The sequence below is a fragment of the Streptomyces sp. NPDC058457 genome (assembly GCF_042720695.1).
Classification (GTDB): domain Bacteria; phylum Actinomycetota; class Actinomycetes; order Streptomycetales; family Streptomycetaceae; genus Streptomyces.
On record NZ_JBHXLU010000082.1, the window covers coordinates 1 to 43,653 of the forward strand.

Consider the following 43,653-nt stretch of genomic DNA (forward strand, 5'->3'; position numbering starts at 1 on the left):
GACATGGGCGGCGGGCGGCGAGGAGGCGTACGACATCTCTCTGGAGCCCATCTGAAGCTGGCTTGTTAAAAGGAGCTCTAGAGCTATGTGGTCGTGGACGAGTACTTAGGCGATCGGCGCGAGCGGGGGGGGGCCGGCGGGGGGCGGACCGGGCCGGGCCCGGCCCCGCCGGGGGCGTCGGCCACCGCGCCGGGACCGGTGACCGGAGGTGACGTCACCTCAGTTCACCCCCTGGCGCCGGGCGATCTGCTTGGCCTGGCTGACCGCGTCGTTCCAGGCGTCGTCGGGCTTCTTGCCCTTGGCCTCGATGTTGGTCAGCTCCGTCATGTACGGGGCCATGACGGCCGCGTCGGCCGGCGCCTCGTAGCTGTCCGGTATGGCCTGGGCGGCCGGGCCGAAGACCTCGATGATCTTCTGCCCGCCGAAGAAGGCGTCCGGGCCCGTCATGGCCGGCATGGCGTACGCGGCCGGAGCGGCCGGGAAGATGGCGGCGTCGGTGAAGCCGCGGGCGTCGTTGGCGGGGCTGAGGATCCAGCTGATGATCTTGAAGGCTTCCTCGGGGTTCCGGCACTGCTTGGGCAGGGCCAGGTAGGAGCCGCCCTGGTTGGACGGTCCGACGGGGTTGGCGCAGACCCGCCACTTGCCCTTGGTCTGCGGCGCGGCCTGCTCGATGTCCAGCGCGTGCCAGGCCGCGCCGAGCTCGGTGAGCAGGTTCTTGCCGATGGCGGCGTTCCAGCTGTTGTCGTTGATCTTGGCGTCGATGCCCAGGGTGTAGGGGCGGACGGCCGTGGTCCACGCGGCGCGGATGTGGTCCTGGTCGCCGATGAAGCGGTTGTTCTTGTCGATGAACCGCTGGGTGCCCTGGCCGACCACGATGTTGAAGACGGAGCCGATGTTGTTGACCAGGTAGCTGCCGGGGTTCTTCTTCTGCAGCTCGGTGCCGAGCGCGAAGTAGTCCTCCCAGGTCTTGACCAGGGCGGCGACCTTGTCGGGGGCGGTGTCCACCCCGGCCTTGGCGAACAGGTCCTCGCGGTAGAAGAGCGCGGTCGGGCCGATGTCGATCGGGAAGCCGATCTGCTTGCCGTCGGAGGTCTGGGCGAGCTTGGTCTTCCAGCCCAGGTACTGCGAGGAGAGCTTCTTGAAGCCCAGGTCGTTCAGGTCGAGGAAGCGGGAGGCGTTGGGCAGGAAGGACGCGATGTCCTCGCCCTTGATGCCGGTGATGTCGGGCACGGAGGAGCCGCCCGCGGCGAGGGTGGTGGTGAGCTTCTGCTTGAAGTCGCCGCCGATGGACGAGGCGGTCAGCTTGACCTGGCTGCTGAAGTGGGTCTTCGCCTCCGCGACCACCTTCTCGCTGAGCGCACCGCCCCAGTACCACAGGGTGAGGTTCTTGCCGTTCTTGGTACCGCCCGATCCGGAGCCGCCGCATGCGACGGTCAGACCGGACGCGGCCGCGGTGAGCGCGGCGGCCTGGAGGAAGCCTCTACGTGAAAGGTCCACGGGTCACTCCTGTTGTTCCTGTTCGTGGTACTGAGGGGCGTTGGTGCTGTGGATCGTGGGGGCTGTGGGGCTGTGGGGCTGTGGGGCGTGGGGCTGTGGATCGGGTGCGGGTCAGTGCGGCCGGGCGGGCGGGGTGACGGGGGCGTGGTGCACCGGGGGGCCCACGTCCGCCGGCAGGCGGTCGGCGAGGAAGCCGTACGTCTTCTTCAGGTCGGGGTCGGTCAGTGAGCGCCACCAGCGGTCGACGCCGTACCAGCCGGGGGCCGCGAGGGCGCCGCCGTGGTGCTGTACGGACAGCCCGGCCGCGAGGACCGCGAACCGCAGCCGTTCCGCCAGCGGCCAGCCGCCGAGGGAGGCCGCGACGAAGCTCGCCCCGAAGACGTCCCCGGCGCCCGTGGCGTCCAGGACCTCGACGTCGAGGGCCGGGACCTCCGCGTACTCGCCGGTGGTCTGGTCGACGGCCACCGCGCCGTCCCCGCCCCGGGTGACGACCGCCACCGGCACCAGCTCCGCGAGCGTGCCGAGGGCCGCGACCGCGCTGTCGGTGCGGGTGTAGGCCATCGCCTCGGTCTCGTTGGGGAGGAAGGCGTGGCACAGGGCGAGCTGGTCGAGGAGGTCGCGGGACCACTCCTGGGTGGGGTCCCAGCCGACGTCGGCGTAGACGTGGGTGCCGTTCGCGGCGGCCTTGGCGATCCACTCGCGCGGCTCGGCCTCGATGTGCACCAGCGCCGTGCGGGCCTCGGGCGGGTCGCCCATCAGCGCGTCCTGCGAGTACGGGGGTTCCTGGCCGTGGGTGACGAGGGCCCGGTCGTGGCCGGCGGCGAGCGAGACGGTGACGGGGGTGGGCCAGCCGTCCGCGGTGCGGGAGAGCGACAGGTCGACGTCCTCCTGGTCGCACAGCACGTCCCGGCAGTACTCGCCGTAGAAGTCGTCCCCGAAGACCGTGGCCAGCGAGGTGCGCAGACCGAAGCGGGCCGCGGCCACCGCGAGGTTCGCGATGCCGCCGGGGCCGCAGCCCATGCCGGCCGTCCAGATCTCCTCGCCCGGTGTCGGGGGCTTTCCCAGCCCCGTGAGGACGAGGTCGTAGAAGAGCAGCCCGGTCAGCAGTACATCGGGCCTGTCGTCGTCCACACGCACAGCCTCTCGTCAAAACTCGTCATTTTGATGCCGGAATCGTGCGCTGCTCCGAGAGATTGGTCAATACCCGAGCAGAACTGAGCATGGATTTGATTGAAGATGACGAGTAGTGTTCGCCGCGTGCTGGCAGAACGACGACACCAACTCATCCTGCGGGCCCTGCGCGCCGGTGGCCCCGCTTCTGTGACCGACCTCTCCGAGCAGCTGAACGTGAGCCCGGCCACGATCCGGCGCGACCTGGTCAAGCTGGAGGAGGACGGGCTGCTCACACGTGTCCACGGCGGCGCCGTCGTCGACGAGGGCGATCAGCCCTTCGCCGAGGTGGCCGAGGTGCGGGTGGCCGAGAAGGACGCGATAGCCGCCTGTGCCGCGGCGCTGGTCCAGGACGGCCAGTCGGTGCTGCTCGACATCGGTACCACCGCCTTCCGGCTCGCCCGCCAGCTGCACGGCCGCCGCCTCACCGTGATCACCAGCAACCTGGTGGTCTACGAGGAGCTCGCCGACGACGAGGGCATCGAGCTGGTGCTGCTCGGCGGCATGCTCCGCCGCGAGTACCGCTCCCTGGTCGGTTTCCTCACCGAGGACAACCTGCGCCAGCTGCACGCCGACTGGCTGTTCCTCGGCACCAGCGGGGTGCGCCCCGGCGGGCAGGTGATGGACACGACGGTCGTGGAGGTGCCTGTCAAGCGCGCCATGATCGGGGCGAGCGACAAGGTCGTGCTGCTCGCCGATACCGCCAAGTTCCCGGGCACGGGCATGGCGAAGGTCTGCGGTCCCGGGGACCTGGACATGGTGGTGACCAACGCGCCGGTGGACCCGGCGACCCGAGCCGCCCTGGAGGAGGCCGGTGTCGAGGTGGTCCTGGCAGGAAAGGCTGAAGCGTGAAACTGACGATTCTGGGCGGCGGCGGGTTCCGCGTGCCGCTCGTGTACGGCGCACTGCTGACGGACCGGGCCGAGGGGCGGGTCACCGAGGTCGTGCTGCACGACCTCGACGCCGGCCGGCTGTCCGCGGTCGCCCGGGTCCTGGCCGAACAGGCGGCCGGCGTCCCCGACGCCCCCGCCGTGACCGCCACGACCGACCTGGACGAGGCCCTCACCGGCGCCGACTTCGTCTTCTCGGCGATCCGGGTCGGCGGCCTGGAGGGCAGGGCGAACGACGAGCGGGTGGCCCTGGCGCAGGGCGTCCTCGGCCAGGAGACGGTCGGCGCCGGCGGCATCGCCTACGGCCTGCGGACCGTGCCGGTCGCCGTCGACATCGCCCGGCGGGTGGCCCGGCTCGCCCCCGACGCCTGGGTCATCAACTTCACCAACCCGGCAGGACTGGTCACCGAGGCCATGTCCCGGCACCTCGGCGACCGCGTCATCGGCATCTGCGACTCCCCGGTCGGCCTCGGCCGCCGGATCGCCCGGGTGCTCGGCGGGAACCCGAAGGAGGCCTGGATCGACTACGTCGGCCTCAACCACCTCGGCTGGGTCCGCGGCCTGCACATCGCGGGGCGCGACGAGCTCCCGCGCCTGCTCGCCGACCCAGACCTGCTCGGCTCCTTCGAGGAGGGCAAGCTCTTCGGGGTCGACTGGCTCCAGTCCCTCGGCGCCATCCCCAACGAGTACCTGCACTACTACTACTTCAACCGCGAGGCCGTCCGGTCCTACCAGCAGGCCGAGAAGACCCGCGGCGCCTTCCTGCGCGACCAGCAGGCGCACTTCTACGAGGCGGTCACCGACCCGGGGGCGAAGGCCCTGGACGTCTGGGACCGCACCCGCGCCGAGCGCGAGGCCACCTACATGGCCGAGAACCGGGAGACGGCCGGCGCCGGCGAGCGCGACGCCGACGACCTGTCCGGCGGCTACGAGAAGGTCGCCCTGGCCCTGATGCGGGCCATCGCCCGCGACGAGCGCACCACCCTGATCCTCAACGTCCGCAACCGCGGCACCCTCTCGGTGCTCGACGGCGAGGCCGTCATCGAGGTGCCCTGCCTGGTCGACGCCAACGGCGCCCACCCGGTCGCCGTCGCCCCGCTGCCCGACCACGCCAACGGTCTCGTCTGCGCGGTCAAGGCGGTCGAGCGCGAGGTGCTCGCCGCCGCCGAGTCCGGCTCCCGTACGACGGCCGTGAAGGCGTTCGCGCTGCACCCGCTGGTCGACTCGGTGAACGTGGCCCGCCGGCTGGTGGAGGGATACACGGAGGTTCACCCGGGCCTCGCGTATCTTAAGTAGCCAGCCGCTCGGAAAGCGCTTTCTATCCCTCTTCTGGAGACTTCCCATGCACGACGAACGCCGCCGGATCGAGGAGCGCGTAGAGCGCCTCCACAACCAGCGCATCAAGCCCGCGGTCTACGCGGCCACCGTCCCCTTCGAGGTGTCCGCCTGGCAGGCCCCCGGGGAGCCGGTGCCCTTCGAGGAGGCCGCGGCCGCCGCATACGAGCCGTTCGCCATGGACACCCCGTGGGGCCCGCCCTGGGGCACCACCTGGTTCCGGATGCGCGGCCGGGTGCCCGCGGAGTTCGCGGGCCGCCGCGTCGAGGCGGTCATCGACCTCGGCTTCACCGGCGACTGGCCGGGCAACCAGGCCGAGGCCCTGGTCCACCTCACCGACGGGACCCCGCTGAAGGCGGTCAACCCGCTCAACCAGTACGTACGGATCGCGAACCCGGCGACCGGCGGCGAGGTGATCGACTACCTGGTCGAGGCCGCCTCCAACCCCGACATCCTCGCCAACGACTTCGCCGAGCCCACGCTCCTGGGCGATGTGCTGACGGCCGGCGACAAGCCGCTCTACACCTTCAGGCGCGCCGACATCGCCGTCCTCGACGAGGAGGTCTGGCACCTCGACCTGGACGTCCAGGTGCTGAAGGAGCTGATGCTGGAGCTCGGCGAGCACGACCCGCGCCGTCACGAGATCATGCACGCCCTCGACCACGCGATGGACCTGCTGGACCTGGACGACATCTCCGGGTCGGCCGCCGCCGTGCGCGAGGCCCTGAAGCCGGCGCTGTCCAAGCCCGCGAACGCCAGCGCCCACCGCATCTCCGGCGTCGGCCACGCCCACATCGACTCGGCCTGGCTCTGGCCGATCCGCGAGACGAAGCGCAAGACCTCCCGGACCTTCTCCAACGTCACTTCGCTCGCCGAGGAGTACGAGGAGTTCGTCTTCGCCTGCTCGCAGGCCCAGCAGTACGAGTGGGTGCGCGACAACTACCCGCAGGTCTGGGCCCGCATCCAGGAGTCCGTGAAGAAGGGCCAGTGGGCGCCGGTCGGCGGCATGTGGGTCGAGTCCGACGGCAATCTCCCCGGCGGCGAGGCGATCGCCCGCCAGCTCGTGCACGGCAAGCGGTTCTTCATCGAGCACTTCGGCATCGAGACCAAGGGCGTCTGGCTGCCCGACTCCTTCGGCTACAACGCGGCCTACCCGCAGCTCGCCAAGCTGGCCGGCAACGAGTGGTTCCTCACCCAGAAGATCTCCTGGAACCAGACCAACACGTTCCCCCACCACACCTTCTGGTGGGAGGGCATCGACGGCACCCGCATCTTCACGCACTTCCCGCCGGTCGACACCTACAACGCCCGCTTCAGCGGCGAGGAGATGTCCCGCGCGGTCCGCCAGTACGCCGAGAAGGGCGCCGCCACCCGCTCGCTGGCCCCCTTCGGCTGGGGCGACGGCGGTGGCGGCCCCACCCGCGAGATCATGGAACGGGCCCGCCGCCTGAAGGACCTGGAGGGCTCCCCGCGGGTCGAGGTCGAGCACCCGGACGCCTTCTTCGCCAAGGCCCGCGCCGAGTACGAGGACGCCCCGGTCTGGGTCGGCGAGCTCTACCTGGAGCTGCACCGCGCCACCTACACCTCGCAGGCCCGCACCAAGCAGGGCAACCGGCGCAGCGAACACAAGCTGCGCGAGGCCGAGCTGTGGGCCACGACGGCCGCGCTGCACGCGCCCGGCTACCGCTACCCGCACGAGAAGCTCGACCGGCTCTGGAAGACGGTCCTGCTCCACCAGTTCCACGACATCCTGCCCGGCTCCTCGATCGCCTGGGTGCACCGCGAGGCCGAGGCCGAGTACGCCCGCGTCGCCGAAGAGCTGGAGGCGCTGACCACCGAGGCGGTCACTGCGCTGGGCGGCGGCACCGCCCGGGTCTTCAACACCAGCCCCTACGACCGCGCCGAGGTCGTCCGGGACGCCGCGGGCACCCCGGTCTACGTCGAGGTCCCCGCGAGCGGCAGTGCCCCGCTGACGGCCGCCGCCGAGGCCCCGCAGCCGGTGACCGTCGAGGGCCGGGTCATCGACAACGGACTGGTCCGGGTGGAGATCGCCGCGGACGGCACCCTGTCGTCCGTGTACGACCACCGGGCGGACCGCGAGGTCCTCGCCGGGCAGGGCAACCTGCTCCGCCTGCACACCGACCTCCCGAACTACTGGGACGCCTGGGACGTCGACAAGCACTACAAGAACCGGTACACGGACCTGCTCGACCCCTCGGAGATCACGGTCGCCGACGCGGACCCGCTGCTCGGCTCGATCCGGATCACGCGCCCGTTCGGCAACGGCTCGACGATCACCCAGACGGTCACCGTCCGCGCCGGCAGCCCCCGGATCGACTTCGAGACGGACATCGACTGGCACGAGGCCGAGAAGTTCCTCAAGGCCGGCTTCCCGGTGGACATCCGCGCCGCGCACTCCTCCGCCGAGATCCAGTTCGGCCACGTCCAGCGGCCCACGCACACCAACACCACCTGGGAGGCGGCCCGCTTCGAGGTCTCCGGCCACCGCTGGGTGCACCTCGCCGAGCCCGGCTACGGCGTCGCCGTCGTCAACGACTCGACGTACGGCCACGACGTCTCCCGCACGGTCCGCGAGGACGGCGGTACGACCACCACGGTCCGGCTCTCCCTGGTCCGCGCCCCGCGCGTCCCGGACCCCGGCGCCGACCAGGGCCGCCACCGCATCACCTACTCCCTGCTCCCCGGCGCGAGCATCGAGGACGCGGTCGCGGCGGGCTACGCCCTCAACCTCCCGCTGCGGGTGGCCGACGCGGCGGGCGAGCCGCAGCCGGTCGTCTCGGTGGACGGCGAAGGCGTGACCGTCGAGGCGGTCAAGCTCGCAGACGACGCCTCCGGCGATGTCGTGGTCCGGCTCTACGAGTCCCGGGGCGGCCGCGCGCAGGGCGTCCTGCGCACCGGCTTCCCGCTGGCCGGCGCCCAGGTGACCGACCTCCTGGAGCGCCCCCTGGAGGAAGCGGCCACCGACGGCGACAGCGTCTCCGTCGAGCTGCGCCCCTTCCAGATCCTGACCCTCCGGCTGCGCAGGAGCTGACCGGATGGCCATGCAACCCTGGTTCACCGACGCCAAGTTGGGGATCTTCGTGCACTGGGGCATCTACGCCGTCGACGGGGTCCAGGAATCCTGGTCCTTCTACGACGACATCGTGCCGCACGACCAGTACATGTCCCAGCTGGACCGCTTCACCGGCGCCCGGTACGACCCGAAGGCGTGGGCGGACCTGTTCGCCCGCGCCGGCGCGAAGTACGCCGTGCTGACGAGCCGTCACCACGACGGTGTGGCCCTGTGGGATACGGCGTACGGAGACCTCAACCTCGGCAAGGACTACCTCGGGCCGTATGCCGAGGCCCTGCGCGAGAAAGGCCTCAAGGTCGGCCTCTACTACTCGCACTCCGACTGGAACCACCCCGACTACGCCTCCACGCGCAAGCCGGGCCGCCCGCCGGAGCTGGAGGACAACCGCTACTCGGAGGTGGCGGCCGAACACGAGGACCTGGCCGCCTGGGAACGCTTCATCGCCTACCGGGACGGCCAGATGACGGAGCTGGCCTCCCGCTACCGGCCGGACCTGATGTGGTTCGACGGGGAGTGGGACCGCAGCGAGGAGCAGTGGCGGATCCCCGAACTCGCCGCGCTCGTCCGGTCGTACGTCCCTCATGTCGTCTTCAACGCGCGCATGCTCAGTGAGGGCGACTACGCGACGCCCGAGCAGGGTGCCCCCGTCGTGCCGCCGGACGGCCCCTGGGAGCTGTGCCTGACGATCAACGACTCGTGGGGCTACCAGCACCACGACCACAACCACAAGTCCCTCGCCCAGCTGATCCGCTACTTCACCGAGACCATCGGGGGCGGCGGCAACCTGCTGCTCGACGTCGGCCCCATGGAGGACGGCACCGTCCCGCAGCCGCAGGTCGAGCGCCTCGAAGGGCTGGGGGAGTGGATCCGCAGGCACGCGGAGGCGGTGTACGGGACCGGGCGCGGCCTGCCGGCCGGGCACCACTACGGTCCGAGCACCCTCTCCGCCGACCGGCGCACCCTCTACCTCACCCTGTTCGACGTCCCGCGCGCCGAGATCGGCGTCCGGGGCCTGGCGACGGCGGTCCGCAGGATCACCGTCCTTGGCACCGGCACCGAACTCGGCCACCGGGTGACCGGCGGACTGCACGAGGCGGTCGGCGTGCTGTGGATCGACCCGCCGGCCGCGGCCGACCTCGACCCGTACGCCACCGTCCTCGCCGTCGAACTGGACGGCGAACTGGAGCTGTACCGGGGATCCGGCCGGTTCTGAGGCGGTTCGCGCGGTAAGCCGGAATTTCTCATATGAAGAATTAAGAGAACGGTAAGTAGGCAGGTCACGGCGGTCTTTCGGGCTGCCGTGACCCTGTTGGTTCGCCTCGTGGACACCTTGAGTTCGCCTGACACCCCTGGGATGCGGGACGGCAGGGACGACAGAAAGGCATCACCGTGCGAGACCCGCGAATGTCAGCGATCGCCAAGGGGCTCAAGCGCCGGGGCCGGCTCATGGCGCAGGCGGTGAGCCCGCCGCGCAAGACCCTGGACGCCATCCCTACCCAGCGTCCGGCCCAGCGGCCGCAGCAGGCGTCCGACGGTTATACGGCCCCACTCGCCCCGCGCCTGGTGGCGTCCCCGGCCTTCGTGCTGTCCTCGGTGCGCTCCGGGTCCACCCTGCTGCGGGTCCTGCTGAACAGCCACAGCCGGATCCGCGCCCCGCACGAGATGCACCTGCGCACGGTCCACGTCCGCATGTCCCGGGAGTTCACCGCGGACGCCATGAAGGAGCTCGCCCTCGACCGCGAGGAACTGGAGCACGTGCTGTGGGACCGGGTGCTGCACCTGGAGCTCAGCCGCAGCGGCAAGGACGTCATCGTCGACAAGACCCCGCCGAACACCCTCATCTGGCCCCGGCTGCACCGATGTTGGCCCGACGCCCGCTTCGTCCTGCTGCTGCGCCACCCCGGCGCCGTCATCCAGTCCCTGACCAGCCGCCGTGCCGAACCCGACCACGAGGCGATCCGCGCCGAGGTCCTGGGCTACGCGGAGAAGCTCGAAGAAGCCCGCCAGGGCCTCACCGGCGCCCATGTGATCACGTACGAGGACCTCACCGCCGACCCGGAGCGGGTCACCCGCGGCCTGTGCGCATACCTCGGCGTCCCGTGGGAGAGCGGCATGCTCGACTACGGCAAGCAGGACCACGGCACGTTCCGGCCGAAGCTCGGCGACTGGAGCAAGGAGATCAGGTCCGGCCGCATCCAGGCCGCCCGCCAGGCCGACCCGACCGCCGAACTCCCGCCTCGGCTCGCCGAGATAGCGAAGGCGTGGGGATACCCGGTCTAGGCATCCCCACGCCGTCGGTCCCGATGCTCAGCCGGTGAAGCCGGCCGTGATCGAGGTGAACTGCCAGTCGCTCTGACTGATCCCGGAGCAGTTGCTCACCACTCCGCCGCCGGCGCAGCCACGGTCCCGGTTCGCCGCCCAGAACGCGAGCCGGGCGATGTGGTGCGAGTTCCCCCAGTCACGGATCTGCGTCCAGATCGCCGGAGTGGTGTTCTCCTGCTGGTCGGACAGGCCGTTCATGCCGGAGATCCCGATGTGCGCGTAGGCCGTCGCGTCGTCCCAGCCGAACGTGGACTTCAGCTTGGTCTTCAGCCCCTCGGCCGCGGCGACGGTGTTGCCGTACATGTCGGAACCGCCGCCGAAGTCGAACGGCATGATCGTGAAGACGTCGATGTCGGCGCCGATCGACTGAGCCTGTTCGATCAGCCGGTTGCCGTAGTACGTCGGACCGGTGGTGGACGTCCCGAAGGTGACGATCGTCTTCAGGCCGGAGTTGTTGGCCTTGACCGTCTTCAGGGCGGTCAGGATCTTCGCCTGCACGGCCTCGTTCTCGAACTCGTCGGTGTTCTCGATGTCCATGTCGACGGACTTGAGACCGTAGGCGTCGATCACCTTCTGGATCGCCGCGGCCAGCGCGCTCGCGGAGGAGCAGTTGGCGCCGAGCTTGCTGCCCTGCCAGCCGCCGAACGACGGTGTGACGTCACCGCCGGCCGCCCGGATCTGGTTGATCGCGGTCTGGTCGGCGCCGCCGGTCAGCGCCCGGCTGCCGTCCCAGGCCGGCGTGCAGCCGCCCGAGTCAAGCACGAAGGCCATGGTGAAGTTCTTGATGCCGGTCGCGCTCATCACCGTGGACGGGTTCGGCGGATCCCCCCAGCCCTCGTAGAGGTAGGGCGCGGCCTGCTTGAAGCCGGTCCCGCCGCCGCTGCCCGCGCTCGTGGTCACGGACACGGAGTTGGACGCGGCCGACACGTTCCCGGCCGCGTCCCGCGCCTTCACCGTGAACGTGTACGCCGTACTGGCCGCCAGCCCGCTCACCGTGCCGGAGGTCCCGGAGACGCTCGTCGCCAGGGTCGACCCGCGGTAGATGTCGTACGCCGTCACCCCGACGTTGTCCGTCGAGGCCGACCACGACAGGGACACGCTCGACGAGGTCTTCCCGGTGGAGGTGAGGTTCGTGGGTGCGGTGGGCGCCTGCGTGTCGGAGCTGCCGCCGGGCCCGTCGAGGCTGATGTCGTCCGCGTAGTACGTCCCCTGGGCGTACCACCCGTGGACGTAGATCTGGGCGCTGGTCTGCGAGGCCCCGGTGGTGAAGGAGACGCTCAGCTGGCTGAACTGGGACGCCGAGGTCGTCCAGGTGGAGGCGCCGCCGGTCACCCCGAGATAGACGTACGAGCCGCGGACCCAGCCGCTGAGCGAGTACGTCGTGTTGGGCTGCACGGCGACGGTCTGCGTGCACTGGGCGGTGTCACTGGAACTCGGGGCCCCCGCGAGCGCCTTGGAGCCGCTGTGCACGGGGGAGGACACGACCGAGCCGAGGTTCCCGGTGCAGGACCACGGCGAGAGACTCCCCGACTCGAAACCGGGGTTGGAGAGGATGTTGGCCGCCTGCGCGGTACCGGGCAACGCGATGGCCCCGGCGAGCGCGAGAGCGGCGGACCCGAGCAGGGCGAATATCCGACGTCTGGAACGTCTGAGCGAGTTGCGCACACGATCTCCCTGAAGGAATGGGGGTGTTCGGGAGTGCACGAAAGTGCAGGGGGGTGCGCAACCAAGTTGGTATGGACCAATGAACCTGTCAAGGTGACGAACGGAAATTGGTCCATACCGGTGAGGTGACTTACCTGGGGGCGCGGGGAACTGCGCGAGCAACCACGTACAACCCGCACCCGGCCGACAACCTAGAGCGGCATCACCGCAGCCGCAGCGTCGACAGACTCCACTTCCATGGGCAACGCCGGCGCCAACACCACGTCGGCCTCCTCCCGGGCCACCGGCCCGCTCGGCAGCACGTGCCGCGGCCCCGACACCACCGCGTAGTCCTGCCCCAGGAACGGCGGCTCGATCACCCCGGGGTCCTCGCCCAGCGCCAACTGCACCGCGGCCCACGGCGCGTTGACCCCGCAGAGCGACAGCTGGTGCAACCCGCCCGCCGGCCGCGTGTTGACATCGAGCAGCACGGGCTGGTCGCCGTACATCCGGAACTGGATGTTGGACAGGTAGTGCAGCCCGAAGCCCTCGGCGATGATCCGCGCCGGCTTCAGCCACTGCTCGTCGAGGGTGAACCCGCGCCGGCGGCCCTTCTTGGTGCGGCCCACGGTCAGGCGGACCCGGTTGTCGGGCCCGGTGAGGCAGTCGACGGACACCTCCGGCTCCTCCAGCCGCGGCATCACCAGCCAGTCCACCGGCTGGTCGGCGCGGCGCAGCGCGTCCACGACCATGTCGAGTTGGACGTACGGCCCCGGGAACCCGTTGAGGTGAAAGAGCGAGAAGGGGGCGCGTGTGATCACCCGGAAGCCCACACCACCCGCACCGGCGGCCGGCTTGAAGCACGCCTTGTGCCCGTCGGCCTCCAACTCCTCGACCGCGGCGACCAGTTCGTCCGCCGTGCGGACCCGCGACCAGGGCGGCACCGGGACCCCCACCGAGCTCACCGCCTCGTACGCGGTCGCCTTGTCCTCGAAGACCGCGGTCGCCTCCGGCGTCGGCGCCAGCAGGGCCGTACCGACCGACTCGAAGTCGGCCCGGTGGGCGACGATCGCCGACTGGTGCAGCCGGGGCACGAAGACGTCGATGCCGCGGCGCTGGCACTGGTCGAGGGCGTACTCGACGTAGCCGGCCGGGGACAGGCCCTCCGGCTCCAGGTCGGCGGTGTCGGCGGCGGCCAGCACGGGGGAGTCGGCGTCACCGTGCGTCGCGTGGATCTCGACCGCCCGGTCGCTGGGATTTCTCCGCAGCTGATCCATGAAGAACACGTTCTCCGCGTACGTGCGGTTGAGCCAGACGCGTACGCGAGAGCGCATTAAAGCCGCCTTTCGGGGTTTTCGGGCAGGGGTCAGCGTGCCCGTGCCCGGGCAGGGTGGTTGGAGGGTCACCAAACCGCCCTGGACGAAGGGAAGTTCGTGGCGGTGGTGTTGGGGGGATCATACGGCTTTCAAGGGGCCCCGCGTGCAACGCCAGTGTTACGGATTTCCCCGTACTGTCCACGCGCGTTTTCCTGCACCGTCCGCGCCGGTTTCCTTGACGGCCCGAAAGCGGTCCGAAGCCGGCCCGGGACCGCCTCGGGACCGGTCGGGTGACGGCCGACAGGCCCCTGGACAGGCGGTCTTGTTCCCGGCCCCCGAAGTGTGTTGTGGTGGGGGCCGACGACATGATCGGAAGGGGTACGGGGTGGAGTCCACGGCCGGTGCCGGGCAACTGCTGGCCATCAGCGACCTGCACATCTCGTACCCCGAGAACCGCGAGCTCGTCGAGAAGATGCGCCCGGAGACGGACGAGGACTGGCTGATCGTCGCCGGGGACGTCGCGGAGACCGTCGCCGACATCCGCTGGACGCTGGAGACCCTCGCCGGCCGCTTCTCCAAGGTGCTGTGGGCGCCCGGCAACCACGACCTGTGGACCCACCCCAAGGACCCGGTCACCCTGCGCGGAGTCGCCCGCTACGAGCACCTCGTCGACCTCTGCCGGGAACTGGGCGTGGTCACCCCCGAGGACCCGTACCCGCTCTGGGAGGGCCCGGGCGGCCCGGTCGTCGTGGCACCGCTGTTCCTGCTGTACGACTACTCCTTCCTGCCGGCCGGCTGCGCCACCAAGGAGGAGGGCCTCTCCTACGCGCACGGCACCGGCATCGTCTGCAACGACGAGTACCTGCTGCACCCCGACCCGTACCCGACGCGCGAGGACTGGTGCCGGGCCCGGGTCGAGGCCACCGAGCGCCGGCTCGCCGAGCTGCCGGAGGACCTGCCGACCGTGCTGGCGGGGCACTATCCGCTGGACCGGCACCCCACCGACGTGCTCTGGTACCCCGAGTTCGCCATGTGGTGCGGCACCACCCGCACCGCCGACTGGCACCGCCGGTTCCGCGTCGCAGCCATGGTCTACGGTCATCTGCACATCCCCCGGACCACCTGGCACGACGGGGTCCGCTTCGAAGAGGTCTCCGTGGGATACCCCCGCGAGTGGCGCAAGCGTTCCGGGGAACCGGGCCGGCTGCGCCGAATTCTGCCGATGGAGGTCGGAACCGGTGATCGAGGAGCTGCTCCCGGACTCGGTGGTGGCCGTGGAGATGCTCGGTGACGAGGCGATCCGCGAGGCCCCGCTCTACCCCGAGGAGGCGGCGCTGGTCGCCCGGGCGGTGCCCAAGCGCCGCCGTGAGTTCTCCGCGGTGCGCGCCTGTGCCCGCAGTGCCATGGAGAAGCTCGGAGTCCCGCCGCAGCCCGTCGTGAGCGGCGAGCGCGGCGCTCCGCGCTGGCCGGACGGGCTGGCCGGCAGCATGACCCACTGCGACGGCTACTGCGCCGCCGCCCTGGTCCGCGCCACCGACCTGGCCTCCCTCGGCATCGACGCCGAACCGCACGCCGCGCTCCCCGAGGGCGTCGCCGAGTCGGTGTCGCTGCCCGCCGAGCAGCAGCGGCTCGCCCTGCTCGCGGCCGAGCGGCCCGGCGTGCACTGGGACCGCCTGCTGTTCAGCGCCAAGGAATCCGTCTACAAGGCGTGGTTCCCCCTCACCGGGAAGTGGCTGGACTTCATGGAAGCCGACATCGAGCTCGTCCCGGAGCCCGGTGAGCGGCCGCACGGCATCCTGCGCGCCCGTCTCCTCGTCCCCGGCCCGGAGGTCGGCGGGCGGCGGCTGCAGGCCTTCGAGGGCCGCTGGAGCGTGGGGCACGGCATACTGACCTCGGCCGTGGTCGTGCCGCACCCCTGACGCGCCACGCCGGCTCAGGTGGGTGGACACCAGTCGTGCAGCAGCCGGAAGAACGCCTCCTCGTTGCCGGCCAGTCCGGCCCCGGCCAGCGCCTCCTCGGCCTCGGCGAGCACGGCCGGCGGCACCACGAAGGGGCGAGGGGCGTCCGGCGGCCCGTCGAAGGCCGCGCGCACGGTGTGCAGCAGCCGCAGATAGGCCTGGACGGCGGCGCGTTCACGGTCGGTCAGTACGGCGGTGTGCATCGGTCGGCTCTCCCCGTCGGTCGTCGAGGTCACGCGCCCGGACGGCGCGGGCACACCGTGTGTGCGGTGCGCACCCCCCAGCTTGCCGGTCGCCACTGACAACGCCCCCGTGCCAGGCCTCGGTTCGCTCGCTTAGCGGAGGTGAAACCTCACCGAAACTCCCCGGGGAAATGTCTTCCTACCCTGGAAGGAGAGGAATCCGGCCGGGCCGCAGCGCGCCCGGGACAGCGGGGGAGGCCGAGCCGTGCCAGAAGCGGTGCCCAACCGTCCGCAGCGCACCGCGCACCTGCGCCCGGTGGGCGACGGGGAACTCGAGGCGCGCCACCGGGTCGTGCACGGCTACCGGCGTGCCTACCGCATCGCCGGTGACGGTCCCGCCCTGGTCCTCATCCACGGCATCGGGGACTCCTCGGCGACCTGGGCACGACTCATCCCCGACCTCGCCCGCACCCACACCGTGATCGCCCCCGACCTGCTCGGCCACGGCGAGTCGGACAAACCGCGGGCCGACTACTCGGTCGCCGCCTACGCCAACGGGGTGAGGGATCTGCTGACCACCCTGGGCATCGAGTCCGCGACCCTCGTCGGGCACTCGCTCGGCGGGGGAGTCGCGATGCAGTTCGCCTACCAGTTCCCCGAGCGCACCGAACGGCTCATCCTGGTCAGCGCGGGCGGGGTGGGCCGCGAGGTCAACCCGGTGCTCCGGCTCGTCTCGCTCCCCGGCGCCCATCTGATGCTGTCCGCGCTGCGGCTGCCCGGTATGCGCCTCCAGGTGGGCCTGGCCGTACGCCTGCTGAGGCTGCTGGACACCGGCCTCGGCCAGGACGCCCCGGAACTGCTCACCCTGGTCGACGCGCTCCCCGACGAGACCTCCCGCAACGCCTTCATCCGTACCCTGCGCGCGGTCGTCGACTGGCGCGGCCAGGTCGTCACCATGCTGGACCGCTGCTATCTCACCGAGGGCATGCCGACCATGCTCCTGTGGGGCGACCGCGACAGCGTGGTCCCGGTACGGCACGCCCATCGCGCCCGCGAGGCGATGCCCGGCGCCCGGCTGGAGATCTTCGAGGGCGCCGGGCACTTCCCGTTCCACGCCGACCCGGCCCGGTTCGTCGCCCTGGTCCAGGAGTTCACCGCCACCACCGCCCCGGCGGACTGGAGCCGTGAGCACTGGCGCACTCTGCTCCTCGACGGCCGCCCCGACGCCGGCCACGGCCCGGCCGCACAGCAGGACCTGCGCGAGGCGAGCGAGCGCAGCGCCACCTGAGCCGGTGCCGCGCCGGTCGCGGCCCCGAGGCTGCGACGCCTACTTCCCGAGGTACCCCAGCGACACCTCGATGCGGCCCGCCACGTCGTGCCGCCGCACCGGCCCGCGCAGGGCCGAACCCGCGAGCCAGGTCCGGCACTTGCTGGCCAGCAGCAGCCCGAAGGTCTCCGCGTCCCGTTCCTCGGCCCGGTCGAAGCGGGTCCGGGCGGCCACCCGCTGGACGGCGGCCTGCAGCGCGGCCTGGTCGGCCTCGGTACCGGTGCCCGTAACGGCGCCGGTGGCCGTGCCGAGGAGCCGCGCGGCCACCCCGACCCCCTCCACGTCGTGGCCGCAGTGCTCGGCGTGCATGTGCCACAGTTCGTGGCCGAGGATCACCAACTGGTGGTCGGGCACGGTACGTTCCTCGACGACGACCAGGTCGCGGTCGGCCAGGTCGAGCCAGAGCCCGCTGGCCGTGCCGGGCGGGAAGACCGCCGTACGGAACTGGACGGGACGGCCGCGGCGGCGGCCCAGCGCGTCACACAGCGCCCGGTACAGCTCCTGCGGCGGCGCGGGCGCGGGCAGGGTCAGCTCCCCGACCAGCTCACCGCTCAGCCGGCGCATGTCCCTGCCGATGCCCACTCTTCTCCCTCGGCTCACGACTCTCGGCTCACGACTCGGGTCGCTTGACGCTCTCCAGGAGCATGTCCAGCCATTCCGCGACCTTGTCCCGGTGCTGGTCGGTGGGCAGCTGCGCGGCCCGCCAGGCGATGCCGCGCACCCCGTGGTCCTGCAGCAGCCGCTCCAGCGGGTCCTCGGCCGCCTCCGCCGCGGCCCGCTCCCGGTCGGCCAGCTTCTGCAGCAGCTCCTGCTCGACGCGCTGCAGGGCGCCGGCGAGGGCCTCGGGGTCCTCGGCGGTGAGGAAGCCCGCGTGCACGCGGAAGAAGCGCTGGAGGGCGTCGCAGTGCTCCATGGTCGGCCGCCGGTCACCGTTGATCAGGGCGCCGGCCTGCTGCCGGGACATGCCCGCGCCGTCGGCGATCTCCTGCTGGGTGTGCTTTCGGCCGTTCGGCTTGAGCCGGGTGCGGCGCAGCAGGTCGAGGCGTTGCAGGAAGCGGGCCTGGACATCGGGCTCGCCCGCCGGGCGGCCGGTCAGCAGGGCCCGGACCACGGGCTCGGGGACACCGCAGGCGAAGGAGAGCCGTCCGACGTGGAAGACCTCGGCGTGCGGCACGCCCAGCCGGTCGGCGAGCGCGGTGACGCGGGCGACGGCGGCCGGCAGCTGGGCGGTCGCCGCGGCGCCCGGATCCTCGTAGCCATCCGTCACCGACAGAACTCCTACGTCTCTCAGGGGAATCAGGGGAATCAGGGGCTTCTCACAGGCACTGCCGTGAACCTCCCGGCATGAACCCCCCGGAGATTAGCGGGTCGTTCGAACTCACATCCAGGGCTCGCCACAACTGTGGCCAATTTCGGACGTCAACAGGCATGAAATGCCACGATAGTTGACATGACTCAGGGTGGGGCAGCAGGATCACATCGCCGCGAGAAGGCCGCATAGGCAAGAGGGGTGACCTCCCGATGGCATATCAGGCAGGTGGGCGGCGGCCGGTGCCGCGGCCCGTCCCCGAGGGCCTGGAGGCCCAGGCGTATCTCCAGGACTACGCGTTACTGCTGGACGCGGTCCCCTTCCCGTCCCTGGTGGTGGACCACCGCTGGGACGTGGTGCTGGCCAACGGCGCGTTCGAGACACTTTTCCGGGAGGTCGCCCCGCATCCGACCGCGATGCCCGGGGACAACTTCCTGCGCTTCGTCCTGTTCCACCCGGATGCCGGAGCGGTCCTCGGCGCCCACGAGGCGGGCTGGTGCCTGCCGATGCTGGCGCAGTTCAAGACCACCCTGGAGCAGTACGGCCACGACCACGAACTCCAGTCGATCCGCCGGGAGATCGCCCAGGACCCCATCATGGAGGCCGCCTTCCGGCAGGGCCTGCCGCACTGGCTGCGCGTGGTCGGCGAGGACGGCGCACAGCTCGACGGAGCCGTGCGGCCGCTGCTGCACCCGGACCCGCTGCTGGGCGCCACCGAGTGCCGGGTCGTCGGTGAAACCCCCAAGACCCTCCAGGACATGGGCTACGCGCGTTACACCCTGGTGCTGCGCGCCGTCCCCCGCCCCGCCGCCCCGCGCCGCTCCCGCCGGCCCGGCGGCCTGGGCGCCCATCTGACCGTCGTCCCGGCCCCCGAAGGCTGACCCGGCACCGTCGGCGTTCAGGTCGCCGACGGCGCCGGGCCGGAAGCCCGCGACGTCCCGACCGCCGCCTCGCCCCTGCCCCTGCTCAGGCGCCTGCCGCGCCGCTGCCCCGGCCCCGTCTCAGCCGCCCGCCACGACCAGGACCAGCGGCACGCCCCGGCACGGCACCAGCCGCACCCCGCCGAACGTGCCCGGCCGCCCGCTCTCCAGGACGGCCGCGAAGTCCGGCCCCTTGGTCAGCGAACCGGCCAGCTGTGCCGGGTCCGCCGACGCCGCCACCCGGCCGCGGGCGTTGACCAGCCGCGCGGGTCCGGGCAGCTCGCGCAGCAGCGGCAGCGCGGCCGCCTCGAAGTGCCGCAGATACACGTCGGCGGCGGCCACGCCCAGGAACCGGCCGCCCGCCTCCACCGGCGCCGACAGCGTGAGGCTGTACTCGTCCGAGCAGAGGTAGTCGACGTACGGCCCGGCCACCGCCCGCCGCCCGGTGTCCCGGGGCAGCGCGAACCAGTCCCAGTGCGTGTAGTCCGAGTAGGCCGAGGTACGCGGGTCGAGGTCGAGGAGCAGCGGCCGTACGTCCCCGCAGGCGTCGCTCTGCCACCACTCCAGCCAGGCCGGGACGTCGGCCAGCACCCCGGGTGCGGCCACGAACCCGACACCGGAGACCAGCTCCTGCCGGGCCAGCCGCAGATGCAGCCCGGGCCGGAGCGCGGCCAGGTCCGCGGTCACCGGCCGGCGGCCCTGCGCGGCCACCCGGGCCAGCAGCGCGGCCGTGTCGGCGCGGGTGGCCGCGACGGCGTCGAACACCGACTCCAGGGCATGGCCGACCCGCGCGGCCACGTACTCCTCGGCGGCGTCGAGCGTGGCCGTCGACGGGCCGGAGGGGACGGTGCTGCGGCTCATGGTGCCCTCCAGCGGACGGGGGAGCGGGCGCGGCGCGGCTACAGGGCCAGCCGCAGGGCGATGAGCCGTGCCGTCGAGTCCCGTACGCACCGCTCGGCCAGCTCCCTGGCCGGTGCGTGCGCCCCATCCTGCACGGCGGAGATTACGGACCGGTGACGGTCCGCCACCTCTTCACGATATTCGTCGTCACCGAGCACAAGGCAGAGCAGCGCACCGATCTCCGTCTGGAGCGCGACCTGTTCCCGGGTGAGCCGGGCCGACTGGGCGGCGGCGGCCAGCTCCACGTGGAAGCGGCCGTACACCCGGCTGCGCGCCGCCGCGTCCGGCGCCCCGCGCAACTCCTCGGTGGTGCGCCGGAGCTGGTCGAGGTCGTGGTCCTCGGTGCGCTGCGCGGCGAGGTGGGCCGCGGTGCCGGACAGGGCCGCCCAGTGGTCGCCGAGGTCGCGCAGCTCCTCGGGGCTCCAGCCGCGCAGCCGCTCCGTGAGCCGCTCCAGGTCGGGCACCTCGGGGGAGGACACGAAGCTGCCGCCGCCCCGGCCCCGGCGGGTGACCACCAGACCCTGCTGGCGCAGTGCCATCAGCGCCTCCCGCAGGGTCACCGTGGACACCCCGAGCTGTCCGGCCAGCTCGGTCTCGCCGGGCAGCTGCTCCCCGTCGGCGAGCAGGCCGAGCTCGATGGCGTCGCCGATCCGGCGTACGACGGCGGCGACCCGGGCCCCGCTGTCCACCGGGGCGAAGACGGCCTTTCGGGCGCCGCCGTCCGTCTGGTGCTGTCTCACGGCCCACCACCCTATGCGTTGACCCAAGCTTTACCTCAGAAGGGTCTTGAGCTTTGAACTATGACTTCATATCTTTCCGGTCACCAGGTGCAACGCAAGAGAGCGGCAGAAAGGTTCCCGCCCATGGAGGCCAGCGCGATCCGGTTGCGGGATCTGCGGAAGTCGTTCGGCGACACGACCGCCGTGGCCGGGGTCGACCTGGAGATCCGGGACGGCGAGTTCTTCTCGATGCTCGGCCCCTCCGGATCCGGCAAGACCACCGTCCTGCGCATGGTCGCCGGCTTCGAGAGCCCCACCTCGGGCACGATCGAACTCGCCGGGCAGGACGTCACCCGCCGCGCCCCCTTCGAACGGGACGTGCACACCGTCTTCCAGGACTACGCCCTGTTCCCGCACATGACCGTCGAGCAGAACGTCGCCTACTCCCTCAAGGTCCGCCGGGTCCCCAAGGCCGAACGCCTGGTCCGGGCCCGCAAGGCCCTCGCCGAGGTCCGCCTCGAAGGCTTCGGCACCCGCCGCCCCTCCCAGCTCTCCGGCGGCCAGCGCCAGCGCGTCGCCCTCGCCCGAGCCCTCGTCGGCCGCCCCCGCGTCCTGCTCCTCGACGAGCCCCTCGGCGCCCTCGACCTCAAGCTGCGCGAGCAGATGCAGATCGAACTCAAGGCGCTGCAACGCGAGGTCGGCATCACCTTCGTCTTCGTCACCCACGACCAGGAGGAGGCCCTGACCATGAGCGACCGCGTCGCCGTCTTCCACCAGGGCCGCATCGAACAGGTCGGCACCCCCGCCGAGATCTACGAACGCCCCGCCACCACCTTCGTCGCCTCCTTCGTCGGCACCTCCAACCTGCTCACCGGCGAGGCCGCCCTGCGCGTGCTCGGCGAGAGCGGCACCCACAGCATCCGGCCCGAGAAGATCCGGGTCCTGAAGGAGACCGCCGACCCGGACGAGGAGGGGCACGCCACCGCCGTGGGCACCGTCGCCGAGGTGGTCTACCTCGGCGACGCCACCCGCTTCCTGGTCGACCTGGACGGCGGCGGCCGGCTCACCGCGCTCCAGCAGAACCTCGACACCTCCGCCGAGGACGTCGCCGCCTACCGCGGCACCCGCGTCCGGCTGCGCTGGCAGCGCCGGCACACCGTCCACGTCCCCGACTGACCCGCCGTCCCTCATGTCTGGATCCGCCGTCCCTCACGTCATGGAGTACGCCGTGCGCCTCACCCGTCCCCTCACCGCGGCCGCCTTCGCCGCGCTGCTGCTGGCCGCCACCGCCTGCGGCTCCTCCGGCTCCGGCTCCTCGACCGGCCTCAACCCGCCCGACCTCAAACCCCTCGCCAAGCTCGGCAAGTCCGAGGGCGAGGTCAACCTGATCGCCTGGGCCGGCTACGTCGAGGACGGCTCCGACGACCCCAAGGTGGACTGGGTCACCGACTTCGAGAAGCAGACCGGCTGCCAGGTCAACTCCAAGGTCGCCGCAAGCTCCGACGAGATGGTCAAGCTGATGAAGACCGGCCAGTACGACGCCGTCTCCGCCTCCGGCGACGCCTCCCTGCGCCTGATCGCCTCCGGCGACGCAGCCCCGGTCAACACCAAGCTCGTACCGAACTACAAGGACATCTTCAGCGGCCTGAAGAACGGCGCCTGGAACTCGGTCAAGGGCCAGATGTACGGCATCCCGCACGGCCGCGGCGCCAACCTGCTGATGTACAACACCCAGAAGGTCAGCCCCGCCCCCACCTCCTGGTCCGCCGTCTTCGACGACGCCGGCACGTACAAGGGCCACGTCACCGCCTACGACTCGCCGATCTACATCGCCGACGCGGCCCTCTACCTCAAGGCCACCAAGCCCGAGCTGAAGATCAAGGACCCCTACGCGCTCGACCAGAAGCAGTTCGACGCGGCCGTCGCCCTGCTGAAGAAGCAGAACGCGGACATCGGCGAGTACTGGAGCGACTACCTCAAGGAGATCTCCGCCTTCAAGAGCGGCGACTCCGTGGTCGGCACCACCTGGCAGGTCATCGCCAACCTGGCCGCCGACGAGGGCGCGAAGGTGAAAGCCTTCGTACCCAAGGAGGGTTCCACCGGCTGGTCCGACACCTGGATGGTGTCCGCCAAGGCCAAGCACCCCAACTGCGCCTACCAGTGGCTGAACTGGATCGTCTCCCCGAAGGTCAACGCCGAGGTCGCCGAGTACTTCGGCGAGGCCCCGGCCAACGCCAAGGCGTGCGAGCTGACCAGCGACAAGAACTTCTGCACCACCTACCACGCGGCCGACGAGACCTACTGGAAGAACATCGCCTTCTGGAACACGCCCATCGAGCAGTGCCTGGACGGCCGCACCGACGTCAAGTGCGTGCCGTACGCCAAGTGGGTGCAGGCCTGGACCGAGATCAAGGGCTGACCCATGGCCCTGCTCACCCGGACCGCGGGGGCGCTGCACCGGCGCCCCCGGCTCCGCCTCGCCCTGCTGCTGACCGCCCCGCTGCTGTGGCTGGCCGTGCTCTACCTCGGCTCGCTGGGCGTGCTGTTCGTCTCCGCGTTCTGGACGACGGACTCCTTCACCTCCGAGGTCGTCAAGGTCTGGTCGACCGACAACTTCCACGAGCTGTTCACCACGCCGGTGTTCCGGCAGGTGATCCTGCGCAGCGTCGGCGTCGCCCTCGCGGTGACCGCCCTGTGCGCGGTGATCGCCTTCCCGGTCGCCTTCTACACGGCCAGGGTCGCCAAGCCGAGCCGGCGCCCGCTCCTCGTGGTCGCCATCCTCACGCCGCTGTGGGCGAGTTACCTGGTGAAGGTGTACGCGTGGCGGCTGATTCTCTCGGAGGGCGGTCTCGCCGACTGGCTGCTGAAGCCGCTCGGGCTGAGCGGGCCCGGCTTCGGACTGCCGGCCACCGTGCTGACCCTGACCTACCTGTGGCTGCCGTACATGATCCTGCCGATCCACACCGCGCTGGAGCAGCTGCCCGACAACCTGCTGGACGCGTCGGCCGACCTGGGCGCCCGCGCCGGGCGGACCTTCCGGTCCGTGGTGCTGCCGATGGTGCTGCCGTCGGTCGCCGCCGGATCGGTGTTCACGTTCTCGCTCAGCCTCGGCGACTACATCACCGTGCAGATCGTCGGCGGCAAGACCCAGCTCATCGGCAACCTCGTCTACGCCAACATCGAACTCAACCTGCCCATGGCCGCCGCGCTCGCCACCGTACCCGTCGTCGTCATCGTGCTGTATCTGCTGGCGATGCGGCGGACGGGGGCGTTGAGCAGCCTCTGACAACAGGGTGCTATGTCACATGTCACACATGACACTCTCCCGGTCCGCCCGTATCGCCATCCGCGTCGCCGCCGCCCTGGGCTTCGCCGTCATCTACGTCCCCCTGCTCCTCGTCCTCGTCAACTCCCTCAACCCCGACCGCAGCGCGAGCTGGCCGCCGCCCGGCCTGACCACCCGCTGGTGGTCGGCCGCCTGGCACAGCCTGGGCGCCCGCGAGGCCCTGTGGACCTCGGTGAAGGCCGGGCTCGGCGCCACCGCGATCGCCCTGGTGCTCGGCACCCTGATCGCCTTCGCGGTCGCCCGGTACCGCTTCTTCGGCCGGGACGCCCTGTCCTTCGTGGTCGTCCTGCCGATCGCCCTGCCCGGCATCGTCACCGGCATCGCCCTCAATTCGGCGTTCAGCACGGTCCTGGAGCCGCTCGGCGTCGGGCTCGGCCTGTTCACCGTGGTCGTCGGACACGCCACCTTCTGCGTGGTGATCGTCTTCAACAACGTAGTCGCCCGGCTGCGCCGCACCTCGGGCACCTACGAGGAGGCGGCGGCCGACCTGGGCGCCGACACCTTCCGCGCGTTCGTCGACGTCACCTTCCCGCTGGTGCGCTCGGCGCTGCTCGCGGGCGGACTGCTCGCCTTCGCGCTCTCCTTCGACGAGATCGTGGTCACCACCTTCACCGCCGGACCGGGCGTCCAGACCCTGCCCCTGTGGATCTTCGACAACATGACCCGCCCGCAGCAGGCACCGGTGGTGAACGTGGTGGCGGCCGTGCTCGTACTGCTGTCCGTCGTCCCGATCTACGTTGCGCAAAGACTGTCGGCGGACACGGCGACCGCCAGCCGGGTCTGATCCTCTTCCGAGATGTTACGCAAAAGACTTGCGAAACTTGCGCTAGTCTTGCGGGCATGACGCGACGACTTGCGGAAGTGGCCAAAAAGGTCGGGGTAAGCGAGGCCACGGTCAGCCGGGTGCTCAACGGCAAGCCGGGGGTGTCCGAGGCGACCCGGCAGGCGGTGCTGTCGGCCCTCGACGTGCTCGGCTACGAGCGCCCGACCCAGCTGCGCGGTGAACGCGCCCGGCTCGTCGGTCTGGTCCTGCCCGAGCTGCAGAACCCCATCTTCCCGGCGTTCGCCGAGGTCATCGGCGGCGCCCTGGCCCAGCTCGGCCTCACGCCGGTGCTGTGCACGCAGACCAAGGGCGGGGTCTCCGAGGCGGACTACGTGGAGTTGCTGCTGCAACAGCAGGTGTCCGGCGTGGTGTTCGCCGGCGGGCTCTACGCCCAGGCCGAGGCGCCGCACGACCACTACCGGCTGCTCGCCGACCGCAACATCCCGGTGGTGCTGGTCAACGCGGCCATAGAGCACCTCGGCTTCCCTGGCGTGTCCTGCGACGACGCGGTGGCCGTGGAGCAGGCCTGGCGGCACCTGGCCTCGTTGGGGCACGAGCGCATCGGCCTGGTCCTCGGCCCCGGCGACCACGTCCCCTCGGCCCGGAAACTGGCCGCCGCGCGGGCGATCGGCGACGTGCCCGACGAGTTCGTGGCCCGCGCGATCTTCTCCATCGAGGGCGGTCACGCGGCCGCGTCCCGGCTCATCGACCGGGGTGTCACCGGCATCATCTGCGCCAGCGACCCCCTCGCCCTGGGTGCCGTCCGCGCGGCCCGCCGCAAGGGGCTCGAGGTCCCGGCCCGCGTCTCGGTCGTCGGCTACGACGACTCCGCGTTCATGAACTGCACCGAACCCCCGCTCACCACCGTCCGCCAGCCGATCGAAGCCATGGGCCGGGCCGCCGTCGAACTCCTGAACGCTCAGATCGGCGGCACGGTCGTGCCGGCGGAGGAGCTGCTGTTCGAGCCGGAGCTGGTTGTCAGGGGGTCGACCGCGCAAGCGCCGAAAGCCTGAGGCGTAGCAGATCCAATCTGCTGTCGAATAATTACAGATTCTGCGTGACATCTTGCGCGGCGGTGCTGCCGGTGCTTGAGTGTGCGGCGCCCACCGGTCCCGGTGCGGCGCCCAACTGCTCCTGTTCTGGGGGGTCCACCGATGTCCAGCACCGGGTTCCGCCGTGCTCTCGTCGCGTTCGGCGTCTGTTCCTCGCTCGCACTCTCCGCCTCGGCCTGCGGGTCGAGCGGCGACGACGCGGGGAGCGGCAAGACGCGCATCACCGTCAACTGCGAGCCGCCGAAGAGCGCCAAGGTCGACCGGTCGTTCTTCGACCAGGACATCGCCGGCTTCGAGAAGAAGAACCCGGACATCGACGTCGTCGCGCACGACGCGTTCCCCTGCCAGGACCCGAAGACCTTCGACGCCAAGCTGGCCGGCGGCCAGATGGAAGACGTCTTCTACACCTACTTCACCGACGCCAAGCACGTCGTGGACATCAACCAGGCGGCCGATCTCACGCCGTACCTCAAGGAGCTCAAGAGCTACGACACCATCCAGAAGCAGCTGCGGGACATCTACACCGTCGACGGCAAGGTCTACGGCATCCCGCGCACCGGCTACTCGATGGGCCTGATCTACAACCGCAAGCTCTTCCAGCAGGCCGGCCTCGACCCCGACCAGCCGCCGACCACCTGGGACGAGGTCCGCGCCGACGCCAAGAAGATCGCCGCGCTCGGCAGCGGGACCGTCGGATACGCCGACTACAGCGCCCAGAACCAGGGCGGCTGGCACTTCACCGCGGAGATGTACTCGCAGGGCGGCGACGTGGTGTCGGCCGACGGCAAGTCGGCGACCGTCGACACCCCCGAGGGCCACGCGGTCCTGCAGAACCTGCACGACATGCGCTGGACCGACAACTCGATGGGCAGCAAGCAGCTCCTCATCATCAACGACGTGCAGCAGATGATGGGTTCGGGCAAGCTCGGCATGTACCTCTCCGCGCCGGACAACATCCCGATCCTGGTCAAGGAGAAGGGCGGCAACTACAAGGACCTCGCCCTCGGCCCGATGCCCGGCGGCAAGGGCACCCTCATCGGCGGCGACGGCTACATGTTCAACAAGAAGGACACCCCGGCCCAGATCCGCGCCGGCCTCAAGTGGCTCGACTCCATGTTCCTCACCCCCGGTGACGGCTTCCTCGGCGACTACGCCCGCGCCAAGAAGAACAACGCGCCCGTCGGCCTGCCCGAGCCTCGCCTGTTCACCGGCGCCGCCGACGCCAAGGACCAGGCGGTCAAGAAGGCCAACGCCAACGTGCCGGTGGAGAACTACCAGGCGTTCCTGGACGGCAACCAGTCCCTGCAGATGAAGATCGAGCCGCCGGACGCCCAGCAGATCTACTCCGTCCTCGACGGCACCGTCTCCGCCGTCCTCACCAAGAAGGACGCCGACATCGACCAGCTCCTCAAGGACGCCAACGACAAGATCGACGGCATCCTGGCCCGGGGCTGACCACGATGACCAAGACGGCCGAGCACCGACCTGCCCCGGCGGCGGTCGGCGCCCGACAGGCCCCGGCGCCGCCCCCGGCAGGGGACCGGAGGCGGCGCCGGATCACCGACCAGGCCCGCGCCTACGGCTTCCTGCTCGGCGGACTGATCTGCTTCGCCCTGTTCTCCTGGTACCCGGCGATCCGCGCGGTCGTGATCTCCTTCCAGAAGTACACGCCCGGCTCGTCCGCCGAGTGGGTCGGCACCGCCAACTTCACCCGGGTCCTGCACGATCCCGAGTTCTCGGCGGCCTGGCGCAACACCCTGACCTTCACGCTGCTGGCCCTGCTGATCGGCTTCGCGATCCCGTTCGTGCTCGCCCTGGTCCTGAACGAACTGCGACACGCGAAGTCGTTCTTCCGGGTCGTGGTCTACCTCCCGGTGATGATCCCGCCGGTGGTCAGCGCCCTGCTGTGGAAGTGGTTCTACGACCCGGGAGCCGGCCTCGCCAACGAGACCCTGCGCTTCCTGCACCTGCCCACCTCGAACTGGACCAACGGCACCGGCACCGCGCTCATCTCCCTGGTGATCGTGGCCACCTGGGCCAACATGGGCGGCACCGTCCTGATCTACCTGGCCGCCCTCCAGCCCATCCCCGGCGAGCTCTACGAGGCCGCCGAGCTCGACGGCGCCAACCTGCTCCAGCGCATCCGGCACGTGACGATCCCTCAGACCCGGTTCGTCATCCTCATGCTGATGTTGCTTCAGATCATCGCCACCATGCAGGTGTTCACCGAACCGTTCGTCATCACGGGGGGCGGCCCCGAGAACGCCACGGTCACCGTGCTCTACCTGATCTACAAGTACGCGTTCCTCTACAACGACTTCGGCGGCGCCTGCGCGCTCAGCGTGATGCTCCTGGTGCTGCTCGGCATCTTCTCGGCCGGGTACCTGCGGCTGACCCGCTCCGGGGAGGACGGATGAGCAGCGCCACCCGCACCCTGATCTCGCCGGCGACGCTGGCCCGCCCGCGCGGCAGGGCGGTCTACTGGACCGTCTTCACCGGTGTCGTCGTCCTCTTCGCGCTCGCCTTCCTCTTCCCCGTGTACTGGATGGTGACCGGGGCGATGAAGTCACCGGACGAGGTCGCCCAGACCCCGCCCACCCTCGTCCCCAAGCACTGGCACCTGTCCGGCTACACCGACGCCTGGGACCTGATGCAGCTCCCGGAGCACCTGTGGAACACGGTGGTGCAGGCCGCCGGCGCCTGGGCCTTCCAGCTGGTGTTCTGCACGGCCGCCGCCTACGCCCTGTCCAAACTCAAACCGGCCTTCGGGAAGGTGATCCTCGGCGGCATCCTGGCCACCCTGATGGTCCCGGCCCAGGCCCTGGTCGTACCCAAGTACCTGACCGCCGCCGATCTCCCCTTCATCCACACCAGCCTGCTCAACGACCCGCTCGGCATCTGGCTGCCCGCGGTCGCCAACGCCTTCAACCTCTATCTCCTCAAGCGGTTCTTCGACCAGCTGCCCCGCGACGTGCTGGAGGCCGCCGAGATCGACGGCGCCGGAAAGCTGCGCATCCTCTGGTCCGTGGTCCTGCCCATGTCCCGTCCGGTCCTCGGGGTGGTGTCGATCTTCGCCCTGGTCGCGGTCTGGCAGGACTTCCTGTGGCCGCTGATGGTCTTCTCCGACACCGACAAGCAGCCCATCAGCGTGGCCTTGGTCCAGCTGTCGCAGAACATCCAGCTCACCGTGCTCATCGCCGCGATGGTGATCGCCAGCATCCCGATGGTCGCGCTGTTCCTCGTCTTCCAGCGGCACATCATCGCCGGGATCAGCGCGGGCAGCACCAAGGGCTGACGGCCCTTCCTCCGACAGAAAGGTTCGCACAGTGGGACAGCCCAGCCATGCCCCGAAGGACCACGACTGGTGGCGTTCGGCCGTCATCTACCAGGTGTACGTCCGCAGCTTCGCCGACAACGACGGCGACGGCACCGGCGACCTGGCGGGCGTCCGCGCCAAGCTGCCGTACCTCGCCGAACTCGGCGTGGACGCACTGTGGTTCAGCCCCTGGTACCCGTCGCCCATGAAGGACGGCGGTTACGACGTCGCCGACTACCGGGCGATCGACCCGGCCTTCGGCACCCTCGCCGAGGCCGAGAAACTCATCTCGGAGGCCCGGGAGCTGGGCATCCGGACGATCGTCGACATCGTCCCCAACCATGTCTCCGACCAGCACCCGTGGTTCCAGGCCGCGTTGGCCGCCGGGCCCGGCAGCCCGGAGCGCGAGCTGTTCCACTTCCGGCCCGGCCGCGGCCCGAACGGCGACCTCCCGCCCAACGACTGGCCGTCGCAGTTCGTCGGCTCCACCGAACCGGTGTGGACCCGGCTGCCCGACGGCGAGTGGTACCTCCACCTCTTCACCCCCGAACAGCCCGACCTCAACTGGGCGCACCCGGCCGTCCACCAGGAGCACGAGGACATCCTGCGCTTCTGGTTCGAGCGGGGCGTCGCGGGCGTCCGCATCGACTCGGCCGCCCTGCTCGCCAAGGACCCGGACCTGCCCGACCTGGCCTCGCACCCGCACCCCCACCCCTTCGTGGACCGCGACGAACTCCACGGCATCTACCGCTCCTGGCGCGCGGTCGCCGACCTCTACGACGGTGTCTTCGTCGGCGAGGTCTGGCTCCCCGACGCCGAACGCTTCGCCCGCTACCTGCGCCCCGACGAACTGCACACCGCCTTCAACTTCTCGTTCCTGTCCTGCCCCTGGGACGCGGCCCGGCTGCGGAACTCGATCGACACCACCCTCGCCGAGCACGCCCCGGTCGGCGCCCCCGCCACCTGGGTGCTGTGCAACCACGACGTGACCCGTACGGCCACCCGGTACGGCCGCGAGGACACCGGCTTCGACTTCGCGGCCAAGGCCTTCGGCGTCCCGACGGATCTCGCCCTCGGGACGCGCCGGGCCCGCGCGGCCGCCCTGCTCTCCCTGGCCCTGCCCGGCGCGGTGTACATCTACCAGGGCGAGGAGCTGGGGCTGCCCGAGGCCGAGATCCCCGTCGACCGCATCCAGGACCCGATGTACTTCCGGTCCGGCGGCACCGACCCCGGCCGGGACGGCTGCCGGGTGCCGCTGCCCTGGGCGGCCGGGGCGCCGTACGCCGGATTCGGCTCGCGCGAGGAGCCGTGGCTGCCGCAGCCGGCCGGCTGGGAGTCGTACGCGGTCGACCGGCAGCAGGAGGACGCGGACTCCGTGCTCGCCCTCTACCGCCGTGCCGTCGCCCTGCGCCCGCGCTTCGGCGACGGCCCGCTGACCTGGCTGCCCGCCCCCGAGGGCATCCTCGCCTTCACCCGTGCCGAGGGCGTGACGTGCGTGGTCAACCTCGGGATGACCCCCGTCGAACTCCCCGCCCACTCCCGACTCCTGCTCAGCAGCGGCCCGTTGGACGACGCCGGTCGGCTGCCGCAGGACACGGCGGCCTGGTTGACCGACTGAGCCGCCGGTGCCGCTCTCGCTATCCCCGTCCCCCACCTCGAAGGGATCAGCACATGCAGAGCACCACAGGCAGAGCTGTCAGGAGCATGCCAGTCGTCGCGCCGCCGTAGCGCTCGCCGCGGGCATGCTCGTCGCCGTCGCGCCCGCCGCCCACGCGGCCGCGGGCGCGGGCCTCCCCTTCACCTCGGTCGAGGCGGAGTCGGCGACCACCACCGGCACGAAGATCGGCCCGGACTACACGCAGGGCACCCTCGCCTCCGAGGCATCCGGACGCCAGGCCGTACGGCTGGCCTCCGGGCAGCGGGTCGAGTTCACCGCACCCCAGGCGTCCAACGCCGTGAACCTCTCCTACAGCTTCCCCGACGGCCAGACCGGGGCCCTGAACGTGTACGTCAACGGCGTCAAGCTGGCGAAGACCCTCGCCGTCACGTCGAAGTACTCCTACGTCGACACCAGTTGGATCGCGGGCGCCAAGCAGCACCACTTCTTCGACAACGCCAGGCTGCTGCTCGGCCAGAACATCCAGGCGGGCGACAAGGTCGCCTTCGAGTCCACCGGCACCCAGGTCACCGTCGACGTGGCCGACTTCGAGCAGGTCGCCGGGGCCGCCGCACAGCCCGCCGGATCGGTCTCCGTCGTCTCCAAGGGCGCCGACCCCAGCGGCAACGGCGACTCCACCCAGGCCTTCCGCGACGCCATCTCCGCCGCCCAGGGCGGGACGGTGTGGATCCCGCCGGGCGACTACAGGCTGACGTCCTCGCTCAGCGGGGTGCAGAACGTGACCCTTCTTGGCGCCGGCAGCTGGTACTCGGTCGTGCACACCTCCCGGTTCATCGACCAGTCCAGCTCCTCCGGCAACGTCCACATCAACAACTTCGCGGTCATCGGCGAGGTCACCGAGCGCGTCGACTCCAACCCGGACAACTTCGTCAACGGCTCGCTCGGGCCGAACAGTTCGGTCTCCGGCATGTGGATCCAGCACCTCAAGTGCGGGTTCTGGCTGACGGGCAACAACGACAACCTGGTCGTCGAGAACAACCGCATCCTCGACACCACCGCCGACGGCCTCAACCTCAACGGCAACGCCCACGGCGTCCAGGTCCGCAACAACTTCCTGCGGAACCAAGGCGACGACTCCCTCGACATGTGGTCCCTGAACTCGGCCGACTCCAATTCCAGCTTCGCGAACAACACCATCTCCCAGCCGAACCTGGCCAACGGCATCGCGATCTACGGCGGCACCGACATCTCGGTGAAGAACAACCTGATCTCCGACACCAACGCCCTCGGCAGCGGAATCGCCATCTCCAACCAGAAGTTCCTCGACCCGTTCTCCCCGCTGTCCGGCACCATCACGGTCGACGGCAACACGCTCGTGCGCACGGGCGCGATGAACCCCAACTGGAACCATCCGGTGGGCGCGCTGCGCGTCGACTCCTACGACAGCGCCATCAACGCCACCGTCAACATCACCAACACCACGATCAGCAACAGCCCGTACAGCGCCTTCGAGTTCGTCTCCGGCGGCGGCAACTCCGGCTGGGCCGGCACCTGGTCGGACTGCTCCACCTGGCCGACACCCGGGCAGGGCAACCCCGACCCGGACCCCAACCGCAACCTCGCCAAGGGCCGCCCGGCGACCGCCACCGGCTCGCAGGACGTCACCTCCGGTATAGATAGCGCTGTGTAGTTGACCGGCTCCCCTATGTGTGCGGTAGGTTGGTGGTCCCACACGGGAGCCCCTGAAGGCACAACTCCGGATTCACCGGTGGACCCGGTTGTACGGGGCGTTGACCGTGTAGGTGCGGGGTGCCGTCAGCCACCTCTGCTCCGCTCCGCGGGGCTGGACGCAAGCAACGCGTCACCGCCAGTGACGTTTGCTGTGCAATACCGTGACGCATCACGGGAAGTTGACTGAGGTGGAGGCGTATCTCAAGTCGCGCTCTTCCTGGGGGGACCGGCAACGGTCCCCCCGCGCTTCGCCGCCTGGATCTGCTCGTAGACGTGGGTCCGCAGTTCGGCGAAGCGCGGGGCGACCCGCGTGTGCAACTGGTCGCGCTCGTCCGGCAGATCGACCTTCAGCTGCTCCTGGACGACGGTGGGGGAGGCGGACAGGACGATCACCCGCTGGCCCAGGTAGACCGCCTCGTCGATGTCGTGCGTGACGAACAGGATCGTGATGCCGCGCTCCCGCCACAGGCCCCGGACCAGATCCTCCAGATCGGCCCGGGTCTGGGCGTCGACGGCGGCGAACGGCTCGTCCATGAGCAGGACCTGGGGCTCGTAGGCGAGGGCGCGGGCGATCGCCACCCGTTGCTGCATACCGCCGGAGAGCTGCCACGGGTAGGCGCCGGCGGCGTCCGCGAGACCGACCGAGCCGAGCGCGTCGGCGACGAGCTCCTTCCGCCGCTCGCGCGGCAGGTGCTTCTGCTTCAGCGGGAGTTCGACGTTCTCGGCGACCCGCATCCAGGGGAACAGGCTGCGCCCGTACTCCTGGAAGACGAACGCCATCCCGGGCGGCGGCCCGGTCACCTTCTGTCCCTCCAGGAGGACTTCACCTCCCGTCGGGGTGAGCAGGCCGCCCATGCACTTCAGCAAGGTGGTCTTGCCGCAGCCCGACGGGCCGACCAGACAGACGAGTTCGCCCGCCTCCACAGTGAAGGTGAGGTCCCGCACCGCCTCGATGCGGCGGCCGGATCCGTCGTAGACCTTCCGCAAGCCGCGTACGTCGAGCATGGACCGCCCCTTCGCGAGGTTCATTCAGGACCGCCGGGTTGTCGCGCGCAGCCCGTGGTACCAGCCGAGCATCCGCCGCTCGACCACCTGGAAGACCACCGACAGCGCGAAGCCGAGCAGACCCAGCAGCAGGATCCCGGTCCACATGTCGGGGATCGCGAAGCTGCGCTGGAACTGCACGATGGTGTAACCGAGCCCGTTGCTGGCAGCGGACATCTCGCTGATGACCATCAGGATGATCCCGATCGACAGCGCCTGCCGCAGGCCCGCGAAGATCTGCGGACTCGCCGAACGCAGTACCAGCGTACGCAGCCGGGCCGGGCCGGTGATGCCGTAGGAGCGGGCCGTCTCCGCCATCACCGGGTCGACAGCCCGTACGCCCTCGACCGTGTTGAGCAGGATCGGCCAGACGCAGCCGCTCGCGATCACCACGATCTTCATGACGTCGCCGATGCCCGCGAACAGCATGATGACCGGGACCAGGACGGGCGGCGGCACCGCCCGCAGGAACTCGAGGACCGGTTCGCACACCGCCCGCACCCGCCGGTACGAGCCGATGACCGTGCCCAGGGCCACGCCCAGGACGGCAGCCGACGCGTATCCGGCGAGCAGCCGCAGCACACTGCGCAGCAGGTCGTCGTGGAGCCGCTGACCGGTCCACACGTCCGGGAAGGTCTTCAGGATCGTGCGCAGCGGCGGCCAGTAGACGTTCGTGCTGCCGTCGGAGGCCAGCCACCACAGCGCGACCAGGACGGCGGGCAGGGCGAGGACGTACCCCACCCTCAGCAGTACGGCCCTCACACCGCCACCTCCCCGCGCACCGACTGGTGCCAGGCCAGCGCCCGCCGCTCCACCGACCGGGCGCCCACGTTGATGACCAGCCCCAGCAGCCCGGTCACCACGATCAGGGCGTACATGTCCGGCACCGCCTGCGAGGCCTGCGCGACCGCGATCTGCTGCCCCAACCCCGGTGCGCCGATGACCAGTTCGGCCGTGATGGTGAGGATCAGCGCGACCGCGGCGGCCAGCCGGACGCCGGTCATGACGTACGGCAGCGCGGTCGGCCACAGCACGTGGCGGACCCGGGCCCAGGTGCCGAGTCCGTACGACCGTGCCGTCTCCTCGGCGACCGGGTCGACGTCCTGGACGCCGTACATCACCTGGATCAGTACCTGCCAGAAGGAGGCGTAGACGACGAGCAGGAGGACCGAGCGGAGTTCGGTGCCGTAGAGGAGGATCGCGAGCGGGATCAGGGCGACCGAGGGGATCGGGCGGAGGAACTCGATCGTGGAGGCGGTGGCCTCGCGCAGGTGCGGGACGACCGAGACGACCACCCCGGCCACGATGCCGGCACCGACCGCCACGGCCAGGCCCACCGCCCAGCCGGTGAGGGTGTCGCCGAGCGCCGACCAGAAGGCCTTGTCGGCGAGTTCGGTGCCGAGGGCGCGGGCGATCCGGCTGGTCGGCGGGAAGTAGTCCGCCTTGACCAGGCCGAGCCGCGGCACCGCCTCGCCGAGGGCGAGGAAGGCCGCGAGCCCGGCCGCACCGAGTGCGGTGTTCAGACCCTTCACGGTTTTCACGGCAGGAGCTTGTCCAGGTCGGGCGCGGTCTTGAAGAGGCCGTCCTGCTCGCTGAGCTTCTCCAGCGTCTCGATCGAGGAACGGTTCGCTTCGGCGGGCCACTTGGGCAGGGTCACCTTGGCCAGGACGTCCGCCGGGGTCTTGGTGTAGGTGGTGACGATCTGCCGGACCTCGTCAGGGTGCGCGTCCGCGTAGGACAGCGACTCCGCGACGGCCGCCTGGAACTTCGTCACGACGCCTGGGTTCCTCTGCGCGTACGACGTCGAGGTGAAGTACATGGCGACGGTCAGGTTCGCCGCCACGTCGACGAGCGGTGAGGCGATCTCGGTGGCGCCCTGGAGCTTCATGGTCGCCAGGGCCGGTTCGACCGCCATCGCGGCGTCGATCTGGCCCTTGTCGAGGGCGGCCGGCATCTGGTCGAAGGTGAGCTCGACGAACTGCACCTTGTCCGGGTCGCCGCCGGCCTTGCGCACGGACTCGCGTACGGCGGTCTCGTTGATGTTCTTCAGCGTGTTGACGGCGACCTTCTTGCCCTCCAGCTGCTTCGGCGACGTGATGCTGCTGCCCTTCTTCACGACGAGCCCGCCGAAGTCCTTGCCCGCCACACCCGTCGAGGCCACGCCGTTGGCGATCGCCTGCACCGGCACGTTGCTGGACTGCGCGATCATCAGCGAGGTCATGTTGCTGAAGCCGAACTGGAACTGACCACTCGTCACACCGGGCACGATGGCCGCGCCGCCCTGGGCGAGTGTCATCGACAGTTTCAGGCCGCGCTTGCTGAAGAAGCCCTCCTTCTGACCGAGGTAGAGGGGGGCCACGTCGACGATGGGGATGATCCCCACCTTGACGGTGGTGGTGCCGCCCGACGAGGTTGAGGTGGACGACGAACCCCCGGAGGAGCCGCAGGCCGCCGTGGCGAGCAGGAAGGTGCCGGTCGCGAGACCGGCAAGCAGACGACGCATGGCTCCTCCTGTGCAGACAACGGTGTTCCGACAGGCTGTGCGCTGTGCGCACACTGGTGCTCGGTTGGTGCTCAGCGGGAAGGTAGAACCGGCCGTACAACCCGGTCAATGGGTTTAGCTGACAAAATTGTTGACAGTTATCGAACCGCGCTCTCACCGTGTTCTCCGTGTCGGACCGAAAGTCGGACAGTGTCGGACCGTGCCGGACCGGGAGGCGACGATGTCGAGGGATGCCCGCGCACCGCATTTCGTCAGGTCCTTCGAGCGTGGCCTGGCCGTCATCCGGGCCTTCGACGCCGAACATCCGGCACGCACGCTCAGCGAGGTGGCCCGCGCCTGCGACCTGACCCGCGCCGCCGCCCGCCGTCTGCTGCTCACCCTCGCCGACCTGGGCTACGTCCATTCGGACGGCCGCCGCTTCCGCCTCACCCCGCGCGTCCTGGAACTCGGCTACGCCTACCTCTCCGGCCTGGACCTGCCGAACCTCGCGCAGCCGCATCTGGAGCGACTCGCCGAGCAGGCCGGGGAGTCGGCGGCGCTGTGCCTGCTGGACGGCGACGCCGTCGTACCGGTCGCCGCCGCCCGGCCCCGGCGGGTGATGGCGGCGACGATCGCGGTGGGAGCACGCCTCCCGGCGTACGGGACGGCGGCGGGGCGGGTGTTGCTGGCCGACGAGCCCCAACCGGGCTTATCTCAGGGCGAGGTGGCGAGGCATCAGGGCTGCGTCCTGCTGGAAGGCGATCCCGAGGCCGGCGTCAGCACGCTGGCCGCCCCGGTACGGGACCGGAGCGGCCGGGTGATGGCCGGAGCGACCCTCGCGATCCACTCCGGCCGGACGTCCGCCGTGGCGGCCCGCCGCGATCTGCTGCCGCACCTGCTGGCGGCGGTGGCGCGGATCGAGGCGGGCCTGCGGATCACAGATCGAGCACCAGACGCGCCCCTCGGCACCGCGACACGCAGATGAGCATGGTCTCCCCGGCCGCCCGCTCCTCCTCGGTGAGCACCGAGTCCCGGTGGTCCGGCTCGCCCTCCAGGACATCCGTCTCGCACGTCCCGCAGGTGCCCTCGGTGCAGGAGTAGAGCACCTCGACCCCGGCGGCCCGGACGGTGTCGAGCACGGAGACGCCGGGCGCGACCGTGAGGGTACGACCGCTCTGTGCGAGGACGACCTCGAACTCCCGCTCCTCGCCCGCCTGTTGCTCCTTGGGCTGGAACCGCTCGACCCGCAGCACCCCGGCCGGGCAGCGCTCCTCCACCGCGTCCAGCAACGGCCCCGGACCGCAGCAGTACACGAGGGTGCCGTCCGGGACGTCGTCGAGGACGCCGGCCAGGTCCAGCAGCCCGGCCTCGTCCTGCGGGGCGACGGTGACCCGCCCGTCCCCGAACCGCGCCAACTCGCCGGTGAACGCCATGGACCGACGGGTCCGTCCGCCGTACAGCAGCGTCCACTCGGCGCCCGCGGCCTCGGCGGCGGCGAGCATCGGCAGGATCGGGGTGATACCGATGCCGCCCGCGACGAACCGGTAGCGGGGTGCGGATTCGAGCCGGAAGTGGTTGCGCGGCCCGCGCACCCGCACCTTGTCGCCGACGCCCAACTGCTCGTGGACATAGGCCGATCCACCCCGCCCGTCGGGTTCCCTGAGCACCGCCACCCGCCAGCCGGAGCGGTCCCCGGGGTCCCCGCAGAGCGAGTACTGCCGCTCCAACTCCGGCCCGAGCACGACATCGACGTGCGCCCCGGGATCCCAGCCCGGCAGCTCCTCGCCGAGAGGGTGCCGAAGGGTGAGGACGACGACCCCATCGGCCGCCGGCACCCTCTCCGCCACGACCAGCTCGGCTTCGTACGTGTTCATGCGGTGCTCTCCGGGGGCTGGTGGCCTTCGGGGTGGCCGAGCATCCACTCCCACATCGCGACCGGGTCCTGGGCGGTGTGCTCGGCGCCGCAGTGACAGGTGCCGTGCAGGACGTCGGTGCCCGGCAGCCAGTCGATGCGGTAGATCTCACCGGTCTCACCGGTCGGTGCGCTCACAGGACCTTCTCCACGGGCTTGTCGCCCTCCTCGACCAGCCGGGCGAGGATACGGCGGGCGGCGAGGCCGCCGGTGTCGATGTTGATGCTGAGTTCCTGGTAGCCGGCCCGCTCCGAACCCAGCGTCCTCTGGAGGAGGTTGAGGGCGTCCACGTCCTGCATCACCACCGTGTGGTTGTTGCTCCGCAGGAACTCGGTGACCTCGGCGTCGTCGGTCGCCCAGTCCCGGGAGACCATCCAGAAGTCGTACACCTTGCCGTCCGCGGACGGGGTGATCGCGTAGGTGATCTCGGTGTGGAAGCCGTTCGGGTCGCTGCCGTCGGGCTCCGGCAGGACGCCGACCGGCGCGATCCGGCTGTGCAGCAGGTACAGGCACGGCGCGTGGTACTCGATGTCCTGCCAGCGCGTGATGCGCCCCGCGATCCCGGTCGAACGGGCGTAGAACGGCGGGCACTCGGCGTCGTCCATGTGCCGGCTGACCCGCACGATCCCGGCTCCCTCGTCGACCTCGGTGGTGATGGGGGTCTCGGCGACCTCGGGGGTGCCTATGTAGCCGCCGTGCAGATAGGTCTCGTGGGAGAGGTCGAGGAGGTTGTCGACGAGGAGGCCGTAGTCGGCGTCGATCGGCTCCATGCCCCGGACGGTCGTCCAGCCGGGGGCGTCGAGGTGGCGGGCCCGCGGTATCGCCTGCGGGTCGGCGAGCGCCGGGTCGCCGACCCACACCCACACCAGTGAGTCCTGCTCGACCACGGGGTAGGAGGCGACCCGGGCGGTGCGCGGGATGCGTTTCTGCCCCGGCACGTACACGCACGCGCCGGTGCGGTCGTAGGTGAACCCGTGGTACCCGCACACGATCCGGTCGCCGTCGAGCCCGCTCTCCGACAGCGGGTAACGCCGGTGCACGCAGCGGTCGCTGAGGGCGACGGGCGCACCGTCCTCCTCCGCCCGGTAGAACACGAGGGGCTCGCCGAGGATCGTCCGCCCGAACAACTCGCGCCCTACCTCGTGACTGTAGGCGGCGACGTACCACTGGTTCCTGGCAAAAGCGGTGATGTGCGGCATGGCGTTCCCGTCCCTGAGAGCGGGGCGCCGTCGCCCCGCGTGCCGTGGTTGCACTCAGGGTCCTGAGGGGCGGGCACGGTGAGCAAGGCGGCTTCTGCCAGACGGAAGGGCTTACGGGCCGCCGCGGCGGCCGGCAAGCGGCTCTCACCCGCGTCGACGCGGCGCGGGCCGTCGTCGAGCGCATCGCGGACGGCATCGACCGGATCAGCGCCGAAGGGCTCGACGCCACCCCGGTGGAGGCGACCCGGCTCCACATGGACCTGGTCTTCTCGATCCGGCTGTCGACCGAGGCGATCGCCGACGCCGAGACGGCACTGGGATCGTCGGCCGCGGTCCTCTCCAACCCGGTCCAGCGCTACCACCGCGATGTGCGGGTCCTCGCGTCCCACGGCGCCATCCGGTTCGACCCGCTGGCCGAGCTCACCGGGCGGGACGCGCTCGGTCGCACCGTGGACCCGACGTTCGCCGGCGGACTGCCCAGCGTCGGCTGAGGCGTCGGAACCCTCCCGTGACCACCGCAGAAGGACATTCCATGACTGACACCCTGACCGCCGCGCCCGCGGCCGATCTGCTGGCCGCCGCCGAGAAACTCGTCCCGATGCTGCGTGAGCAGGCGGTCGAGGCCGAGCGGATCGGCAGGCTCACGGACCCTGTGATCGACGCGTTCCGCGACGCCGGCTTCTTCACCGCGATGCGTCCGCCGGAGACCGGCGGCGCCGCGATCGGGTTCGGCACCTTCGTCGACCTCGTGCAGACACTGGCGCGCGGCGACGCCTCGGCCGGCTGGGTCGGCGCCTTCCTCATCTCGCACAACTGGCTGCTGACCAGGCTCAACGCCCGGGCACAGGAGGAGATCTTCGCCGACGGCGGGCCGGGCCTCGCGGCCGCGGCCGCCGCCCCGCCCGGTACCGCGGAGCCCGTCGAGGGCGGCTACCGGGTCACCGGCCGCTGGCGGTTCGCCTCCGGGATCATGCACTCAACTGGGCGATCGTCTCCGCCGCGGGTCCCGAGGGGCCGCTCGCGATCGTCGCCCGCGTCGACGAGGGCGCCGTCGTCCACACCTGGCAGGTCCCGGGCATGAAGGCGACCGGCTCCAACGACTTCGAGCTCAAGGACGCCTTCATCCCGTCGCACCGGGCCGCCGACTTCCTCCGGTACGCCTCGCGCGACAACGACGGCGTGGCCCTGTACCCGTCCTGCGAACTGCTCCAGTACCCGATGTACCGCATCCTCGCGATCATCCACGGCGCGGTCGCGGTGGGCACCGCCGAAGCCGCGCTGGAGCTGTTCCCGGAGGCGGTCGCCAAGCGCGTCCGCCCCGGCAGCGGGCCGATCCTGGCGGAGGCCGAGACCCACGCGGCGTACGGCGAGGCGACGCAGGCGGCCCACATCGCACGGCTCATGCTCGACGACGCCGTGCAGCGGACCGAGCGGCTCTACGGCCGTGGCTCGGCCGACCCCTCGCACGAGGAACTGGCCCTGCTCAACCTGTCCGTGACGGGCAGCGCCACCGAGGCCTTCCACGCGGTGGACGTGATCGTGCAGGCGGCCGGCGCGAGCATCCAGCGCGACGGCACCCCGCTCGACCTGATCTGCCGCAACACCCAGGTGATGCGCAACCACATCACCCTCGACCGGCGCCGCACCCAGCGCCTGGCGGGCCGGATCCGGCTCGGCCTCGGTCTCGACGTGCCCCACGACGCGCAGTACTGACCGGAAGGAGAAGGGCATGGAGCACAGCGAGGACCTGGTCCTGACGGTGGCCCGGAGGGACGCTGGTTCAGGAGAGCCAGTCGGTGTAGCGGGTGGGGGCGATCCGGGCACCCTCCGGGGCGGTGAGGACGTCGCCGTGGGCGGCGGCGAACAGGCCGGCGGTTTCGTCGGTGACGACGGAACGGCTGTCGCCCTTGGCCGACAGGGTGAGCCGGCCGAGTTCGTCGAGCGGGTAGACGTCCGGGCCCGCCACGTTGAGGACGCCGTTCAGAGGCCTTCCTGCGGCGACATCGGCGACGGCGGCGGCTACATCCGCGGCGGCGATCGGCTGGATCGGCGTGGGCGGCAGACGGACGGTGTCGCCGTCGGCGGTCATGGCCAGGGTCGCGTCCATGAACTCCATGAACTGCGTGGCCCGGACGATGGAGTAGGGGATCGGCCCGGCCTTGAGAAGGTCTTCCTGAAGCACCTTCGCCCGGTAGTAGTCCAGATCGGGCACGCGGTCCGCGCCGACGATCGAAAGGATGACGAAGTGCCCGACCCCGGCCTTCTCGCTCATGCCGAGAAGGTTGTCCATCGAGGTCTGGAAGAAGGCGAGCGAGGCGTCGTCGAAGGTCGGGGAATTCGTCAGGTTGACGACGACGTCGGCGCCCGCGACGGCTTCCTCCAGCCCCTGACCGGTGAGGACGTCCACGCCCGTGGACAGGGAGTACGGCGCGGCCTCGTGCCCGGCCGCGTCGAGGTTCGCCACGACTCGTGACCCGATCAGTCCGGTTCCGCCGATGACTGCGAACTTCATGGCATGCACCTTCCCTCGAAGATTACTGTCCGATATGTACCCTATGTCGATCCGATCTCGGCTACCCGCGGGACCCCGGGCATCTGCCGGAGCCCACCGGCAGGCAGCCGCGCGGAACGGACGCCGGATCGGCGGGTACGTCCTGCCCTAATGTGGCGCCATGAGCGATCACGCCGAAGCGCCTGTCATGCCCGTCGAGGCCTATGAACCCCCCTACTACGTGGCTGTGTTCACTGCGGTGCGAACCGAGGACCAGAGCGGCTACAGCGAGACCGCCGCACGTATGGAGGACCTGGTGAAGGACGTCCCCGGGTTCCTCGGGATGGACCAGGCGCACACTCCCGGTGGGCTGTCCATCACCGTCGGGTACTTCCGCGACGCCGACGCCCTCACGCGGTGGCGGCGCGACGCCGAGCACCGCGCGGCGCAACAGCGCGGGCAGGCAGAGTGGTACCGGAGCTACACGCTTCATGTGGCGAAAGTCGAGCGTAGCCACGGGTTCATACAGGCCGAGGAGCGACCGCCGGGGGCCGATGAGCCCGGTTCCGCTGATCCCCACGGCCCTGACGCGGCTGCCGCCCCCTGACATGCAGGGCCCCCTGTCACATTTTCCGATCTCCGCCGGTCAATGGGTCGACACGACAAGCAGACAAGGAGGCGGACGGTCTTGGACGTCTACGAGGCGGTCACCAGCCGGCGTGCGGTGCGTGGATTCACCGATCGGCAGGTCCCCAAAGAGGTGCTGGAGCGTGTGCTGTCCGCCGCGGCCTGGGCGCCGTCCGGTTCGAACCTCCAGCCCTGGCACGCCTACGTGGTGACCGGCCGGCCACTCGCCGAGATCAAGAAGCGCGCCGGTGAGCACCTGGCCGCGGGCGATCCGTGGGACGAGCCGGAGTACCAGCAGTACCCGTACGCACTGAAGTCCCCGTACCGCGAGCGGCGGTCCGCCTTCGGCGAGCAGCGCTACGGCTCGCTCGGCATTCCGCGCGAGGACGTGGAGGCGCGCCAGCGGGCCGCGGCCGCGAACTGGGACTGCTTCGGTGCCCCTGCCGCCCTGTTCTGCTACATCGACCGGGACCTGGGCCGGCCCCAGTGGTCCGACGTCGGAATGTATCTGCAGAGCGTCATGCTGCTGTTGCGCGCCGAGGGGCTGCACAGCTGCACCCAGATGGCCTGGGCGAAGTTTCACCGGACCGTCGCGGAGGTCCTGTCACCCCCGGACGAGCTCATTCTCTTCTGTGGCATGTCGATAGGTTTCGAGGACGTCACGGTGAGTCACCCTCGTACGGGCCGGGCACCGCTCGACGAGACGGTCACCTTCTTCGAAGGCTGACGGTCTCCGGGGTGTCACACTTCGCCGGGTCGGCCGGTCAGTGGTGTGTATCTGCACCTCGACTGGGAGATCTCATGGATTCTCGTCTCGACTACTACGGCAATGCACTGGCGACCAAGGTGATGAAGCACCTCTATTCGGCCAGTAAGGCGCTGTCGGACTCGACGCTGCCGCTCACCGTGCAGCATCTGGTGGAAATCCGCGCCAGCCAGATCAACGGCTGCGGCTTCTGCACCGACATGCACACCAAGGAGGCGGCCCACGCGGGCGAGACCTCGGTGCGGCTCAACCTGATCGCGGCCTGGCGGGAGGCGACCGTCTTCACCGAGGCCGAGCGCGCCGCGCTGGAGCTGGCCGAGCAGGGCACCCGGATCGCGGACGCGGCCGGTGGGGTCACGGACGATGCCTGGGCGGACGCCGCCAAGCACTACGACGAGGACCAGCTCGTGGCGCTGATCTCCCTCATCGCCGTCATCAACAGTTACAACCGCATCAACGTCATCAACCAGCAGCCCGCCGGCAGCTACCAGGTCGGCCAGTTCGGCTGAGCCGGGACAGCCGGACATGTACGGTCCGGCTCCCCGTCGCCCCGGCTCCCCGTGCCCCCCCCCGACCCCCGGGCGCCGGGGGGCCCCGCCCCCCCCCGCCGGGGGGGGGGGGCCCGGGGGGGCGCCGGCGGGGAGGCCCGGGGCAGCACCTTAC

The 43,653-nt window shown here is 70.6% G+C and carries 43 protein-coding genes; 26 read left to right on the forward strand and 17 right to left on the reverse strand.

The genetic code is table 11. The annotated features are described in order from the left end of the window. Nucleotides 1-219: 219 nt before the first annotated feature. Nucleotides 220-1,497 (reverse strand): ABC transporter substrate-binding protein, encoded by a 1,278-nt coding sequence (locus tag ACFWPS_RS41370; protein ID WP_383715713.1) that lies wholly within the window; start codon nt 1,495-1,497, stop codon nt 220-222. 111 nt (nt 1,498-1,608) lie between these two features. Further along, nucleotides 1,609-2,628: a carbohydrate kinase family protein gene (locus tag ACFWPS_RS41375; RefSeq protein ID WP_383715717.1), complete on the reverse strand. Its 1,020-nt coding sequence runs from the start codon at nt 2,626-2,628 to the stop codon at nt 1,609-1,611. A gap of 126 nt (nt 2,629-2,754) precedes the next feature. Between ACFWPS_RS41375 and ACFWPS_RS41380 the strand changes: the two genes are divergently transcribed. From ACFWPS_RS41380 to ACFWPS_RS41400, 5 genes are all read left to right on the forward strand, one after another. Then, nucleotides 2,755-3,519, forward strand: a complete 765-nt coding sequence (locus tag ACFWPS_RS41380; RefSeq protein WP_383715720.1) for a DeoR/GlpR family DNA-binding transcription regulator — start codon at nt 2,755-2,757, stop codon at nt 3,517-3,519. After that, nucleotides 3,516-4,853 (forward strand): 6-phospho-beta-glucosidase, encoded by a 1,338-nt coding sequence (locus tag ACFWPS_RS41385; RefSeq protein ID WP_383715723.1) that lies wholly within the window; start codon nt 3,516-3,518, stop codon nt 4,851-4,853. Before ACFWPS_RS41380 ends, ACFWPS_RS41385 begins: the two co-directional genes overlap by 4 nt. 46 nt (nt 4,854-4,899) lie before the next feature. Then, entirely contained in the window at nt 4,900-7,944 is a 3,045-nt protein-coding gene (locus ACFWPS_RS41390; RefSeq protein ID WP_383715726.1) for an alpha-mannosidase, read from the forward strand. Nucleotides 7,945-7,948: 4 nt separating this feature from the next. Further along, on the forward strand, nt 7,949-9,199 hold the full coding sequence (locus ACFWPS_RS41395) for an alpha-L-fucosidase (protein ID WP_383715728.1): 1,251 nt from the start codon (nt 7,949-7,951) through the stop codon (nt 9,197-9,199). A gap of 191 nt (nt 9,200-9,390) precedes the next feature. Continuing rightward, nucleotides 9,391-10,266, forward strand: a complete 876-nt coding sequence (locus ACFWPS_RS41400; RefSeq protein WP_383715731.1) for a sulfotransferase family protein — start codon at nt 9,391-9,393, stop codon at nt 10,264-10,266. 27 nt (nt 10,267-10,293) lie between these two features. On the opposite strand, the gene ACFWPS_RS41405 is transcribed toward ACFWPS_RS41400, so the two are convergent. Further along, nucleotides 10,294-11,973: a carbohydrate binding domain-containing protein gene (locus ACFWPS_RS41405; RefSeq protein WP_383715735.1), complete on the reverse strand. Its 1,680-nt coding sequence runs from the start codon at nt 11,971-11,973 to the stop codon at nt 10,294-10,296. 191 nt (nt 11,974-12,164) lie between these two features. Continuing rightward, the gene (locus ACFWPS_RS41410; RefSeq protein ID WP_383715738.1) at nt 12,165-13,286 is read right to left on the reverse strand and encodes an ATP-grasp domain-containing protein; all 1,122 of its coding nucleotides are present in this window, start codon (nt 13,284-13,286) and stop codon (nt 12,165-12,167) included. A 367-nt stretch (nt 13,287-13,653) separates the two neighbouring features. Here ACFWPS_RS41410 and ACFWPS_RS41415 point away from each other — a divergent pair, with 367 nt between their 5' ends. Continuing rightward, the gene (locus ACFWPS_RS41415) at nt 13,654-14,559 is read left to right on the forward strand and encodes a metallophosphoesterase family protein (RefSeq protein WP_383715741.1); all 906 of its coding nucleotides are present in this window, start codon (nt 13,654-13,656) and stop codon (nt 14,557-14,559) included. Then, complete coding sequence (locus ACFWPS_RS41420) at nt 14,507-15,187, forward strand: 4'-phosphopantetheinyl transferase (RefSeq protein WP_383715743.1); 681 nt, start codon at nt 14,507-14,509, stop codon at nt 15,185-15,187. Before ACFWPS_RS41415 ends, ACFWPS_RS41420 begins: the two co-directional genes overlap by 53 nt. 14 nt (nt 15,188-15,201) lie before the next feature. On the opposite strand, the gene ACFWPS_RS41425 is transcribed toward ACFWPS_RS41420, so the two are convergent. Then, nucleotides 15,202-15,429: a hypothetical protein gene (locus ACFWPS_RS41425; protein ID WP_351496258.1), complete on the reverse strand. Its 228-nt coding sequence runs from the start codon at nt 15,427-15,429 to the stop codon at nt 15,202-15,204. A 244-nt stretch (nt 15,430-15,673) separates the two neighbouring features. Here ACFWPS_RS41425 and ACFWPS_RS41430 point away from each other — a divergent pair, with 244 nt between their 5' ends. Beyond that, complete coding sequence (locus ACFWPS_RS41430) at nt 15,674-16,696, forward strand: alpha/beta fold hydrolase (protein ID WP_383715747.1); 1,023 nt, start codon at nt 15,674-15,676, stop codon at nt 16,694-16,696. A gap of 39 nt (nt 16,697-16,735) precedes the next feature. On the opposite strand, the gene ACFWPS_RS41435 is transcribed toward ACFWPS_RS41430, so the two are convergent. Both ACFWPS_RS41435 and ACFWPS_RS41440 read right to left on the reverse strand, forming a co-directional pair. Next, nucleotides 16,736-17,299, reverse strand: coding sequence for a M48 family metalloprotease (locus ACFWPS_RS41435; RefSeq protein ID WP_383715844.1), 564 nt, complete (start codon nt 17,297-17,299; stop codon nt 16,736-16,738). Between the two features lie 46 nt (nt 17,300-17,345). Continuing rightward, on the reverse strand, nt 17,346-18,002 hold the full coding sequence (locus tag ACFWPS_RS41440; RefSeq protein ID WP_383715749.1) for a helix-turn-helix domain-containing protein: 657 nt from the start codon (nt 18,000-18,002) through the stop codon (nt 17,346-17,348). A gap of 254 nt (nt 18,003-18,256) precedes the next feature. On the opposite strand from ACFWPS_RS41440, the gene ACFWPS_RS41445 reads away from it, so the two are divergent. Further along, nucleotides 18,257-18,925 carry a hypothetical protein gene (locus ACFWPS_RS41445; protein WP_383715751.1) on the forward strand — a complete coding sequence of 223 codons (669 nt, stop codon included), beginning with the start codon at nt 18,257-18,259 and terminating at the stop codon, nt 18,923-18,925. Nucleotides 18,926-19,045: 120 nt separating this feature from the next. Here the strand turns inward: ACFWPS_RS41445 and ACFWPS_RS41450 are convergent, their stop codons facing one another. Both ACFWPS_RS41450 and ACFWPS_RS41455 read right to left on the reverse strand, forming a co-directional pair. Further along, a complete protein-coding gene (locus ACFWPS_RS41450; RefSeq protein WP_383715753.1) occupies nt 19,046-19,825 on the reverse strand; it encodes a cache domain-containing protein in 780 nt (259 codons plus the stop codon). Between the two features lie 38 nt (nt 19,826-19,863). Continuing rightward, nucleotides 19,864-20,604 carry a FadR/GntR family transcriptional regulator gene (locus ACFWPS_RS41455; protein ID WP_383715756.1) on the reverse strand — a complete coding sequence of 247 codons (741 nt, stop codon included), beginning with the start codon at nt 20,602-20,604 and terminating at the stop codon, nt 19,864-19,866. A gap of 123 nt (nt 20,605-20,727) precedes the next feature. Here ACFWPS_RS41455 and ACFWPS_RS41460 point away from each other — a divergent pair, with 123 nt between their 5' ends. The 10 genes from ACFWPS_RS41460 to ACFWPS_RS41505 all read left to right on the forward strand — a co-directional run bounded on the left by ACFWPS_RS41460 (nt 20,728) and on the right by ACFWPS_RS41505 (nt 32,428). Continuing rightward, nucleotides 20,728-21,759 carry an ABC transporter ATP-binding protein gene (locus ACFWPS_RS41460; protein ID WP_383715758.1) on the forward strand — a complete coding sequence of 344 codons (1,032 nt, stop codon included), beginning with the start codon at nt 20,728-20,730 and terminating at the stop codon, nt 21,757-21,759. Between the two features lie 52 nt (nt 21,760-21,811). Next, nucleotides 21,812-23,002: an ABC transporter substrate-binding protein gene (locus ACFWPS_RS41465; RefSeq protein WP_383715760.1), complete on the forward strand. Its 1,191-nt coding sequence runs from the start codon at nt 21,812-21,814 to the stop codon at nt 23,000-23,002. Between the two features lie 3 nt (nt 23,003-23,005). Continuing rightward, nucleotides 23,006-23,869 carry an ABC transporter permease gene (locus ACFWPS_RS41470; RefSeq protein ID WP_383715763.1) on the forward strand — a complete coding sequence of 288 codons (864 nt, stop codon included), beginning with the start codon at nt 23,006-23,008 and terminating at the stop codon, nt 23,867-23,869. A gap of 28 nt (nt 23,870-23,897) precedes the next feature. Beyond that, on the forward strand, nt 23,898-24,713 hold the full coding sequence (locus ACFWPS_RS41475) for an ABC transporter permease (RefSeq protein WP_383715847.1): 816 nt from the start codon (nt 23,898-23,900) through the stop codon (nt 24,711-24,713). Nucleotides 24,714-24,769: 56 nt separating this feature from the next. After that, nucleotides 24,770-25,765 carry a LacI family DNA-binding transcriptional regulator gene (locus ACFWPS_RS41480; RefSeq protein WP_383715766.1) on the forward strand — a complete coding sequence of 332 codons (996 nt, stop codon included), beginning with the start codon at nt 24,770-24,772 and terminating at the stop codon, nt 25,763-25,765. 141 nt (nt 25,766-25,906) lie between these two features. Continuing rightward, on the forward strand, nt 25,907-27,259 hold the full coding sequence (locus tag ACFWPS_RS41485) for an ABC transporter substrate-binding protein (protein WP_383715769.1): 1,353 nt from the start codon (nt 25,907-25,909) through the stop codon (nt 27,257-27,259). Nucleotides 27,260-27,264: 5 nt separating this feature from the next. Then, nucleotides 27,265-28,221: a carbohydrate ABC transporter permease gene (locus tag ACFWPS_RS41490; protein ID WP_383715772.1), complete on the forward strand. Its 957-nt coding sequence runs from the start codon at nt 27,265-27,267 to the stop codon at nt 28,219-28,221. Further along, nucleotides 28,218-29,099 (forward strand): carbohydrate ABC transporter permease, encoded by an 882-nt coding sequence (locus ACFWPS_RS41495; RefSeq protein WP_383715775.1) that lies wholly within the window; start codon nt 28,218-28,220, stop codon nt 29,097-29,099. The genes ACFWPS_RS41490 and ACFWPS_RS41495 overlap by 4 nt, the downstream gene beginning before the upstream one ends. Before the next feature lie 31 nt (nt 29,100-29,130). Then, nucleotides 29,131-30,738: a glycoside hydrolase family 13 protein gene (locus ACFWPS_RS41500; protein WP_383715777.1), complete on the forward strand. Its 1,608-nt coding sequence runs from the start codon at nt 29,131-29,133 to the stop codon at nt 30,736-30,738. Nucleotides 30,739-30,862: 124 nt separating this feature from the next. Further along, on the forward strand, nt 30,863-32,428 hold the full coding sequence (locus tag ACFWPS_RS41505) for a glycosyl hydrolase family 28-related protein (protein ID WP_383715780.1): 1,566 nt from the start codon (nt 30,863-30,865) through the stop codon (nt 32,426-32,428). A 242-nt stretch (nt 32,429-32,670) separates the two neighbouring features. Here the strand turns inward: ACFWPS_RS41505 and ACFWPS_RS41510 are convergent, their stop codons facing one another. Genes ACFWPS_RS41510 through ACFWPS_RS41525 form a run of 4 tightly spaced genes read right to left on the reverse strand, consistent with a single transcriptional unit; the run spans nt 32,671 to nt 36,016 of the window. Continuing rightward, the gene (locus tag ACFWPS_RS41510) at nt 32,671-33,474 is read right to left on the reverse strand and encodes an ABC transporter ATP-binding protein (protein WP_383715783.1); all 804 of its coding nucleotides are present in this window, start codon (nt 33,472-33,474) and stop codon (nt 32,671-32,673) included. 24 nt (nt 33,475-33,498) lie between these two features. Next, complete coding sequence (locus ACFWPS_RS41515; RefSeq protein ID WP_383715786.1) at nt 33,499-34,275, reverse strand: ABC transporter permease; 777 nt, start codon at nt 34,273-34,275, stop codon at nt 33,499-33,501. Continuing rightward, nucleotides 34,272-35,045 (reverse strand): ABC transporter permease, encoded by a 774-nt coding sequence (locus tag ACFWPS_RS41520; RefSeq protein WP_383715850.1) that lies wholly within the window; start codon nt 35,043-35,045, stop codon nt 34,272-34,274. Before ACFWPS_RS41520 ends, ACFWPS_RS41515 begins: the two co-directional genes overlap by 4 nt. 5 nt (nt 35,046-35,050) lie before the next feature. Beyond that, a complete protein-coding gene (locus tag ACFWPS_RS41525; protein WP_383715788.1) occupies nt 35,051-36,016 on the reverse strand; it encodes an ABC transporter substrate-binding protein in 966 nt (321 codons plus the stop codon). A 220-nt stretch (nt 36,017-36,236) separates the two neighbouring features. On the opposite strand from ACFWPS_RS41525, the gene ACFWPS_RS41530 reads away from it, so the two are divergent. Beyond that, the gene (locus ACFWPS_RS41530) at nt 36,237-36,980 is read left to right on the forward strand and encodes a helix-turn-helix domain-containing protein (RefSeq protein WP_383715791.1); all 744 of its coding nucleotides are present in this window, start codon (nt 36,237-36,239) and stop codon (nt 36,978-36,980) included. Here the strand turns inward: ACFWPS_RS41530 and ACFWPS_RS41535 are convergent. Genes ACFWPS_RS41535 through ACFWPS_RS41545 form a run of 3 tightly spaced genes read right to left on the reverse strand, consistent with a single transcriptional unit; the run spans nt 36,931 to nt 39,106 of the window. Beyond that, entirely contained in the window at nt 36,931-37,869 is a 939-nt protein-coding gene (locus tag ACFWPS_RS41535) for a PDR/VanB family oxidoreductase (RefSeq protein ID WP_383715794.1), read from the reverse strand. The genes ACFWPS_RS41530 and ACFWPS_RS41535 overlap by 50 nt on opposite strands. Beyond that, entirely contained in the window at nt 37,866-38,045 is a 180-nt protein-coding gene (locus tag ACFWPS_RS41540) for a hypothetical protein (protein WP_383715797.1), read from the reverse strand. The genes ACFWPS_RS41535 and ACFWPS_RS41540 overlap by 4 nt, the downstream gene beginning before the upstream one ends. After that, the gene (locus ACFWPS_RS41545; protein ID WP_383715800.1) at nt 38,042-39,106 is read right to left on the reverse strand and encodes a Rieske 2Fe-2S domain-containing protein; all 1,065 of its coding nucleotides are present in this window, start codon (nt 39,104-39,106) and stop codon (nt 38,042-38,044) included. Before ACFWPS_RS41545 ends, ACFWPS_RS41540 begins: the two co-directional genes overlap by 4 nt. Before the next feature lie 44 nt (nt 39,107-39,150). Here ACFWPS_RS41545 and ACFWPS_RS41550 point away from each other — a divergent pair, with 44 nt between their 5' ends. Genes ACFWPS_RS41550 through ACFWPS_RS41560 form a run of 3 tightly spaced genes read left to right on the forward strand, consistent with a single transcriptional unit; the run spans nt 39,151 to nt 40,819 of the window. Then, entirely contained in the window at nt 39,151-39,597 is a 447-nt protein-coding gene (locus tag ACFWPS_RS41550) for a hypothetical protein (RefSeq protein WP_383715802.1), read from the forward strand. Between the two features lie 41 nt (nt 39,598-39,638). Next, nucleotides 39,639-40,187 carry a hypothetical protein gene (locus tag ACFWPS_RS41555; RefSeq protein ID WP_383715805.1) on the forward strand — a complete coding sequence of 183 codons (549 nt, stop codon included), beginning with the start codon at nt 39,639-39,641 and terminating at the stop codon, nt 40,185-40,187. Then, on the forward strand, nt 40,184-40,819 hold the full coding sequence (locus ACFWPS_RS41560) for a hypothetical protein (protein ID WP_383715806.1): 636 nt from the start codon (nt 40,184-40,186) through the stop codon (nt 40,817-40,819). Before ACFWPS_RS41555 ends, ACFWPS_RS41560 begins: the two co-directional genes overlap by 4 nt. A gap of 67 nt (nt 40,820-40,886) precedes the next feature. Here the strand turns inward: ACFWPS_RS41560 and ACFWPS_RS41565 are convergent, their stop codons facing one another. After that, a complete protein-coding gene (locus ACFWPS_RS41565) occupies nt 40,887-41,618 on the reverse strand; it encodes an SDR family oxidoreductase (protein ID WP_383715809.1) in 732 nt (243 codons plus the stop codon). A gap of 160 nt (nt 41,619-41,778) precedes the next feature. Here ACFWPS_RS41565 and ACFWPS_RS41570 point away from each other — a divergent pair, with 160 nt between their 5' ends. From ACFWPS_RS41570 to ACFWPS_RS41580, 3 genes are all read left to right on the forward strand, one after another. Next, on the forward strand, nt 41,779-42,204 hold the full coding sequence (locus ACFWPS_RS41570) for an antibiotic biosynthesis monooxygenase family protein (RefSeq protein WP_383715812.1): 426 nt from the start codon (nt 41,779-41,781) through the stop codon (nt 42,202-42,204). 81 nt (nt 42,205-42,285) lie between these two features. Beyond that, on the forward strand, nt 42,286-42,951 hold the full coding sequence (locus ACFWPS_RS41575) for a nitroreductase (protein ID WP_383715814.1): 666 nt from the start codon (nt 42,286-42,288) through the stop codon (nt 42,949-42,951). A gap of 74 nt (nt 42,952-43,025) precedes the next feature. Further along, a complete protein-coding gene (locus ACFWPS_RS41580; protein ID WP_383715817.1) occupies nt 43,026-43,499 on the forward strand; it encodes a carboxymuconolactone decarboxylase family protein in 474 nt (157 codons plus the stop codon). The last annotated feature ends 154 nt before the right edge of the window (nt 43,500-43,653 follow it).

Coding starts and splice junctions, on each gene's coding strand:
- ACFWPS_RS41390 (WP_383715726.1), top strand. CDS start 4,900: ATGCACGACGAACGCCGCCGGATCGAGGAGCGCGTAGAGCGCCTCCAC.
- ACFWPS_RS41395 (WP_383715728.1), top strand. CDS start 7,949: ATGGCCATGCAACCCTGGTTCACCGACGCCAAGTTGGGGATCTTCGTG.
- ACFWPS_RS41400 (WP_383715731.1), top strand. CDS start 9,391: ATGTCAGCGATCGCCAAGGGGCTCAAGCGCCGGGGCCGGCTCATGGCG.
- ACFWPS_RS41410 (WP_383715738.1), bottom strand. CDS start 13,286: ATGCGCTCTCGCGTACGCGTCTGGCTCAACCGCACGTACGCGGAGAAC.
- ACFWPS_RS41425 (WP_351496258.1), bottom strand. CDS start 15,429: ATGCACACCGCCGTACTGACCGACCGTGAACGCGCCGCCGTCCAGGCC.
- ACFWPS_RS41435 (WP_383715844.1), bottom strand. CDS start 17,299: ATGCGCCGGCTGAGCGGTGAGCTGGTCGGGGAGCTGACCCTGCCCGCG.
- ACFWPS_RS41445 (WP_383715751.1), top strand. CDS start 18,257: ATGGCATATCAGGCAGGTGGGCGGCGGCCGGTGCCGCGGCCCGTCCCC.
- ACFWPS_RS41450 (WP_383715753.1), bottom strand. CDS start 19,825: ATGAGCCGCAGCACCGTCCCCTCCGGCCCGTCGACGGCCACGCTCGAC.
- ACFWPS_RS41460 (WP_383715758.1), top strand. CDS start 20,728: ATGGAGGCCAGCGCGATCCGGTTGCGGGATCTGCGGAAGTCGTTCGGC.
- ACFWPS_RS41470 (WP_383715763.1), top strand. CDS start 23,006: ATGGCCCTGCTCACCCGGACCGCGGGGGCGCTGCACCGGCGCCCCCGG.
- ACFWPS_RS41475 (WP_383715847.1), top strand. CDS start 23,898: ATGACACTCTCCCGGTCCGCCCGTATCGCCATCCGCGTCGCCGCCGCC.
- ACFWPS_RS41480 (WP_383715766.1), top strand. CDS start 24,770: ATGACGCGACGACTTGCGGAAGTGGCCAAAAAGGTCGGGGTAAGCGAG.
- ACFWPS_RS41485 (WP_383715769.1), top strand. CDS start 25,907: ATGTCCAGCACCGGGTTCCGCCGTGCTCTCGTCGCGTTCGGCGTCTGT.
- ACFWPS_RS41490 (WP_383715772.1), top strand. CDS start 27,265: ATGACCAAGACGGCCGAGCACCGACCTGCCCCGGCGGCGGTCGGCGCC.
- ACFWPS_RS41495 (WP_383715775.1), top strand. CDS start 28,218: ATGAGCAGCGCCACCCGCACCCTGATCTCGCCGGCGACGCTGGCCCGC.
- ACFWPS_RS41505 (WP_383715780.1), top strand. CDS start 30,863: ATGCTCGTCGCCGTCGCGCCCGCCGCCCACGCGGCCGCGGGCGCGGGC.
- ACFWPS_RS41510 (WP_383715783.1), bottom strand. CDS start 33,474: ATGCTCGACGTACGCGGCTTGCGGAAGGTCTACGACGGATCCGGCCGC.
- ACFWPS_RS41525 (WP_383715788.1), bottom strand. CDS start 36,016: ATGCGTCGTCTGCTTGCCGGTCTCGCGACCGGCACCTTCCTGCTCGCC.
- ACFWPS_RS41530 (WP_383715791.1), top strand. CDS start 36,237: ATGTCGAGGGATGCCCGCGCACCGCATTTCGTCAGGTCCTTCGAGCGT.
- ACFWPS_RS41535 (WP_383715794.1), bottom strand. CDS start 37,869: ATGAACACGTACGAAGCCGAGCTGGTCGTGGCGGAGAGGGTGCCGGCG.
- ACFWPS_RS41545 (WP_383715800.1), bottom strand. CDS start 39,106: ATGCCGCACATCACCGCTTTTGCCAGGAACCAGTGGTACGTCGCCGCC.
- ACFWPS_RS41555 (WP_383715805.1), top strand. CDS start 39,639: ATGACTGACACCCTGACCGCCGCGCCCGCGGCCGATCTGCTGGCCGCC.
- ACFWPS_RS41560 (WP_383715806.1), top strand. CDS start 40,184: ATGAAGGCGACCGGCTCCAACGACTTCGAGCTCAAGGACGCCTTCATC.
- ACFWPS_RS41565 (WP_383715809.1), bottom strand. CDS start 41,618: ATGAAGTTCGCAGTCATCGGCGGAACCGGACTGATCGGGTCACGAGTC.
- ACFWPS_RS41570 (WP_383715812.1), top strand. CDS start 41,779: ATGAGCGATCACGCCGAAGCGCCTGTCATGCCCGTCGAGGCCTATGAA.
- ACFWPS_RS41580 (WP_383715817.1), top strand. CDS start 43,026: ATGGATTCTCGTCTCGACTACTACGGCAATGCACTGGCGACCAAGGTG.